Annotated in this window: 49 protein-coding genes, 1 tRNA gene and 1 pseudogene (1 of these 51 running past the window's edge); 32 read left to right on the top strand and 19 right to left on the bottom strand. The window is 55.0% G+C overall.

From position 1 onward, the window contains the following. The first annotated feature begins 202 nt into the window (after positions 1 to 202). From flgK (RCH93_RS01775) to RCH93_RS01730, 10 genes are all read left to right on the top strand, one after another. Positions 203 to 1,600 (top strand): flagellar hook-associated protein FlgK, encoded by a 1,398-nt coding sequence (flgK, locus tag RCH93_RS01775; RefSeq protein ID WP_306546501.1) that lies wholly within the window; start codon positions 203 to 205, stop codon positions 1,598 to 1,600. A 3-nt stretch (positions 1,601 to 1,603) separates the two neighbouring features. Further along, positions 1,604 to 2,587, top strand: a complete 984-nt coding sequence (gene flgL / locus RCH93_RS01770; RefSeq protein ID WP_306546499.1) for a flagellar hook-associated protein FlgL — start codon at positions 1,604 to 1,606, stop codon at positions 2,585 to 2,587. A 185-nt stretch (positions 2,588 to 2,772) separates the two neighbouring features. Further along, complete coding sequence (gene csrA / locus RCH93_RS01765) at positions 2,773 to 3,018, top strand: carbon storage regulator CsrA (RefSeq protein WP_306546497.1); 246 nt, start codon at positions 2,773 to 2,775, stop codon at positions 3,016 to 3,018. Continuing rightward, positions 3,015 to 3,443, top strand: coding sequence for a flagellar assembly protein FliW (locus RCH93_RS01760; protein ID WP_306546495.1), 429 nt, complete (start codon positions 3,015 to 3,017; stop codon positions 3,441 to 3,443). The genes csrA and RCH93_RS01760 overlap by 4 nt, the downstream gene beginning before the upstream one ends. A 217-nt stretch (positions 3,444 to 3,660) precedes the next feature. Further along, positions 3,661 to 5,166, top strand: coding sequence for a flagellin (locus tag RCH93_RS01755; protein ID WP_306546492.1), 1,506 nt, complete (start codon positions 3,661 to 3,663; stop codon positions 5,164 to 5,166). 461 nt (positions 5,167 to 5,627) lie between these two features. Beyond that, positions 5,628 to 6,554, top strand: a complete 927-nt coding sequence (locus RCH93_RS01750; protein ID WP_306546490.1) for a bifunctional 2-polyprenyl-6-hydroxyphenol methylase/3-demethylubiquinol 3-O-methyltransferase UbiG — start codon at positions 5,628 to 5,630, stop codon at positions 6,552 to 6,554. A 46-nt stretch (positions 6,555 to 6,600) separates the two neighbouring features. Further along, positions 6,601 to 7,287, top strand: a complete 687-nt coding sequence (locus RCH93_RS01745) for a glycosyltransferase (protein ID WP_306546488.1) — start codon at positions 6,601 to 6,603, stop codon at positions 7,285 to 7,287. Between the two features lie 33 nt (positions 7,288 to 7,320). Continuing rightward, positions 7,321 to 8,388 (top strand): tetratricopeptide repeat protein, encoded by a 1,068-nt coding sequence (locus RCH93_RS01740; RefSeq protein ID WP_306546487.1) that lies wholly within the window; start codon positions 7,321 to 7,323, stop codon positions 8,386 to 8,388. 63 nt (positions 8,389 to 8,451) lie between these two features. Further along, positions 8,452 to 9,411, top strand: coding sequence for a glycosyltransferase (locus RCH93_RS01735; RefSeq protein WP_306546485.1), 960 nt, complete (start codon positions 8,452 to 8,454; stop codon positions 9,409 to 9,411). Between the two features lie 21 nt (positions 9,412 to 9,432). Next, positions 9,433 to 10,509 (top strand): glycosyltransferase family 4 protein, encoded by a 1,077-nt coding sequence (locus tag RCH93_RS01730; RefSeq protein ID WP_306546483.1) that lies wholly within the window; start codon positions 9,433 to 9,435, stop codon positions 10,507 to 10,509. Between the two features lie 6 nt (positions 10,510 to 10,515). On the opposite strand, the gene RCH93_RS01725 is transcribed toward RCH93_RS01730, so the two are convergent. Beyond that, positions 10,516 to 11,136: a bifunctional 2-polyprenyl-6-hydroxyphenol methylase/3-demethylubiquinol 3-O-methyltransferase UbiG gene (locus tag RCH93_RS01725; RefSeq protein ID WP_306546481.1), complete on the bottom strand. Its 621-nt coding sequence runs from the start codon at positions 11,134 to 11,136 to the stop codon at positions 10,516 to 10,518. 96 nt (positions 11,137 to 11,232) lie between these two features. Continuing rightward, positions 11,233 to 13,071: a tetratricopeptide repeat protein gene (locus RCH93_RS01720; RefSeq protein WP_306546479.1), complete on the bottom strand. Its 1,839-nt coding sequence runs from the start codon at positions 13,069 to 13,071 to the stop codon at positions 11,233 to 11,235. A gap of 305 nt (positions 13,072 to 13,376) precedes the next feature. On the opposite strand from RCH93_RS01720, the pseudogene RCH93_RS17875 reads away from it, so the two are divergent. From RCH93_RS17875 to RCH93_RS01685, 8 genes and pseudogenes are all read left to right on the top strand, one after another. Next, a pseudogene (locus RCH93_RS17875) lies at positions 13,377 to 14,279 on the top strand (flagellin hook IN motif-containing protein); the annotation flags it as partial. Positions 14,280 to 14,345: 66 nt separating this feature from the next. Further along, positions 14,346 to 14,828 carry a flagellin gene (locus tag RCH93_RS17870; RefSeq protein WP_373693242.1) on the top strand — a complete coding sequence of 161 codons (483 nt, stop codon included), beginning with the start codon at positions 14,346 to 14,348 and terminating at the stop codon, positions 14,826 to 14,828. A 74-nt stretch (positions 14,829 to 14,902) separates the two neighbouring features. Continuing rightward, positions 14,903 to 15,250, top strand: coding sequence for a flagellar protein FlaG (locus RCH93_RS01710; protein ID WP_306546475.1), 348 nt, complete (start codon positions 14,903 to 14,905; stop codon positions 15,248 to 15,250). Positions 15,251 to 15,274: 24 nt separating this feature from the next. Beyond that, the gene (gene fliD / locus RCH93_RS01705) at positions 15,275 to 16,672 is read left to right on the top strand and encodes a flagellar filament capping protein FliD (RefSeq protein WP_306546473.1); all 1,398 of its coding nucleotides are present in this window, start codon (positions 15,275 to 15,277) and stop codon (positions 16,670 to 16,672) included. Beyond that, entirely contained in the window at positions 16,672 to 17,115 is a 444-nt protein-coding gene (fliS, locus tag RCH93_RS01700) for a flagellar export chaperone FliS (RefSeq protein ID WP_306546472.1), read from the top strand. The genes fliD (RCH93_RS01705) and fliS overlap by 1 nt, the downstream gene beginning before the upstream one ends. 1 nt (position 17,116) lies before the next feature. Beyond that, entirely contained in the window at positions 17,117 to 17,515 is a 399-nt protein-coding gene (locus tag RCH93_RS01695; RefSeq protein ID WP_306546471.1) for a hypothetical protein, read from the top strand. 151 nt (positions 17,516 to 17,666) lie between these two features. Further along, positions 17,667 to 18,365, top strand: a complete 699-nt coding sequence (locus RCH93_RS01690) for a PilZ domain-containing protein (protein ID WP_306546470.1) — start codon at positions 17,667 to 17,669, stop codon at positions 18,363 to 18,365. Between the two features lie 63 nt (positions 18,366 to 18,428). Continuing rightward, the gene (locus RCH93_RS01685) at positions 18,429 to 19,103 is read left to right on the top strand and encodes a flagellar brake protein (RefSeq protein ID WP_306546468.1); all 675 of its coding nucleotides are present in this window, start codon (positions 18,429 to 18,431) and stop codon (positions 19,101 to 19,103) included. A gap of 63 nt (positions 19,104 to 19,166) precedes the next feature. Here RCH93_RS01685 and RCH93_RS01680 read toward each other — a convergent pair whose 3' ends face one another. Then, entirely contained in the window at positions 19,167 to 20,114 is a 948-nt protein-coding gene (locus RCH93_RS01680) for a UDP-glucuronic acid decarboxylase family protein (RefSeq protein ID WP_306546466.1), read from the bottom strand. 209 nt (positions 20,115 to 20,323) lie between these two features. On the opposite strand from RCH93_RS01680, the gene RCH93_RS01675 reads away from it, so the two are divergent. The 3 genes from RCH93_RS01675 (at position 20,324) to RCH93_RS01665 (ending at position 23,966) form a co-directional block, all read left to right on the top strand. Next, the gene (locus RCH93_RS01675; RefSeq protein ID WP_306546464.1) at positions 20,324 to 21,802 is read left to right on the top strand and encodes a flagellar hook-length control protein FliK; all 1,479 of its coding nucleotides are present in this window, start codon (positions 20,324 to 20,326) and stop codon (positions 21,800 to 21,802) included. 21 nt (positions 21,803 to 21,823) lie between these two features. Continuing rightward, on the top strand, positions 21,824 to 22,126 hold the full coding sequence (locus RCH93_RS01670) for an EscU/YscU/HrcU family type III secretion system export apparatus switch protein (RefSeq protein WP_306546462.1): 303 nt from the start codon (positions 21,824 to 21,826) through the stop codon (positions 22,124 to 22,126). 208 nt (positions 22,127 to 22,334) lie between these two features. Then, complete coding sequence (locus RCH93_RS01665) at positions 22,335 to 23,966, top strand: ABC-F family ATP-binding cassette domain-containing protein (protein ID WP_306546460.1); 1,632 nt, start codon at positions 22,335 to 22,337, stop codon at positions 23,964 to 23,966. Between the two features lie 139 nt (positions 23,967 to 24,105). Here RCH93_RS01665 and RCH93_RS01660 read toward each other — a convergent pair whose 3' ends face one another. The 9 genes from RCH93_RS01660 to fliD (RCH93_RS01620) form a co-directional block, all read right to left on the bottom strand. Further along, entirely contained in the window at positions 24,106 to 24,534 is a 429-nt protein-coding gene (locus RCH93_RS01660; RefSeq protein ID WP_306546459.1) for a single-stranded DNA-binding protein, read from the bottom strand. A gap of 229 nt (positions 24,535 to 24,763) precedes the next feature. Then, positions 24,764 to 26,161: an ammonium transporter gene (locus RCH93_RS01655; RefSeq protein WP_306546458.1), complete on the bottom strand. Its 1,398-nt coding sequence runs from the start codon at positions 26,159 to 26,161 to the stop codon at positions 24,764 to 24,766. 17 nt (positions 26,162 to 26,178) lie between these two features. Then, positions 26,179 to 26,517, bottom strand: a complete 339-nt coding sequence (locus RCH93_RS01650; RefSeq protein WP_306546456.1) for a P-II family nitrogen regulator — start codon at positions 26,515 to 26,517, stop codon at positions 26,179 to 26,181. A 700-nt stretch (positions 26,518 to 27,217) separates the two neighbouring features. Next, entirely contained in the window at positions 27,218 to 28,096 is an 879-nt protein-coding gene (gene flgL, locus RCH93_RS01645; RefSeq protein ID WP_306546454.1) for a flagellar hook-associated protein FlgL, read from the bottom strand. An 8-nt stretch (positions 28,097 to 28,104) separates the two neighbouring features. Next, entirely contained in the window at positions 28,105 to 29,499 is a 1,395-nt protein-coding gene (gene flgK / locus RCH93_RS01640; protein ID WP_306546452.1) for a flagellar hook-associated protein FlgK, read from the bottom strand. A gap of 2 nt (positions 29,500 to 29,501) precedes the next feature. After that, entirely contained in the window at positions 29,502 to 29,867 is a 366-nt protein-coding gene (locus RCH93_RS01635; protein ID WP_306546450.1) for a hypothetical protein, read from the bottom strand. A gap of 18 nt (positions 29,868 to 29,885) precedes the next feature. Then, positions 29,886 to 31,223: a flagellar hook protein FlgE gene (locus RCH93_RS01630; RefSeq protein ID WP_306546448.1), complete on the bottom strand. Its 1,338-nt coding sequence runs from the start codon at positions 31,221 to 31,223 to the stop codon at positions 29,886 to 29,888. 375 nt (positions 31,224 to 31,598) lie between these two features. Next, positions 31,599 to 32,309 (bottom strand): response regulator transcription factor, encoded by a 711-nt coding sequence (locus tag RCH93_RS01625; RefSeq protein ID WP_306546446.1) that lies wholly within the window; start codon positions 32,307 to 32,309, stop codon positions 31,599 to 31,601. 434 nt (positions 32,310 to 32,743) lie between these two features. After that, positions 32,744 to 34,030, bottom strand: coding sequence for a flagellar filament capping protein FliD (gene fliD / locus RCH93_RS01620; RefSeq protein ID WP_306546445.1), 1,287 nt, complete (start codon positions 34,028 to 34,030; stop codon positions 32,744 to 32,746). Positions 34,031 to 34,304: 274 nt separating this feature from the next. Here fliD (RCH93_RS01620) and RCH93_RS01615 point away from each other — a divergent pair, with 274 nt between their 5' ends. Then, positions 34,305 to 34,625 (top strand): hypothetical protein, encoded by a 321-nt coding sequence (locus RCH93_RS01615; RefSeq protein WP_306546443.1) that lies wholly within the window; start codon positions 34,305 to 34,307, stop codon positions 34,623 to 34,625. Between the two features lie 66 nt (positions 34,626 to 34,691). Here the strand turns inward: RCH93_RS01615 and ppsR are convergent, their stop codons facing one another. Genes ppsR through RCH93_RS01600 form a run of 3 tightly spaced genes read right to left on the bottom strand, consistent with a single transcriptional unit; the run spans position 34,692 to position 36,895 of the window. Further along, entirely contained in the window at positions 34,692 to 35,543 is an 852-nt protein-coding gene (gene ppsR, locus RCH93_RS01610) for a pyruvate, phosphate dikinase/phosphoenolpyruvate synthase regulator (protein ID WP_306546442.1), read from the bottom strand. 14 nt (positions 35,544 to 35,557) lie between these two features. Continuing rightward, entirely contained in the window at positions 35,558 to 35,818 is a 261-nt protein-coding gene (locus RCH93_RS01605; protein WP_306546440.1) for a hypothetical protein, read from the bottom strand. Between the two features lie 45 nt (positions 35,819 to 35,863). Then, positions 35,864 to 36,895, bottom strand: coding sequence for an NAD(P)/FAD-dependent oxidoreductase (locus tag RCH93_RS01600; protein ID WP_306546438.1), 1,032 nt, complete (start codon positions 36,893 to 36,895; stop codon positions 35,864 to 35,866). Positions 36,896 to 37,247: 352 nt separating this feature from the next. Here RCH93_RS01600 and RCH93_RS01595 point away from each other — a divergent pair, with 352 nt between their 5' ends. Genes RCH93_RS01595 through RCH93_RS01580 form a run of 4 tightly spaced genes read left to right on the top strand, consistent with a single transcriptional unit; the run spans position 37,248 to position 41,634 of the window. After that, entirely contained in the window at positions 37,248 to 37,985 is a 738-nt protein-coding gene (locus tag RCH93_RS01595; RefSeq protein ID WP_373693241.1) for a (Fe-S)-binding protein, read from the top strand. Then, the gene (locus RCH93_RS01590) at positions 37,982 to 39,457 is read left to right on the top strand and encodes a LutB/LldF family L-lactate oxidation iron-sulfur protein (protein ID WP_306546435.1); all 1,476 of its coding nucleotides are present in this window, start codon (positions 37,982 to 37,984) and stop codon (positions 39,455 to 39,457) included. Before RCH93_RS01595 ends, RCH93_RS01590 begins: the two co-directional genes overlap by 4 nt. Further along, positions 39,447 to 40,199 (top strand): lactate utilization protein, encoded by a 753-nt coding sequence (locus RCH93_RS01585; protein WP_306546433.1) that lies wholly within the window; start codon positions 39,447 to 39,449, stop codon positions 40,197 to 40,199. The genes RCH93_RS01590 and RCH93_RS01585 overlap by 11 nt, the downstream gene beginning before the upstream one ends. Before the next feature lie 58 nt (positions 40,200 to 40,257). Continuing rightward, positions 40,258 to 41,634 carry an NAD(P)-dependent oxidoreductase gene (locus RCH93_RS01580; RefSeq protein WP_306546431.1) on the top strand — a complete coding sequence of 459 codons (1,377 nt, stop codon included), beginning with the start codon at positions 40,258 to 40,260 and terminating at the stop codon, positions 41,632 to 41,634. A 226-nt stretch (positions 41,635 to 41,860) separates the two neighbouring features. Here RCH93_RS01580 and RCH93_RS01575 read toward each other — a convergent pair whose 3' ends face one another. Continuing rightward, entirely contained in the window at positions 41,861 to 42,529 is a 669-nt protein-coding gene (locus RCH93_RS01575) for a ferredoxin--NADP reductase (protein WP_306546429.1), read from the bottom strand. After that, complete coding sequence (locus RCH93_RS01570; RefSeq protein WP_306546427.1) at positions 42,529 to 43,095, bottom strand: cob(I)yrinic acid a,c-diamide adenosyltransferase; 567 nt, start codon at positions 43,093 to 43,095, stop codon at positions 42,529 to 42,531. Before RCH93_RS01570 ends, RCH93_RS01575 begins: the two co-directional genes overlap by 1 nt. 1,101 nt (positions 43,096 to 44,196) lie before the next feature. Here RCH93_RS01570 and RCH93_RS01565 point away from each other — a divergent pair. From RCH93_RS01565 to RCH93_RS01540, 6 genes are all read left to right on the top strand, one after another. After that, positions 44,197 to 45,132 (top strand): CoA transferase subunit A, encoded by a 936-nt coding sequence (locus tag RCH93_RS01565; RefSeq protein ID WP_306546425.1) that lies wholly within the window; start codon positions 44,197 to 44,199, stop codon positions 45,130 to 45,132. A gap of 63 nt (positions 45,133 to 45,195) precedes the next feature. After that, the gene (locus RCH93_RS01560) at positions 45,196 to 45,996 is read left to right on the top strand and encodes a CoA-transferase subunit beta (protein WP_306546423.1); all 801 of its coding nucleotides are present in this window, start codon (positions 45,196 to 45,198) and stop codon (positions 45,994 to 45,996) included. Positions 45,997 to 46,301: 305 nt separating this feature from the next. Next, entirely contained in the window at positions 46,302 to 46,712 is a 411-nt protein-coding gene (gene mce, locus RCH93_RS01555) for a methylmalonyl-CoA epimerase (protein ID WP_306546421.1), read from the top strand. Positions 46,713 to 46,880: 168 nt separating this feature from the next. After that, on the top strand, positions 46,881 to 49,028 hold the full coding sequence (gene scpA, locus RCH93_RS01550) for a methylmalonyl-CoA mutase (protein ID WP_306546419.1): 2,148 nt from the start codon (positions 46,881 to 46,883) through the stop codon (positions 49,026 to 49,028). Positions 49,029 to 49,119: 91 nt separating this feature from the next. Beyond that, entirely contained in the window at positions 49,120 to 50,109 is a 990-nt protein-coding gene (meaB, locus tag RCH93_RS01545) for a methylmalonyl Co-A mutase-associated GTPase MeaB (RefSeq protein ID WP_306546417.1), read from the top strand. Positions 50,110 to 50,358: 249 nt separating this feature from the next. Beyond that, positions 50,359 to 50,455 (top strand) — tRNA-OTHER (locus RCH93_RS01540). 121 nt (positions 50,456 to 50,576) lie between these two features. Here the strand turns inward: RCH93_RS01540 and ppnN are convergent. Then, positions 50,577 to 51,959: a nucleotide 5'-monophosphate nucleosidase PpnN gene (ppnN, locus tag RCH93_RS01535; protein ID WP_306546415.1), complete on the bottom strand. Its 1,383-nt coding sequence runs from the start codon at positions 51,957 to 51,959 to the stop codon at positions 50,577 to 50,579. A gap of 145 nt (positions 51,960 to 52,104) precedes the next feature. Then, positions 52,105 to 53,050 carry the end of an AMP-binding protein gene (locus RCH93_RS01530; protein WP_306546413.1) on the bottom strand. The gene runs 1,541 nt beyond the window's last position, so 946 of the gene's 2,487 nt are visible here — the last part of the coding sequence; its start codon lies beyond the right edge, outside the window — the gene reads right to left on this strand; its stop codon occupies positions 52,105 to 52,107.

The following is a 53,050-nucleotide window of genomic DNA, read 5'->3' as shown; positions in this document are numbered from 1 at the left end:
GGTTTTTCTTCTTTCCCCCAGCATCGCCCTCATCTCGCAACCCGTCGAGAAATTCCCCGCAACAGCTAAACTCACTCCCGGATTGTGCCGATAGTATCATAACGTAACAGTTTGTTGCCAAGGCGCAACATGACAACCGCCTGCAAAACAATCAAACAGCTCCCCAAAACCCAATTGGAGCGCCAGGGAAACCACAACGCCCATGACCAGTCTTCTCAACGCACTGAATGCCGGCAAAACCAGCCTGCTGACCAATCAGAAATCGATTGAGATTGTCGGCAACAATATAGCCAACGTCAACACCGAGGGCTACTCGCGGCAACGCGCCGAGTTGATGCAGATCCCGGCGGTCAACTTTGGCGACTTCTTTATTGGCCAAGGGGTGACGGTGTCCAACGTCACCCGGGATTACAGCGTGTTCATCAACCGCCAACTCCAGGACAAATCGATTGAATACGGCGAAGAGACCGGAAAATCCGGGTCGCTGGCGGAACTGGAACGAATTTTTAACGTTTCAGAAGACAACCTGGCCACGGAAATCAACGATTTTTTTGACGCATGGCAGGAACTGACCGCCAACCCTAGCGGTCAGGTGGAGCGCGACGTGGTCATGCAGCGAGGTCAGTTGTTGGGCGAGGCCTTTCGCGGCATCACCGACGACATGGACACCGTGGTCTCGAACATGAATACCGAAATCATCGGCGAGGTCGACTACCTCAATGAAAAGATAGCGGAAATCGCCAAGCTCAACGACCGAATCAATTTGATCGAAATTTCCGGTCAGACAGCCAACGCCTCCCGCGATCAACGTGATCTGATCGTCAAGGATCTCTCCGAAACCCTCGGCGTCCAGACCTACACCGACAATCGCGGCATGTTGTCCGTGCAGTTGCCAGGCGGCATGCCGCTGGTGCAAGGCAATCTTGCCGCGACCATCAAGACCGTCACCTCGGGTACGGACGTCAGCCTGCAGCTCGAAGTCGCCGGCTCAACCCTCGACGTCACCCTTGATAATCTTGGGGGCAAATTCAAAGGCATGTTTGAAATGCGCGACGTCTTTATTGCCGATCTGCGCAGCAGTCTCAACACGCTGGCCACCGACCTGACCACTGCGGTGAATACGGAACACGCTGCCGGCTATGGTTCGGACGGAGTGACTGGAAGAAATTTCTTTCTCGACATGGCTACCCTGCTTCCTGGCGAAGTTCCAAGCCGCAACGTTTTTGTCACCATCGGCTACGCCTCCGAGGTGGCGGCCGCAGGCCTAAGCAACGCCGCTCCCGGCGACAATGAAAACGCGTTGCGCATCGCTCAGTTGGAGGTCACCCATAAGGTTGCGGCCACCGGCGACACTTTTGATAATTTTTTCAGCCAGATGGTCTCCTCGGTCGGCATTGAGGCGGCCCGCAATGAACTGGCCCTCTCGGGCGCGGAAGACGCCACGGTGCAGCTGCAAAATCTCCGAGACGGCTATTCCGGCGTTTCCTTGGAAGAGGAAATGATTGATCTCATTCAATATCAACGCGGATTTGAATCATCAGCCAAATTTCTCTCCACCGTCGATGAAATGATGAACGCACTTCTCCAGCTCAAGGGATAAGCCATGAAAGCCACACAGGGAACAACATATCGAATGCTGGGCACGCGCCTGAACAATGTGTCTTCGCAACTGGAAGAACTCCGCCAGATTGGCGCCACCGGCAAGAAACTCAACAAGCCCTCCGACGATCCGGCCTCAATCCGTCCGGTGCTCAACACCCGCAAACAGATTTCCAATGTCGACCGCTATATGGAAACCATGGGCAAATCGCTGGACACCATGGAGGCCACCGACGGTCATCTGGAGCACGTGGAAAACATCATGCAGCGGGCCAAAGAGATCATGACCAACGCGGTTAACGGCTCCCTCAACGAAGCGGATCGGACCGTCCTGGCAGACGAACTCGCGCAAATCCGCGAAGAACTGCTTGATGCGGCCAACGGCACGGTCGACGGCAAATACTTATTTGCCGGGTACGAGGAAGACGTCCAACCCTTTACCAAAAATTCGGGGTACACGACCGCTGGGTACGATCCGGCAGTGCCCTCGACCTGGCCTTATTCATACAACGGAGACGGCAACACCACCTCTCTGGAAATCACCACCGGGGAATTGATTCAAGTGAACCTGACCGGCAGTGATCTTTTCTTCGGGGCTTCAGCCTGGGATCCGGCCGATCCGACCACGCAAGTTCCAGACAGCGTGCCCGAACAGCGCTTCAACCTCTTCACAGAAATTACCCAGGCGGAAGAGGCCATCCGCGCCAATGATCAAACCGCCATGCAGACCAGCTTGGACGAATTGGAAGGCGCCGCTGAACAGAACCGCCGTCTGCGCTCCCAACTTGGCAACCGGGCCAGCCGGGTGGAAACCGCCATGGATTACCAGGAAGGCGTACGCGTTGATCTCAAACAAATCCTCTCCCGATACGAGGACGCCGACGCCATCGAGGCGTTTAACGCCATTGTTCAACAGGAGACAGCCTTCCAAGCCGCGCTCAGTGTAACATCCAAAGTTTCCCAACTCTCTATCCTAGATTTCATCTAAGTGCGCCAACCAATTCAAACTGCTTGCCTTTTATCTTCTTTTACACGATACTATCGATAAAGAATTCCTGCTGTCGCTCTTGATTGTCTTCAGCATTGCTGAAGGCAATCAAGCCCGCGCGCAGGTTCTTTTTCGTTCTCTTATATTCTTGCGGGCTTGTCCCGATTTTTTTTACAGGTGTGATTATGCTGGTTCTGACCAGAAAACCCGGTGAAGGCATTATCATCGGGGACAATATTGTCGTCAAAATCATTGAGATGAAAAGCGGCGGCATTCGCATTGGCATTGACGCGCCCCGCGACACCAAGATCTACCGTCAAGAGGTTTACGAGCGCATCCGTCAGGAAAATATTGAAGCAGCGGCCGGTTGGGATATGACCGACCTCGATATCCTCAGTGACAAGCTTGCAGGAAGGACGTTGAAAAAATGAAAACCATCAATACTCGTTTTGGCGAGGTAGAATACGATCCGTCCCACATCATCCATTTTCCGGAAGGACTCGTCGGCCTTGACCAACTGAAGAATTTCCTGGTGATGCCCAACAAAAAGCAAGGCCCGCTTTTCTGGATTCAATGCGTTGACGATCCAGCCTTCGCGTTTTTGGTCACCGATCCGACCAATTTTTTTCTGGATTACGTTGTCTTGCCCGACGAAAACGAACGAGAAAAACTTGGCATTGCGGAGAACGGCGCCTGTTTTGTTTTGTCGATCGTGTCGGTGTCCGAGCACAAAGAAATCACCTTGAACCTCTCCGGCCCGATTCTCTACGCCCCGGAAACCAACAAAGGCCTGCAGGTGATTCTTGAAGATCCCCGTTACGACACACGGACCCCGCTTCCCACAGTAGAAAAATAACATTTCCCTACACCCTGCCTTTTTCCCAAGGCCGCTGAATACAATGTATTCAGCGGCTTTTTTTATTTCCTGCAAAAAACACTAAAGCCTCTTGCAAAAACCTCCGAAGAGTATGTTGAGAGACAGCACCAAGCTTTGAGAGAGCAGTTACGTTTGTATCGTTAGCCCCTAGGTCAACCATTGGACGACCGTGGCTAAAAAATTCATGGAGGATACCATGGCTTTAACGATCAATACAAACGTCGCGTCCCTTAACGCCCAGAGAAATTTATCCCGCTCCCAGGGAGATCTTGCCACCTCGATGGAAAGACTCTCCTCAGGACTTCGCATCAACTCCGCCAAGGACGATGCCGCCGGTCTTGCCATTTCCGACCGGATGACCTCGCAGATTCGCGGCCTTAATCAGGCCTCCCGCAACGCCAACGACGGCATCTCCCTTGCCCAGACCGCTGAGGGCGCGATGCAGGAATCGACCAACATCCTGCAACGCATCCGAGAACTGTCGGTTCAGGCCGCCAATGCCACCAACTCCGCCGCTGACCGCGCCGCTCTCCAGGCGGAGGTCAATCAGTTGAAATCGGAGATGAACCGCATTGCGCAATCCACGACGTTCAACGGCTTGAAAATTCTTGACGGCACCTTTGTTGCCCAACAATTTCAGGTTGGCCCTAATGCCAATGAAACCATTGGTATATCGATAAAATCGATGTCGGCCGATGATCTAGGTCGGTATACCCTTGCCTCTGCAGACGCCGTCAACTCGGTCGCGCATCAAGGCACCGGTTCCCTGACGACTCCAGTGGCAACGCTCCCAACTCCTGCGGTAAACACCATCGCCGCACAAGATTTAACCATTAACGGCAGCAAAGGGGCGGCGACGATTCCCATTGGGGCCAACTCCACAGCGTGGGACGTTGCTACGCAAATTACCAACAACGCCTCAAAAACCGGAGTGACGGCAACCGCCCGAACCACAGTCACCCTCGACTCGCTCTCTGCATCCGGCATTGTATCCCTGACTTTGGGCAGCGGCGGCAACACGGCAACCGTGAATGCGGCTGTATCGACAACGGATCTCAGCGACCTCGCCTCTGTAATCAACGATCAAAGCGGCACCACTGGAGTCACTGCGGTCATTGACGGCGGATCGTTGCAACTTGTCCAGGCCGAAGGCAAAGATATTGAAATTTCAGGCTTCACCCACTCGTCAGCCGGCACCCTTCGTGCGGTGGGAGAGGACGGAGACACCACCACCTCCTTGAGCGACGCCACAGGCAGCGTCGTGGTTTCGGGAACGGTTGAACTTTCCTCTCAAGACTCCTACACCGCCACCTCAACGCTGGCCAATACGGCGGGAAGCGTTTTTAACAACGCCGCTGCTGGGGACAACGTCATTTCAGGTCTTGAGGCGATAACAGCCATTGACATCAGCGACATCGAAGGCGCCAACGACGCTTTGAAAATCGTTGATGCCGCTCTCGGCAAAATCGACGCGCAACGGGGCGACCTCGGCGCCATCCAAAATCGATTTGAATCGACCATCGCCAACCTGCAAAATGTTGCTGAAAATCTCACCGCTGCCAGATCGCGGATTCGTGACGCCGACATTGCCCAGGAAACCTCGGAGATGACCAAAGCCAACATCCTCCAGCAGGCCGGCGTTTCCATCCTTACCCAGGCCAACCAGACCCCGCAGCTTGCCCTCCAGTTGCTCCAGGGTTAACACCCGGTTGACGACCTGACGCCTCACAATGGGGACGGACACACCGTCCCCATTCTCTTCCCCATATACCCCCAAAAAACACGCCATGAAAATCATCATGTTTCGATATAATAGATCCGCGTCGGCGATAATACTAGAAAACACTCTGTCTGCCGGAGCCCATGTTCAAAGCCCCTTGCACTTATCAAATCAATCACTTAAGAATAACTCAACGGATCGGTTTCTTTGGGAAGAGTGCATGCCCCAGCAACCTGCCGAGCACCAACCGTTTATCATCCAGGGCGTCTGGCAATAATCGTTTCCCGCCGACAGGGTTCTGTTCGCACATTATCCCGCACGCCCTTTCCTTCTTGTCCTCATTTTTTCAAAATTGATGCCGCGAATCGCCCACACCCGCAGCCGCGTCCAGAAGTCCAAACGCCGCGGCCCGACAGCGAGGCGGGACAGATCAATGCTTTCAGATGGGTTCACAAGCGATGTCCATTGCTGAAACGGTTTACCGCAACTACTCCCCCGCCGGCCAAGGAGTCGGCGTCTTTCCTCTGGTGAAGAAGTCGAGAGTCCTTGAAGTGGGCTTTGGTTCAAGCGCGCTACTGCAGGCATTGATCAATAACGACAATGAGGTTCACGGCACAGACGTCAGCGAAAAAATCATTACTGATGCGAAGGCATCTGGCATTGACAATGTGCATCTAGTGGACGTCAGCGAAACCCCACTGCCTTTTGCCGACGATTTTTTCGATGCCGTTTATTGCTACGAGGTTTTTGAGCACCTGACCAATCCGCACCGACTTTTTTTTGAAATTCGTAGAGTTCTCAAATCGAATCATTTGCTCTATTTTTCCGTGCCGTCACAGGAAATGTCCATGGGATACGGTCCCAGCAGGCATACTTTTGTCTACCCCGGGCTACTGGAGCGTCACAATCTCGAACGTTTTTTCATGCAGATGTATTTTAAGATCGACGCCTATCTCGAAAACACCGAAAGCATTATCCACCATCGGAATTATGCGCTAAACAACATGAAACATTTAGGACTTCCAGACGTCATGGAGGTTATTATCGGTGATTATGCGGTCAATGCTCTGTATGGTCAATTACTCGATGAACAGGCTCTGGAAACAGAAATAAGAAGAGAAACACAACCATATTTCACGGTTCTTCACCAAGCTGCGGCCGCAGGAGCATGGGAGGCTGTTGACTCAATCGTTGCAATCTTCACCGCTTATTATCCGCAAAATTATGCATTATTGATCAAATCAGCTGAAATATTGCTGTCCTTTAAAAACAAGGAAAAAGCCAAGGAATACTTGAAAAAAGCATTAACAATCAAGCCCATTCCCAACGACATCTATTCAGAGATTTCATTAACTATAGAACAACTTTAAACCGATGAATTCCACTAACAGAAGTTTTGTCATCCCGATTCTGCACTTGGATGAAGACAGAAAATACAACATCATCTCTTTACTGAACGATTTAAATGACATCCCAGGAGAGGCTATTTGCATTTTCAACAGTAAAGAAGCATTTGAAGCCTTAAAAGAACACAAAAGAATAGATAAATTTACATACAATAACGTCAACATAGGCGTCAGCAGATCGTGGAACGCAGGAATAAATATGAGCGAAGGAGACTCAATTTTTATCCTGAACGCAGATCTTCATATCGAAAAAAACGCTGTCGACCAGCTTGAGCATTTTTTACTGCATCTCCCAGACGCCGTTCTTGTCGGCCCTGAAGGGACAATAAACGATTACGCAAATTTAGAAATTATAGAGTACTACAGAAGGGGAACGTTCAACCAACCCACTAGAACTCACGATATATCGGGTTTTTTTTTCGCCATTCACAAACAACGATTTCTCGACAACAAACTGCTCTTTGATGCTCGATACAGCCCATGCTTCATGGAAGAATGGGATATGGGCATGCAGGTTCTCAATGCGGGCCTCGCCTGTTACGTTATCCCAGTGGATGAATATGAACACGAATGGGGCATTTCCGGGGCCCAGGAAAACGTTCCGATCAACTACATGGGCAGGATCGTTTACCGGCAGGACATACTCCAGAGCAACCAACGAAAATTCCTTGAAAAATGGTTCCCTCTCAACAAATAACCAAGAACCCAGAATCGCCGAGAGGATTTCCCCATGAACAGCTTGGCTTTATTTCAAGAAGGCGCAACACAGCATCAATTAGGGCGCATTGATCAGGCCATTGCGTGTTATCGCAAGGCATTAGCGCTTGATCCGGCGTTTCCTGAAGCACTGCATCTCCTTGGCGTTGGATTGTTTCAACAGGGAGATCGCGCTGAAGCAATTCGACTGATCGAGCAGGCTATCCTCCTCAGCCCGACCCAGGCAGATTTTTACAACAACCTCGCAGAAATACATGCCTCGTCAGGCGACCCGCTGAAAGCGTTCTTTACGTATCGCCAAGCCCTTTTGCTTGATCAGCAACATCCGCAGGCAAGCCAAGGGATGCAGCAACTGCGGAACACGCATCCCAATCTCCCGGTTTTCAGAAATCTCGAGCAGCTCAACCATGGAATGGCGCGCCATACGTTTCCCACTTTGGCGCTGAGCCAAGACGACGACCTGCACCAACCCACTGATCAGTTGATCCAACTCGCCCTCAAAGCGGCAAAACATGCCAAGAACATTGACCTTTCGGTGATCGCCAAACGATTCGACGCTGAAAGCGCAGCCTACATTCAACTCTGGCCAGGCGAACACTACAAGCTGCTGGCCGCCTTCGTGAAAATACTGCAGCCCGAATTAATCATCGAAATTGGCACGGCCACCGGCGCCAGCGCGCTTGCCTTAAAAAAATTTCTCCCCAAAAAAGGAAAAATCGTCACCTACGACGTCATCCCCTGGAATCAATACCCTGGGTCTGGGCTGGCCAAAGACGATTTTGACCAACACCTCGAACAGCGCATCGTTGACCTGAGCAATCCGGTCCTCGCCGAAACGCAAAGGGATGATCTGGCCAAAGCTGACATCGTTTTCGTCGACGCGGCAAAAGACGGCCTGATGGAACACTTCTTCTGCGCCTTCTTCGAAAGCGTCAAATTCGCCGCGCCCTGTCCACTGTTTGTCTTTGACGATATTCGCATGCCGGTTATGCTTGAGCTTTGGCGCTCGATCAAGCATCCCAAGCTCGACTTCACCTCTTTGGGCCACTGGTCAGGCACAGGACTTGTCTTATGGAAATAAGCCTCCCGCCTCAATCACCCTTTTGCCGCCGCACTGCCCAATAAAAACATTCCGTTGCGATCAATGAAAATTCTTTTCCTCACTGACCCGTATCCCAACTATATCCCCGACCTGCTGCTCCACGGGTTGCGCAAGATACTGGGGCCTGCCGTCGTTGAGTACCCCAAAAAAGACTGCCTCTACGCTGGGGTTATCGGCTTGGGCATTTGCCCCGAGGATCAACTTGCCCCAGGTTGGTTTCCAGCGGACAACGGCGAGATAGACCGGGACGACATTGAAAAGAAAATCAAAAACGACTTCTTTGATTTTATTGTGGCCGATGTCCGCAGCCTCGCACGCCTCAACAACCTGGATTTGTCCCCCCGCAGCAGGCTGGCAATCATTGACGGCGAAGACAAACCTGTTGCCCTTCGCCCGGGCAATTACCTGGTTTTCCGTAGAGAAACGGACGGCAGCGATTACAGCATCCCCCTGCCCATGGCCCTGCCCGAAGAGATCTTCAACCTCATTGCCAGCTTTGATCAAACAGAAAAACGATACAGCATAGGATTTTTGGGCAGCACCCAGGATGACAACCGAAAAGCATTCATAGAAAAAATTGGCGGCTGGTATCAGGACACCCTGTTCTCGACAACTTGTATCCCTACATCAGACAACAACAAGCCGACAGGGAGATACGGGCGCAACGACTACTACAAAATGCTGCAATCCTGCTATTTTACACTCAGTTTGCCAGGGGCGGGATACGACACATTCCGGTTTTGGGAAAACAGCGCCGTGAATGGCGTTCAGATCTGCCAGGAAATGCCGCTTTATATTCCCCACCCGTTCCGAGACGGCGAGGAAATACTCTTTTTCGACACCGCCGAAACCTTGCACAGAAAGGTTGACGCGCTGCTCAACAGCAACGACAGATACTTTGCCGTCAGACAGAACAGTCGCGAACATCTGCGCACCCATCATCTGACCCAGGCCAGAGCGCTTTATTTTCTGGACAAAGCCAGGGCTGCTTTTGCCTACTGACCCTAGAATCAAGAGGATCCAATGAACGAACCACTCTATTTGGCCCTGGCAAAGGGGAACAATTTTGGATGGGGCATTTGCAGCCGCTATATCGAGCAGGAATTGCGGCAACTCAACGCGCCCATTGTGATGGTTGACGAGACCACGCCCATGCATGTTCAAGGAACCGTCTTTCATGCCCTTGCGGATCGCGACTTCAATCCGCTTCACCCTCAACGAGGCGCAACAAACATCGGTTATACTTTTTTTGAAAACGAACTCACTGAACAATCAAAGAGAAACGCCGCGCAATACGATCTCGTGCTTGCCGGATCTTCCTGGTGTCGGCAAAAACTTGAGAAAAACGGCGTCGCCAACAACGGCGTCCTGATTCAAGGTATTGATCCGGCACGCTTTTACCCAGTGAAACAGAAAAAAGAAAACAACCTGTTTATTGTTTTTTCCGGAGGAAAGTTTGAGCTGAGAAAAGGCCAGGATATTGTGATCGCCGCCTTCAGGAAAATACAGCAGAAGTACGAAGACATCATTCTGATGAACATGTGGTATAATTTCTGGCCGGAAACCGTGGCCATGTTCCAGCACTCCCGCCATATGATGTTCACTCCCTACGGCAACAACTGGAGCGAATTCATGAACCATCTCTACCGCATTAACGGCCTTGATCCAAAGCGAATCATAACCCTCTCAGCCGTTGACAACGAACAACTTGCCTCAATCTATGCAAAAACCGACCTGGGCGTCTTCCCCAATCGGTGCGAGGGCGGCACCAATTTGGTGCTGATGGAGTACATGGCATGCGGCAAACCGGTAATCGCTTCGGTCACCAGCGGGCACAAGGATGTTCTTTCACGGGAGAACAGCCTGCATCTGGACAAATTATCTCCCTATCCAATTTACGACGCCAACAAAGTCTTATGGGCCGACTGGGAAGAACCCTCGGTGGAGCAACTGATTGATCATATCGAGTATGCGTATCACCACAGACAGCAAATCGAGGAGTTAGGAATACAGGCCGGCAAAGACATGCTTCGGTTTACCTGGACCGACACCGCGAAATCGCTTCTCAACTCGGTTGCCAGCGTCCAGCAAAGGCAATAGATGTTTTTAGCCAGTGGCGTCACCCCGGGGCCTGAGGAAAAAACTCCAATAGAGATCCGGCCCGGCCGGCACGGTAAAATTGATGTCGAGATCTTCTTCGAGCTCAAGCCCCGCGCGGTCAAAAAGGCTGAGCCACATCGATTTCCCCAACACACTGTAATGATTGGGATTGCGTTCATGATGGCAGCTGGTGTCCGGCGCCGGCACTTCTATGTATACTATTCCGCTCTCCTTCACCACCCGCCTGAATTCAGAAAGTGTGAAATAAGGAAAAAGCGAATGTTCCAGGGCATGACGGCACCAAATAATGTCAAAGGAACTCTCTTCAAAAGTGAGAAAAGATTGGTCCATTGCCCGCACATCCAGGCCTTCCCGGCGGCAGATGTCCACATCCTCACCCAAAGCGACGCCAACCGGGCAAAAACCTGCGGCCAAAAAACGGCGCATAGCCAACCCCTGGCCGCAGCCGACGTCCAGCACGCTTTGCCCGCCAACAACGCCAGCCTTGGCCAGCAATCGTTCAACCATCTGCGCAGTGATGGAAAGATGCGGCTCAGCAGGCAGTTCCGGATAGACGTCTGCCTTCAATTGCTTGATAAATTGCTCCAATTTTGCAAGTTGGCTCACTCTTCCCTCCTGAATTAGAAAAACAACAATCGGTTGGCCGCCCATGGATTGCACGCCTCACCAGCCGCCCACTCCCGACGCCGCCTGACACTTCCGTCATTTTCCGAGCTGCCCGCGAATATATCGAATCAATTCCTCCAAAACCGGTTCCCACTGTCGAGGCGCCGGCTGTCGGATCAGGCGCATGGTCGGATACCACGGTGAATCTTCGCGGTCAAGAAACCACCGCCAATCGGCGGCCGAGTGGAGCAGAGCAACCGATGGGCGACCAAGCGCCCCAGCAAGATGGATCGTTGACGTGCAAACACTGACAATTAGATCCATATTTGCCATGAACGCGGCGGTGTCGTCAAAATTTCCAATGTGGGACGAAAGGTCAACGAGCCCCAAAGAGTCTCCGCACAACTTGACCTGCTCCTTGGCGTACCCCATTTGGAGAGAATAAAACTGAACATCCTCGGTGAGTTCCGCTAATGGCGCAAGCTGACTCAGATGCAAAGAGCGATTGTGATCTTCAGCCTGCTTCGGATTGCCCGCCCAAATCAACCCCACCTTGAATTTCTTTGTTGGCACGAGTTGCCGCCCCAACCGAGCCGTCAACGCCGGATCGGCAACAAGATACGGACATTCAGCCGGAATGGTCTCCATGGTGGTTGCGAACACTCCCATCAAACTCAACAGGGAAATCTGGGCGTCGGCCTGCAGTTGCGAGTAATCAATGGAATCAGCGGCAAGAAGCGCGTCAATCCCCTTGAGACGCCTCACCAACGCAATCAACGACGGCTGGCAGGAGAAGACAACCCTTGCACCGGCCTGATGCAACAGCGGCAGATATCTGCAGAATTGAATCGTATCCCCCACGCCCTGTTCATGTTGGACAAAGACAGTCTTGCCTGCCGGTTGCCGCCCATCCCAAACCGGCCAAGGACCTGCCAACCAGGATTGCATCACTTCAAAACGTGACTCATAGCAGGCCAACCCCTCTTGAAGGGCACCTTCGGCCAGAATGAGTTCTGCGTAACCAAACCGGGCAGCCGTGTCGTTAGGGTCAATGGCCAATGCCCTTTTAAACACCGCCCGCGCCGCGTCCCTCCGGTTGAATCTCCGCAACAAATATCCATAACAGTAGAGGAAATTGATATTTGTTGGTTGGAGAGCGCAGGCTTTTTCAGCGTGAACCACTGCCTTGTCAAAGACAAGAAGATCGGAATAGAGCCATGCAAGCGAATTGTGGAGCTCCGGATGATCAGGGGAACGCTGGAGCGCCTGTTGAAATATTATCTCTGCCTCGTCGTAACGCCGCAACTGCCGCAAACTGACGCCGATATTGATCAGAGCTTCCAGAGACCCCGGCTCGAGCTCAAGACAACGCTGAAAAGCGGCAAGCGCTTCTTCAAAGAGATTCATCTTGATGTATGCGGTGCCTAAAAATTGCAAAACCAAGGAGTTGCCAGGAAGAAGACCTTGCAAACGCACCAGAAAAGGCACTGCCGACGACCACTGATTCAGCTTGATGAGCAGATCCGCCAAATTCGATAACGCCTCGGTGTTCTCCGGTTCTTGCAGCAGAGCCGTTTCATAACAATCGACCGCAAACTGGGTGTTGCCGGCCTTCGCCTGGACCAAACCTCCGGCAATCAAGAGACGCGAATCATTGGGCGAAGATTCAAGCCCCAAAGCAACCAGAGCCGCACCTTTTTCCATCTGATTCTGTTGCGCACAGATTCGTGCCAATTGAGAGAGGCACAAGGCTTGGTCTGTGGGCGCCAGAGATTGTCGCATCAAATAAGCTGCAATCTCCTCGAGCGAAAGCGATGCAACCTTTGACTCCAGCTGCCGCAGCACCAGGTTGAGCGCTCGGCCCTTGCCGGAAACAGCCCTCCCAGGACCAGCAGAGCTTTGGGGATGGACTCCGCTCGGTTTTTTTTTCCTCATTTCTTTGCTTTTAGACCTGCTCATCGGCGACACAAATTAAAATTTTATGAAAATTCAATTGGTTGAACATTTGAGATCGGACCAGAAAAAATGAACGCGTCAAATATTTTTCCCTAAAGGCTGCCAGGTCGCATGCCGATAAGAAGAGTAAAGAAAGGCAAGTGTTCATTTGGCACTTTATGATACTCTTCAAATAAAAGGAGGCTATCGCAACAGACACCAGCAGTAAAAAGCAACAAACCGTTTCACCCGGCAAGGATGCCACTTTTTAGTACAAGCCAATACAATATTCATGGAGGAATATCATGGCACTTACAATCAACACAAACGTAGCCTCTCTCAACGCTCAACGCAATCTCGGCGCAAGCCAAAGCAATCTTGCAAAGTCCATGCAGCGTCTCTCAAGTGGTCTTCGGATCAACTCTGCTAAGGACGATGCGGCCGGTCTGGCCATTTCCGACCGGATGACCTCTCAAGTGCGCGGCCTCAACCAGGCCACGCGTAACGCAAATGACGGTATTTCCTTAGCGCAAACCGCTGAGGGTGCAATGCAGGAAAGCACCAACATCCTCCAGCGTATGCGTGAGTTGGCTGTTCAATCGGCCAACGATTCCAACACCGGTACGGACCGCGCCTCCCTGCAGAAAGAAGTAGCTCAGCTGCAGCAGGAATTGGACCGTATTGCGACCACCACCTCTTTCAACGGCAAGAAGGTTCTTGACGGCACATTTACCGCCCAGTCCTTCCAGGTAGGCTCCAATGCCGGCGAGACTATCTCTTTCTCCGTTGGCGGAGCCTCTTCCACCCAGATCGGCGCTCATCAGCATGAAGTTGGCGGCACCATTAATACAGCTGGCGCTGCTACAACCAACAACGTAGTTGCCCAAACTTTGACCGTTTCCGGTTCACTCGGAACCGATACTGTCAGCGTGGCCGCCTCTGCCTCTGCAAAAACCATTGCAGATTCGATCAACAACAAATCCAGCTCAACTGGCGTTAGCGCAACAGCCGTAACGTATGCTCAACTCACAGTTGGCGCAACCGGCGCGCAGAGTTTTGCTCTTTCCGGAAAAAATACAACCGGCGAAACTATTTCCGCCAATATTACCGACACAAGCGACCTTACGGAACTCGCAGACGCCATTAACTCCAAAGCAGCAGAAACAGGCGTCACGGCGGAATTGGCTTCCGACAAGGCTTCCATCACCTTAAAAAATGCCCAGGGATATGACATCCAAGTCGATTGGGCGGCAGGTGACGTAAGTCTCCAGGGGATGGAGTCTGACGGAGAGACGCTTACGGGGTCGGCCGTCCAGACAAACGCCACTGGCGAATCCGCTACGGCTGGAGGCAACGTAACCATCAGCTCGGAAAAATCCTTTTCCGTTGGTTCAACTTCAGCAACAACGGTTCTTGCAGCTGCAACAGAAGGTAGCGAGCTGAATTCGGTCGGCGCGGTCGACATCGGCACCCGTGCCGGGGCGAGCGAAGCCATCTCGGTTATCGACAGTGCAATCAGCTTCGTTGACACGGAACGGGCCAACCTCGGCGCGATCCAGAACCGGTTTGAATCCACCATCTCCAACCTGCAGAACATCTCCGAGAACGTTTCGGCTGCCCGGTCGCGGATTCTTGACGCAGACATCGCGCAAGAGACGTCCAACATGACCAAGCAGAACATCCTGCAGCAAGCAGGCGTTTCGATCCTGGCCCAGGCCAACCAAAGCCCGCAGTTGGCTTTGAGCCTGCTTCAGTAACCCATCCCTCCTGAAGGGGCCAATTAGGGCCCCTTCAGGTCCTGATATTTTTCTTATTACAAGGAGGTAAACAGATGAATATCGAAGCAGTCGGCACAGCCAGCTACAGCCCGCCCCGAGCCAATGAACCGTCCCAGAAGGTGGACAGCCAACGCAAGGAAGTCGAACAGCAACAGCCGGCCAGCTCTCAGGAAGAGAGCAACGTGCAGCCGGAAGAGTTGCTTAACCAAATTAAATCCATCACCGAAGACGGCTTGTACAGCGTTCGTTTTGAACGCGACAGCGGCACCGAACAATTGCTTGTAAAGATTGTCGACAGTGACACCGATGAAGTAATCAGGCAGATTCCGCCGGAAGAACTCGTCAACTTGAGCAAACAGCTCAAGGAATTAAGCGGCAATCTTGTCAACACAGTGAGTTAATCAGTCCCAACGGAGATATGAGCCATGACTATTCAATTCGGCGGCTTGGCAACAGGAATGGAAACCAGCAGCATTGTCGAGCAATTGATGGCCTTGGAGAAACAGCCCATCACTCGCCTTGAAGCTGATAAAACGTGGCTCAACAATCGGTTGTCTGCCTTTACCGAACTGGACACCAAGTTAAAATCTTTTTCCGATTCGATTAAAAACCTCAATTATCGGGACACGTTGCTGCAACGTTCCGTCAAGCAAAGCTCGGAGGAATTTCTTTCCGCCTCTGTTTCCAGGGACGCGCTGCCTGGAACCAGCTATCAGGTGGAAGTCGTTTCTTTGGCCCAGGTGCAAAAATCGGTCGCAACAAGCGGCGTGGCCAGCAAGTCGACTTCGACCTTTGGTACGGGCAGTTTAAATCTTACTGTGGACGGCACAAGTCACGGCATAACAATCACCACTGAAAACAACTCCCTCGAAGGGATGATGAAGGCGATTAATGATGCCGATCTGGGAGTGTCTGCGGCAATCATTAATGACGGAACCGGCACGCCGTATCGCTTGGCCCTGACCGGCGAGAATGTCGGCAAGACCTTTTCGCTCGACAGCAGCGGACTGACCGGAGGCACGGACACGCTTGGCAATTTTAATGTCGATGACGGCAGCGGCACGATTGTCAACCCACCGGTTCAAGCGGCTGCGCAGGCGCATATTCGGGTGGACACGATCGACATTTACAGCGATTCCAATACGCTGACCGAGGCTATCCCTGGGGTGACGCTGGACTTGTTCAAGGCTGAAACGGGCAAAACCACGAGCCTCAACATAAACGTCGATAAAAGCAGCATCAAATCGACCATTGAAGCCTTTGCCACGGGTTACAACGAGGTGATCAGTTTTATCACCGGGCAATCGGTTATCAATGAAGAAGGCGGGGGCGTGCTTGGCGGCGACGCAGGCATTAACGCCATCAAACGCCATCTGCAATCCATGTTGACCAAACCATTTGAAAATTCCGGGGTGTTCACGACGATGTCGCAGCTCGGCTTTGAAACCCAGAGAGACGGCACGCTGGTGGTCAACGACAAAACGTTGTCTGCGGCAATCAACGACAATCTCGACGGGGTTGTCAGCCTCTTGGCCGGGGAAGAGGGCGCTGACGGATTGGCCACTCAGTTCAAGGATTACTTGTACGACGTCACCAATTCCGGCACAGGATTGCTAAGCGGTAGAAAAGAAAGCATTACCAACAGCCTAAAACGAATCGACAGTAAAATAACCTCCACGGAAGCCCGGCTTGAACAACGGCAAAAGACCCTGGAAGCGCAATTTAGCGCCATGGAAACCCTGGTAAGCGGTTTGAACTCACAATCTTCATACCTGACTCAACAAATGTCGATCCTTAACAACATGGTGAGTGGGGGCAACTAATGAACGGATATACCAATCAATACATGGCCAACACGGTCAACGCCGCCTCGCCGGAACAGTTGATGCTCATGCTGTATGACGGCGCCATCCGGTTCGTTTCCCTTGCCATCCAGGCAATTGAAAACGGAGTAATCGATAAGCGGGCCTATTACATCAACAAAACCTCTGCTATTATCTCCGAGTTCGCGGCTACGCTTGATCACTCCCTGAATCCGAAACTGGCCGAAGACCTGGACGCGCTTTACGGGTACATGCTCAACCGGATGATGGATGCAAATCTGAAAAACAACGTCGAGCCCCTGTTGGAAGTGAAGAAGCTGCTCTCTGAATTGAGAACAACATGGGCGCAAGCCATAGAATCCAATAAAAAAGAACTGCGAGAAGCTTCTGGAACACATGCTCCAGGAACAGTTGCTTACAGACCCTTAGCGGCGGCAATGTAAAATGGAACATCTACTTATTCAGCAATCACTCGATCAGTACAAAATAATCGCCGAGTGCAATGAAAAAATTGAAAAAGCCATCCATTCCAGAGACAATGAATCGGTTTTTTCGTTATGCGCTATATTGAATGAATTACAAGAAGGCGTCAAAGAAAACGACAATGCGATTCTTGCACTCATCAGAAAGCATCAAGAGCTCAAGAAAAGCACTCAAATGCAAGAGCTGTTGGCGTTAATGCAAAAAATACAGGAATGGAATCGCCGAATGGCCTCCCACATTAAAGGAATAATGGCTGTTCAGCGCAATGAAATGCAAAAATTAAAAAAAGGCAACACTGTCCTTCAAGGCTACCTGCCCAAAATTGACCAGACGGGAAGGCGCATTTCCGTCTCCAACTAATTTCCACGCCTTCGTCAATTCCGTTCGCCCCCACTCACGCTTGCGCCGTTTTGTTTATTGACGCCTCCCTTGCCCAAATAATTCTTTCCTTCTCGGTGCGCTTATGGCAATCTAGTAAAATATATTTCCCAATTCGAGAGAAGGTAACATCTTGCCATTACTAAACAGTTTTTTTCTACACCTCAAAGAGGGGGCAGCGGTTCGAGCGGCTATTCCGCTTCGGGGCGTTATTGAAAAGGAACGGGTGAACTGTTTTTTTGGAAAAGCCGCCCCCCCAGGATTCACCCTTTCCTTTCCTTACGGGCGATTGGCAGTCGATCAAGTTGACACCAGCAGATCCTGCATGGTGATGATCGACTTAACCGATAAAACGGTTTCCGTGTCTGCTGACATTGATCAGATTAAAGATCCATTAACCTTGGAATTGACCGCCAGGGAAATCGTCACCCATACACAAGCCCGCAACTATTTCAGGGTGGATGCAACCGCCAGGGTTTCCGCCTCGTCAGCCGTCCCAGAGGAAATGGCCAAAGAAGGAGAAAGCTGGAGACTTCTTGGCGACACCATTGACCTCAGCGGCAGCGGCCTTTTGTGCAGTTTCCACAAGCCGCTGGAAAAAAGCAAAAAAGTTCGAATTGAACTAACATTGCCGACCCATGACATCGAAATCATTAGAGCTTTAGGCCATGTTGTTCGTTGTCGAAGGGTGGAAGATAATTTATATTACGTTGCCCTGCATTTTGACCAAATCGACTCGGAAAGCCAGGATAAAATAATGGCTTGTTGTTTTGAACTGCAACGCAGACACCTGCGCATGAGAGTTCGATTGGAAAGTCAAAGCGCCCCATGAACAAAGAGAACATGTAACAATCGATCAACACATTGTTTTTTAAAATAAAAATGCGACGGTCAAGTGGCGAGAATCGATAACATACTAGAGGTGATCGGCGACAACGCTTCCACAGTTGTCGATATCCCCGGGAACCAGGAAGAGAATCTTCGCTGCAAGGCCTTGGTGACGAAAAAAGAGTCTCCTGCCTTTGAGCTTGTTTTCCCTCCCAATTCATGGACTGCCGAGGATCTGAAAATCGGCGCCGACTGCAATTTGGCAATCGACCACAACGGAAAAACGATAAATATCATTGCCCGACTTGACGGCGTCGTGGGAGATCGACGCTTACGCTTCACGGCAAGGGAGCCTGTGGCGCCGGAATCGCTGCGCGATTACTTCCGAGTGTCGATCAATACCCCCATTGAAGCGAGTTATATCGCCGGCGCCAAAGAGGTGACTCATCGAACCTGGAAAATGGTTGGCACCACCATCGACCTCAGCGGCAGCGGAGTCTTAGCCGTATTTGCCGAGAAGCCTGCCAGCAACCATCATATCCAACTCGTGATAACGATACCTGATGAAGAAGTCCCTATTGTATGTTTGGCAGACGTGGTGCAGTGCTACAGGATACGCAAAAATCGCTACCAAGTAGCCTTTCATTTCGAAGTCATTCCAACCAAGACCAGAGATCAAATAATTTCCTGCTGTTTCCAAGAGCAACGCCGACAACTCCGGGAAAACGTGCAAACATTTTGAGCCTCTGCGCCCAATGTTGAGGCAACGCCATTACTTGACGCTCCCCGCCTTTTTTATTGCCGCTCAAACACGTTGCTTGAAATAGGCAATAGTTTGCAGCAACCCTTCTTCAAGTGAAACGGTCGGCTCCCAACCAAGTTTTTCCTTGGCCAAAGTGATGTCGGGACAACGCTGACGGGGGTCGTCGGTTGGCAACGGCTGAAGCACCAAAGAAGACCCAGAGCCGGTTAATTCAATGACTTTTTCCGCCAGTTGACGGATAGTAAATTCACCTGGATTGCCGAGATTGACCGGGCCAACAAAATCATCCGGGCTCTCCATCAATCGAACGAATCCATCTATCAATTCAGACACATAACAAAACGATCTGGTTTGACTGCCATCGCCATACAACGTGATGGGAGCCCCCTTGAGCGCCTGAACAATAAAATTAGACACCACTCGTCCGTCGTTGGGGTGCATGCGGGGACCAAAGGTGTTAAAAATCCGCGCGACTTTGATGCGCAACCCATGCTGGCGGTAGTAATCATAAAACAAAGTTTCCGCGCAACGCTTGCCTTCGTCGTAACAGGACCGTGGTCCGATTGGATTGACATGCCCCCAATAGCCTTCCGGTTGCGGGTGCAGTTCAGGGTCGCCGTACACTTCACTGGTTGACGCCTGTAAGATTTTAGCTTTAACTCGTTTTGCCAACCCAAGCATATTGATGGCTCCGTGCACACTGGTTTTGGTTGTTTGCACAGGGTCAAATTGATAATGAATTGGAGAGGCCGGACAGGCTAAATTGTAGATTTCATCGACTTCGACATACAAAGGAAACGTAATGTCATGCCGAATCAATTCAAAATGTGGATCACTGAGCAGATGGAGGATATTGTCTTTTGCGCCGGTGAAATAATTGTCCACACAGAGCACGTCGCTCCCTTGATGTAAAAGATATTCACATAAATGCGACCCCAAAAAACCGGCGCCGCCCGTAACCAGAACACGTTTACGCAGTGAATTCGTCATGACTGTTTCATTCATTTAAGATTTAAAAATCTGCAGCTTGCTTCACGGCGCCAAATCTGCCCAAGGGGAGTCGCAAAACATTTCTTTTATCACTATAGAATACCGATCCATCATAATCAAATCTAAATCCAAACTTCCAGCGTTCACATTGTTCCGTTGTCCGTTCATCAAGCAGGCGTCAAGCACAGCACATCAAATCGGGAGAAACTGTGGAGCCGTTGACCCTTATTACCGAGATACAACCCCTTGCGCCCACCGACCCTAAAAGCGGCAGCCAGCACCAGCGCCTGCCCTTCGCGCAGGGGCAACTGCTCCAAGGGGTCGTCAGCGCACACAATGGACCGCAGCAATTCACCATTGATATTGGCGGATTGCAGGTGGCAGCCGAATCAAACGCGCAATTGCAGGTGGGACAAAAACTTGACCTACAGGTCGCGTCACTCGCTCCACGCATCGAATTGCAGATTGCCGCCCCCAATTCGGTCAATCAACGGATCAACGCCTCAGTCCATCTGCTTGGCCAGCAGGCGGCGATACTTCCAGAGATCCTTAACCTAGCGACTGAAGCGCAACAACTGCCGCACATCAGCGCCACGGCCCAAGAAACGCTTCAATTGTTTGGCGACACCCTTGCCAAAACTCCCGGAAGCGGCTCTGCGACGACGCTTCCTTTGATCGCGCAACTTCTCGACAAAGCAACAATGGCTGCGAGCGCTGCGAACAACGCCAGTTCGCCTGCGGGGGTCAACAACGAAATTGGCAGCCTGCTCAAACAGTTGGCCGCATCTCCAGCACTCTCGCCTCAACTAGCGGCACAAGCGTCACAACTCGCCGCCGTTTTTGCACCTGCAGCCGATCAGGAAGCCATTGCTCATACAGCGCTTTCCGGAGCAACCGCTCGTCTCCTGGGCCAATCAGAAGAGGCCGTCCCAAACGCGGCGCTCTTGCAGACACTTTTCCAACAATTAACAACGACGATTCAGGACAACGCCCCCCTGCCGGCCACCCATCCCCTGCGGCAACTGCTCGCGTTTTTGGGTCAAGTGCCGGGCGCAAGCAGCCCCGAATCGGCCAACCAGCCCAGCGGCCCACAACTCGAAACCATCTTCAATCGACTGGGCATGAACCTGGAGCGCCTCCTGGCGTCCAACAACCGGGAAGAAGCGGTCCAAACCCTGAAATTCGCGTTGTTGGAATTGTCGCAACAGGCGGCGGCAACCGAGAAAAGCACGACCCAAGCCGACCAGTTAACCAAAACCATCGAACTCTACCAGTTGCTTCAAATACGACTGTCTGGAGATGCCGTTCTCTTTCAACCGCTGCCCTTTTCCTTTCTCCAACAAGGGTATCTGCTCGTCGACGCCGATCAAACCAAGGATCAGGAGCAAAATAACGACGGCAACCGGTCAAAAACCGCGCCAAACGTTGCCCTGCACCTGCAACTAGAAGGACTCGGCAACATGGAAATCGACATTCGCCAAGACAACGACCGGATAGCCGTCCGGTTTTTGACTGAGGATACGGAGCGAGCCCACTATATGGCTGGATTTCGTGATGAACTCAAACAATGGCTGACTGCCGGAAACCTGGAATCCGTCCAGTTTCTGACCGGCGCCAAGGATCCGACCAAGGTCTTGTTGGAAAAACTGGTCCACGGCGTGACCGGCATGATCGACGCCAGGGCCTGAAACACATCGAGCGCGCACTGTATGACCACGGAACAACCCAGAGCTAAAAAAGCAGTCGCCCTGCTCTACGATCAAAACAAATCCGCCGCGCCGAAAGTCGTGGCCAGCGGGTCCCATTTAATCGCCGAAAAAATTATCGCCACGGCAAGAGAAGCCGGGGTGCACATCAAAGAAGACAAGGATTTGGTGGAAATGCTCGCCAAGATTCCGATCGGCGAAGAAATACCTGCTGATTTGTACCAGACCATTGCCGAGGTGCTGGCCTTTGTCTACTCGGTCAACAGCATGTACAAACAAAAGAAAGTCGCAAAAGAAGCTCTTTGAGGCAAGCAGCCGGACCTTAAACGGGTTGCGCCGACACTGCCGGGAAAACGCTGAAATCTGTTTTTCCGCTTCATTTTTTACCCGTTTCAGGGTAGGTTCCCTTTTCTTTTATTATCGCCGCTCATTTTGATCGGCAATCCCCGGCGTATCCCGGTCAAGTCACGATAAAATTTTCGTGACCGTCTCTCTTTTCACAGGAAGTCACAGCATGCTCCAAGCAACCAATATTGCGCTTTCCTATGGCAAGCGTGTCATTTTTAAAGACGTCAACATTAAGTTCACCCACGGCAACTGCTACGGCCTCATCGGCGCCAACGGCGCGGGCAAATCGACCTTTCTCAAGATTCTTGCCGGACAAATGGACGCCGACAAAGGCGAGGTCTCCATCGATCCCAAGGAACGGATCGCCGTACTCCAGCAGAACCAGTTTGCCTATGACGAAGAAACCGTGCTCGATACGGTCATCATGGGGCACCGACGACTCTACGAAGTCAAGATGGAGCGCGAAGCCCTGTATGCAAAACCGGAACTTTCCGAGGCTGACGGCATGCGCTGCGGCGACCTGGAAGTGGAATTCGGTGAGATGAACGGCTACGAGGCGGAATCCGAGGCCTCGGTGCTGCTCAGCGGCCTGGGCATTGCCGAGGAGATGGGCCATTTGCGCATGAAGGAACTGGACGGTGGCGACAAGGTGCGGGTGCTCTTGGCCCAGGCCCTGTTCGGCACCCCGGACATCCTTCTGCTGGACGAGCCGACCAACAACCTGGACGTTAAATCCATCGCCTGGCTGGAAGAATTCCTCATCCGCTTTACCAACACCATTATCATCGTCTCCCATGATCGGCACTTCCTCAATCAGGTCTGCACCCACATGGCGGACATCGACTTTGGCCAGATCCGGGTCTTTGTCGGCAACTACGATTTCTGGTACCAGGCCAGCCAGCTGACCCTGCAGCAAAAACAAAACGAGAACAAAAAGACGTCCGCCAAGGTCGCGGAACTCAAGGAATTCATCCAGCGCTTCTCCTCCAACGCCTCCAAGGCCAAACAGGCCACTTCGCGCAAGAAACTGCTGGACAAGATCAACATCGAGGACATGCCGGTTTCTTCGCGCAAATACCCTTTTATCTCGTTCAAGCCGGAACGGCCCTGCGGCAACGTCATCCTGGAAGTCGACAACCTCTGCAAGACCGTCGAAGGCGTCGAAGTGCTGAAAAACCTCACTTTTTCGGTCAACAAAGGCGAAAAAATCGCCTTTGCCGGCCCCTACAGCCTGGCCAAGACCACCCTGTTTCAAATTCTAACCGGCGAACTGGAACCCGATTCCGGCACGTTCCGCTGGGGCCAGACCATCACCAATTCGTATTTCCCTAAGGAAAACAGCGCCTTTTTCGGCAACAACCTGACCCTGATCGAGTGGTTCAGCCAGTTTATCCCTGTGACCGAGGGCGAAAACTACTCACGCGGTTTTCTCGGACGGATGCTGTTTTCCGGCGACGAGGCCCTGAAAAAGACCCATGTGCTGTCCGGCGGAGAAAAGGTGCGCTGCATGCTGGCCCGGATGATGCTGGCCGGGGCCAATGTGCTGATCCTGGACGAACCCACCAACCACCTGGACCTGGAGTCGATCACCTCGCTCAACAACGGGTTGATCGCCTTTCCCGAAGTGATTCTTTTTGCCTCCCACGACCACGAATGCGTGACCACGGTGGCCAACCGGATTATTGAAATCGGCCACAAGGGCGTGATCGACAAGATGATCAACTTTGATGACTACCTGGCTGACGAAACGCTTGCCGCCCAGCGCGAGGCCATCTATCACCACGACAAGCGACGATAAGCCGCCCTTCTCAAGCGTTGACCGGCGCGCCCCCTGCCCTGCAGCGTTTTTGTCGGCAGGCGGCGCCATAAAAAAAACAGCCCGTACAGATCAATGATCTGTACGGGCTGTTTGCGTACCGACACGACAAGGCCGCAGATTAAAAGGGAACGTCGTCTCCCATGGGCGGGGGCTCGGGGAAGGAATCGGCTCCGTACCCCTGGCCCGCTCCGCCGTACTCGCCTCCTCCTCCGCCGCCGCCGGCTCGCGGCGAAAGCATCTTCATCTCGCGGGCGATGATCTCGGTGGTGTACCGGTCGTTTCCGCTCTTATCCTGCCACTTCCTGGTTTTCAGAGACCCTTCAACGTAGACCTTGGAGCCTTTGGACAGATACTCGCCGCAGATTTCGGCCAATCGCTTCCAGGCAACAATGCTGTGCCATTCCGTCTGCTCCTGCATCTGACCGTCCTGCCCCTTCCAACGCTCAGTGGTAGCCACGCGAAAGGTTGCCACCGGAGCGCCGCTCTGAGTGTAGCGAAGCTCGGGATCAGCGCCCAAATTGCCGATTATAATTACTTTATTAACCATTGTTCACCTGCGGGTAAGAGTGCTGCCAGAGGAACTGGCAAACTGTTTGGAGCCATTTTTTTCGCGGCAATGATAAACCAATTGCCCGGTTATTGCAAAACTTGTTGCAGGGAATTTTTCTGCGCGGCGCCGGAAGCCAGGGTGCAGGGCAAAGGCGGCTCATATAAAAAAAGAGCGGACGCCCCACAAGGGACGCCCGCTCTTTTGCTGGTTGTTGAGGCCGAAGCGCTCAGTGGTGATAGGCAGACTCGCCGTGGCTGATGGTGTCCAGACCTTCGCGCTCTTCTTCTTCGGTCACCCGCAGGCCGATGGTCATGTCGACCAGCTTGTAGGCCAGGAAGGAGACAACGCCGGACCACACAACGGTTGTGCCAATGGCCCACAACTGGCTGGTCACCTGGGTGGCGATGGAATAATCGGCCACCTTGTTGGCAACGTAATCGTACACGCCCACGCCGCCCAGAGCCGGATCAGCGAAGATGCCAGTCAGCACTGCGCCCAGCATGCCGCCTACGCCGTGGACGCCAAAGACGTCCAGAGCATCGTCAGCGCCCAGCATCCGCTTCAGACCATTCACGCCCCAGAGGCAGACGATGCCGGCCAGCAAACCAATCACCAAGGCGCCGCCGATGCCAACCCAACCGCAGGCAGGAGTGACGGCGACCAGTCCGGCAACCGCGCCGGAAGCTGCGCCCAGCATTGAGGGTTTGCCCTTGAGCATCCACTCGGTAAAGGTCCAGGAGAGGGCTGCAGCCGCAGTGGCCAGCATGGTGTTGCCAAAAGCCAGGGCCGCCAGGCCGGTTGCTTCCAGATTGGAGCCGGCGTTAAATCCAAACCAACCCACCCACAGCAAACAGGCGCCGATCATGGTCATGGTCAGGCTGTGCGGAGCCATGGATTCCTTGCCGTAACCAACGCGCTTGCCTACCATGAAGGCTCCGATCAAACCGGCGATGGCTGCGTTGATGTGGACAACGGTGCCGCCGGCAAAGTCGATGGCGCCCTTCTGGAACAGAAAGCCGGCGGTTGCGCCTGCCTTGAGGGCGGCGTCGGCGTCGGTGTAGGCGTCAGGACCGGCCCAATACCACACCATGTGGGCAATGGGCAGGTAGGCAAAGGTGAACCACAAGGCGATAAAGGCCAGCACTGCGGAAAATTTCATGCGCTCGGCAAAGGCGCCGATGATCAACGCCGGGGTAATGGCGGCAAAGGTGGCCTGGAAAAAGGCGTAAATCAATTCCGGAATCACCACGCCCTTGCTGAAGGTGGCAGCCACGGCGTCAACGCCAACGCCCTTGAGCAGAATCTTGCTGAATCCGCCGAAGAAGGCGTTGCCTTCGGTGAAGGCCACCGAGTAGCCGTAGAGAACCCAGAGCACAACGCACATCGAAAAGACGGTGAACACCTGCATCAGCACCGACAGCATGTTTTTGCTGCGCACCAGACCGCCGTAAAACAGGGCCAGACCGGGAATGGTCATCAGGGTGACCAGCAGAGTGGAAACGATCATCCAGGCGGTGTCGCCCTTGTCCGGCACCGGGGCGGCCGCATCGGCAAAAGCGGGCACTGCACAACCGACAGCCAAAGCGGCCAGCGTCAACGAGAACAAAACAGTAGATTTTTTCATGGATGGCTCCTTTTGAATCACAGTGCTTCCGGACCGGTTTCGCCGGTTCTGATGCGCATTACATGTTCCAGATCAAAGACAAAGATCTTGCCGTCGCCGATTTTGCCGGTATTTGCGGCCTTTTTGATGCCCTCAACCACCTGCTCAAGCTGGCTGTCGTCAATGGCCACCTCGATTTTCAATTTCGGCAAAAATTCGATCACATACTCGGCTCCCCGGTACATCTCGGTATGCCCTTTCTGACGCCCGAAGCCTTTCACTTCGGTCACGGTGACGCCTTTCACGCCGAGCGCGGTCAGACTTTCCCGCACCTCGTTCAACTTGAAGGGTTTGATTATCGCACTGACAAATTTCATAGGTCACTCCTTTTTTGGCAACTGTTCAGCGTCTCCGCCCTGCCATAATGGTTGAAACTTTTATCGGCACAACCCGATACACTTGTCGATGAAACCAGAAGCAGGCGCTGCGGGACAACCATTGCCCCATTGGTTCCGCTCCCGATTTCACAAAATTTCCCAGCATCGCTGGCAATGCCTGTCCGGGTTACCCCCTGGTCTCCCGCAACCGGCAAACATCCCTGAACCGTTTTTGCTTTTTCGTCTCCCCCTGTTTGCTGTTGTTGTTCTGCATGCAACCCATGGTGCAGGGATGGTATGTAGCATGCTTTGACAAAAGCAATGGCGGCGCCATTTTAGAGTTAAAATTAAAAACTCATTATTTCATACACATATATAAACAAACGCCATTTCCCGGCACAAGCCACATCAGTCACGGCGCAGTGTTGTAATTTTTTTTAAATATAATTTACAAATATGTTTAAAAATATGCAAAAAGGAAGAATGGCCGCCGATTATGAACCACAGCGACAAAAGAAGACGCGCCAAGTATGACACAATGGGAAGGAATCGAAGAAAAACAACAAAATTGCCCCCGCCTGAAGCGGCAGCGAGCACGACGGCAGACGGCATTGAGGCGGTCAATCAGTCGTCGCGACCTGCGCGACCGGCCCCTTGCCGGGATTGAAAGATACGGTGTTTTCCACCAATTCAAAAGTAGTTACAGATAATCCATCAGGCTCAAAGACGACACCCTAGCGGTAACCTGCATGGTGGCCTCCAGCGACAGCTCCATTTTGGCGATCTCGGACAGCACCTCTGTAAGATCCGCATCCTGGTGTCGGGAAAGGGTGGATTCCACCTGCAGCAGCGCATTTTCGTGCATGCTGACCATGTCGTCCATGCGGGCGCTGGTGTTGCCCAGCGAACTCTGCTGGGTCCGAACCTGATCGGCCGCATCCTCCAAAGGGGTCAGCTGAGCGGAAACATTGGCGCTGTCGCCGCTGGCCAGGGCGGTTTGGAGGTCCTCCAAGGCGGTAAACAGGTTGACCGGACTCATGAACAGTTCTTCGCCGGCGATGTTTTTGGCGACAGTGGCGCCCGGGCTAATCTCAATCATCTGATGATCGCTGGTGCCGTTGTAGACAACCGGAGTGCCTGAAAAAGGCAGGGTTTGATCGTTGTAGCCGGCAAACAGGTATTTGCCGGCGACCTGGGTGTTGGCCAAATCAAGCAGTTCGTCCTGCAACTGACTGACCTCGTCGGCATAGGTGGCCTTGTCCGATGCCGACAAGCTGTCGTTGGCCCCGGCCACTGCAATCTCCTTGGCCCTGGTCATCAATTCCTCCACAGAATTGAGGTAGATCTCCGAGGTGGAAAGGTTGTCCTGCACATGTTTGCAGTTTTCGACATAGCGCTCGCCCTTAACCAAATCCGAGCGGCAACTGACGATGGAACCCACCGCCGAGGGATTGTCCGAGGCCTTAGCCACCTCCTCGCCGGTCGAAGATTTGATGTACAACTGATTCAGGGTTGTCGACGTCGTGCTCAGATTGGCTTGCAGGGAGCGATAGGTGGTGGCGTTTCTGGTGATTATCATGGCAAACCTCACATTTGCAGCAGGGTGTCGAGCATTTCCTTGACCACGGAAATATAGTTGGAGGCGGCTTCATACCCGGACTGGTACTGGATCAGCAGCACCATCTCCTGGTCGGTGGACACGCCGGAAACCGAATCGCGTTTAGCGCTGAGTTCATCCATCAGGTCGGAGCTGGCGCTCAGCCGCTGTTCATTGCTGCTCACCATCAAACCGGCGTTGGCGGCGATGCGGGCGTATTCTTCGCTGTAGGTTGCGCCGTCGATGCTGGTGGTCTCGCGCAGGGCCGCCATGTCAATGCTCAAGCTGTTGTCGGCGGTGGTTCCTGTGACGCCGGCGGCGATCAGGGCCGGATCGTCGAAATCGACCGCGATGGAGGCGGCCGCACCGTCCCAGGCGTCGGCCAGGGGGTCGGTTGGAGCCGTCAGGGTGAACAAATCTCCCGCAGGATCGCCGTTCTGATCAATGCCGCTGCTGGTTGCAATCAGGCTGTTGACGTCGGTGGCGATGGTGTACGCCAACCGGTCGATGTCGCTCTGAAATTCAGGGATCGTAACGTCCCGGACCTCAAGCCACCCCTTGAGTTCGCCGCCGAAATCCTCGTGATCAAGGGCAAACGTGGTGGCGCCGCTGGTGAGACTGATCTGGGTCAGGCCGTCGACCTTGCTTGTGGAAAACGAGGACGCCACATTGCCGGTAACCAACGGCAGGCCATTTTGCAGCTGCAGACAGACCATGCCATTGTCGTCGTTGTAGCTGGCGGCGCCACAGGTTTCGCTCACCTGCTGCACCAGCAGATCGCGCTCATCGCGCAGGGTGTTGGCGTCGCCGCCGGCCAGCTCGGTCTGCATAATCGACTGGTTGAGGTTGGCGATCTGTTGCAGTTGGTCGTTGAGATCCGGAATGGTTGACTCGACGCTGGTGTTGATGCTGTCGACCACATCGGCCAACTGCTGGTCGATCTGCTGAAAATGCAGGGCCAGATCGCCCGCCTCCTGGACCACCTGTTGCCGCTCCGCTGTGCCGGAGGGGTTGGTGCTCAGTTCTTCCCAGGCGTCGAAAAAACTGTCGATGTCGCCGGCAAGGCTCGAATCGCTGATGTCAAGAATCTGTTCAATATCGGCAAGCGGCGTGCTGGCCGCCTCGTACTCGCCGTAGGTGGCGCTCTGGGCAACCAACTGCTTGGTGATGAAGCCGTCGCTGGCCCGGTCAATCGAATCCACCGAACTGCCGGTGCCGTAGGTCAACCCGCCTTGAGTGAGCGGCGTGGTGCTGTTGACGTTGGCGACCTGACGCGAATATCCGGTCGTGCCGGCGTTGGCAATGTTGTTGCCGGTGATCTGGACCGCAGTCTGGCTGGTAAAAATGCCGCTGGCTCCAGTATACAGCGAGGTGATCAGACCCACGGTCAGACGCTCCTATTCAGCAGACGGGGGCCGGCGCCGATGGCCAGCGAACGGCCATGAGCGGCATAGGTCAGGGCCAGGCGACGAAAGACGTTGTCTTGCAGACGGCGGATCAGTTGCAACCCCGATTCCAGCAACATCCGGTTGCGTTCGTTGTTGACCTTGATGGTGTTGATCAAGCCCGCGCTTTCGTCGTCGACGGCCTGCCCAGGCTGATGCAGCGCTTTGAGCAATTGGGTTTTCTCCTGCTGAATGTCGTCCAGTTGGCCCATCCGCAAGTGGGTAATGGCCTGGCGCTCCCGGACCAGCAGCGTGTTCAAAGCTTGGAGGCGGGTGTTGAGAGGCGTGTTGTCCTTGTTTCTGTTCATGATCCGCTAGCTCCGGTTTTATCGTTTAAGATTGAGCAGTTCCTGCAGCATTTCGTCGGTGGTGGTGATCACCCGGGAGTTGGCGGTGTAGCCGTTCTGAATGGTGATCAAATCAACAAATTCCGTGGCCAGATCGACGTTGGAAAGCTCCAGCGCCTGGGTGATCAACGTGCCCTGCGATGAGCCGGGATAGCCGATGGTCGGCGATCCCGATTCCCCGGTCTGCGAATAGAGACTGCTGCCAGCCGCGTCCAGGCCATTGGGGTTGATAAAGGTGGCCAACGAAATCATCGCCACCGGGATGGTCTCGCCGTTGGAGTAGACGGCGCTCACCGTGCCGTCGGCGGCAATGTCGACGTCGGTGACCTCGCCCGAGGCATAGCCGTCCTGGTCCTGGGAAAACACGGTGGAGTCGCTGTCAAACTGGGTGGTGTCAAAGGCATAGGTCAGGTTTTGCGCTGCCGAACCGTTGTCCCAGGTGATTGACGAAATGGTGGCGGAAGCGCCGGTCACGAGATTGCCGTCGGCGTCAAACTCCAGGGTCCCGGAACCTATTTCCTGTAAAACGCCGGCGGTGCCGCCCACGTCGTCGCCGTCCACAGTCAGATGCCAATCCCACTCCTGATCGGCGGTTTTGGAAAAATAGCAGGTGAGCAGATGGGAGGTTCCCAGCGAATCGTAGACGGTGGTGGTGGTGGCGTAGTTGGAGGTGTCTTCAGGCGAGGTGATGGAAAAGGTGGACAGGACGTCGGAATTGGAGTCGAGATTGGTTTGCAGGGTGACGTTTTCGGTTTGCTTAGCCTCAATCTGAGAAACCAGATCCACCTGGATGTCGCTGAGATTGCCGCTGGCCAGCAGTCCGTCGGCGTTGTAGGAAGACCCCTGAACCCGGTAGCCGTCGGCCGTGACCAGGTAGCCTTCGTCGTCAAAATCGAAATTACCGTTGCGGGTATAGAGATTGGTGGCGCTGAGCGGATCGCTGACGATAAAAAAACCGCTGCCCTCAATGGCGATGTCGGTGCCGCTGTCCGTGGACTCAAATCCGCCCTGGCTGTAGTTGGTCTGCACCGTCTGCACCTGGGAACCGCGCCCAACTTGGGAGTTGCCGCTGGAACTGGCGATGTTGGCGGCGAGCAAATCGGAAAAAACAGTTGAACTGCTTTTGAATCCTGTGGTGTTGCTGTTGGCAATGTTGTTGCCGGTGACGGTCATCGCCTGCGAGTTGCCTTGCAGACCGCTGATCGCTGTATAGAGCGCGCTGGAAAGTCCCATTTCCCCTCCGATGAAACGATGCCCGCTGTCGGCTTCCCGTGCCGGGATACCGATTTTCGGCGTCAGTTCCAATGACGTGGTCAACGAAAAACGTTGACCGTAAGCGCGTCCGTGCAGCAACGCTCTCCGTCCTGGAGAGCAACAACCTGAGCCAAGAGACCAGCACTCGCTACGGTGAGCGCCTGGGTCTCTCTGCAATGGTTATCGACCAGAGAGCACTGCCATTTTTATTGCAATTACGTAACGTTAATTAATGTTACGCTGAATTTTCGTCTTAATAGTCTGCATGTGTAACAGCATGTCGAAACCTGCGCCGACACGGGCAAAAAAAAACGGCAACCCAAAAAGCAGGGTTGCCGCAGCGCTTCAAAACGGACGTTTGTTCAAACTATGGCGAAATCAACGGCTCCTTGGGCGAGGAATGGAAGACGAGGGAGGGACGCAGGAGGCAACAAAGGCTCAATGTTCGGCGGCAAACAGATAGCCGGAACCGCGCACAGTTTTGATCATCGGGGCCAGGTTGGGATACGGGGCCATCTTGGATCGGATGCGGGCGATGTACATGTCGATGGAGCGGTCATAGCCGTTGTACTCGATGCCAAACACCGCCTTGTAAAGTTGGTCGCGATCCAGGGTGGTGCAGGCGTTTTTGGCCAAATGCCAGAGCAGATCGAATTCCCGAGAGGTAAAAGGCAATTCTTCGCCCAGGTAGGCGGCGCGGCGCAGACCACTGTTGATCTCCAGGCCGTTGAAGAGAAGATTGGCCGGGGCGGTGCGCTGATCGTTGCGCCGCAGCAAGGCGCGGATGCGGGCCAGCATCAACAGATGATTCACCGGCTTGACCAGCAGATCGTCCACCCCCTGTTCATAGAGCAGCACCTGCAGCATCTCGTCGATGTCGTCGATCAGCAGCATCAGCAGGCCGGTGTAGACCGAACGAATACGCGGAAAGGTCGACAGCTCTTCCAGGGAGAATCTACCCGAATCAACGATCAGCAGGTCGGCTTCCTTGGGCGTGTAGCCATCGGAAGAGACGAGGCGCCTTTCCCGCAGCCGGACGGTAAAATCTTCTCGGACCAGGGCGTCGACCAGGGGCCTGGCGCCTTGTTCGTTGTCGGTGAGTACAATAATGGAACGGCCGGGTTCCTTGTGAGGCAAAGGGTGGGACATGGCGGGAGGACCAGAGTTGCGCTTACGCTTATGTTAGAGAGACTTTTCAAGAACTACGCCCAGAGACAAACAACGCGCCGAGGCGGTTCAGCGCCGACCGCAGCGCCCTCTCTTGTATCGGCCATAGGTTCACTGTGCACTGTTAAGAGAAGGTCAAGGCTTGGAAAAGTTAGGTAAATCGGGAGAGGCCGCAAACAAAGGCTTGCGCGTGAAAAGCCGATTACCTTGAGAGAATTATACGAAGCTGCTGCGAGAAGTTCTGTAAAGTGATCGTTAAGCTGTGCAAAATAACGTTACAAACAAAGCGGCAACAGATGGGGGGGATGCAATCGTTGCGGCGGCAACAGAGAGCGCAACGCAAACAGCGGGGCAACGACGCTGGCGTCGCCCCGCGTTAACATGGGTGAACATTGCTTCTGACCAATCGCAGCGGGTCAGGAGGACGAATTATAATCCTCAAAAAAGCTGGTTAAATAATCGCCCTGCGAATTGAGACTGCTAATCAGGGTTTCCATGGCGGAAAACTGGGCCTCCAGCATTTCCTGCCGCTTTTCCAGTCGGGTTTCCAGGGCACTGATCCGATCATCCAGATCCGAAATCTGTTTTTCAATGGTGGTTTCCTTGGTCACTAAAAATCCGCTGGTTGAGTCAAGCTGATCCGTCAAATATTCGTCTAGTCTGCTCATAATGCCCTCGTTGTCGTCGTCTCCCACTAAAGCAATCTTGATCGCGTCGGCATCTTCGTCATAGGCTTCACTGAAGACGTCTGTATCAAAGGTCAGTTCTCCGGTTTCATAATCCGAGGCAACGCCAAGCGAAAGAAAAGTGCTGTCGGTCAGGTAGCTTCGCAGGTTGCGTTGCACCATTTTCATGCTGCTGCCTAAAGAGGAATCGGATGCGGAAATGGTGCTGATATAGGTGTTCACCGCGTTGTAGGCGTCCACCAGCTCCTGCACCTGGGTGGAAATCACGCTTTCGGCGTCGGATTCAAGCGTGACGTTGTCGGCGCCGTCATCACTCTCCGCCAACAAGGTGATGGTGGCCCCATTGATGGCGGTGGTCACCGTATTGCTTGCGCTGTAATAATCGATCCCGTCCACCACCAGATGCGCCTTGGTTGCTTCAACCGTGTGTCCGTCGGTTGCGGTGTCCAACTCGATGCTGCCGGTGCCGGTGATCGCAAATTCCTCGCCGGCGGTGTCGGCGGTCAGCATCAGGCGATATCCGCTGCCCGTGCCGTCATTGATCAGCGAGGCGGTGACGCCATAGTCGCCGTCGTTGACCAGCTCCACCAGCTCGCTCAGAGTGACGTCGTCATAATCCAGGGTCTCCTCTCCAATCTGCAGAGAACCGCTCAAGCTGGTGGTGTCGGTATCGGCAACATAGTTACTGCTGACGTCCTTTTGCTGCTGAGCGAGGCTGACGATTTCCACCGAATAGGTCCCGGCGTCGGCCAGACTGGTCGTGCTGACGGTGAAATACTCCGATCCGTTGTTGGTCACCTCAAACGAGTTCAGATCGTTTTCATTGTTCAACCCGGTGACCGAGGCGTAAAAGCTGTCGAGCAAGGTGTTGAACTCGGTGTAGGTGTCGAGCTTGGTTTCCAGATATGTCTGGGTGTCCTCCATCGTGGTGATGGGGGTGCGCTCCAACTCAATGATGGATTCGACAATCGAGGCGGTGTCGATTCCGCTGGCCAACCCTGAGAATGTCACCGACATGACGTTCACCTCCTTTGCATGTGTTTCCCCTTTCGACAGAGCATGGTTTCACATTGATTATCGCCCTTTATGAGCGTCTTTTTTATAGCTATACGGTCAAACCTGCAGCTGTTGCGTCATGGAACTGAAACAATACATTTCATATGTAACGCCAGGTTGCAATTAGCCCCGAATGGCTTCAAGCGCCGGAGCAGAAAAGGGGAAAACGGTCAAGGAGGGGAGCGACAGACAGCGGCACGAATGCTGCCTCGCGTCAAAGATGCAATGTCGTCAGATGATGAAAGGACGCGGCGCGAAACTTGCCCGCGAAGAGCAAGCAATGCGTCAAAATCTGGGGATCAAAGGAAAGCGGGCCAGCGCAAGAGAGACAATGCGCTGGTTTGGGCTTGATTGCGTCACGGGAGGCGTCAGGCGAACCGGCAAAACTTCCCTGTGTTTTCAAGAAGAGTCTGCGGAAGATGGATTGCGCAACAAGCGCTTGGTCGAGGAAAGGTTGAATCGGCCCGTCCTACAAAGAGGGGCCAGGATTGAAAAGAATGCGGACTCCGCCCTTCGAGGCGCGGGGCGGGGTTGCATCCATGCCGATGCCGACTGAGCCGCCCCTGCGGCGATGGCGCAAGGACACGGCCTGGCTGTCAGATTGCCGTCAGCCGGCCTCTCATCAGGATCGCCCGGACACGTCGCGCGAGCGCGCGTTCGGTCGGCTCTTCCGCGCCAGACCGATGGCCTGGATGGCTTGAACCGCAATTTCCTCGATGGAGCGTCCTTCCACGTTGAGCACCTTGAGATTGTGCTGCATGTAGAGTTGCTTGGCCTGTTGCAGTTCGCGGGTGCAGTTGGCCAGGCTTGCATAGGTGGAGCCGGCGTAGCGTTTTTCGCGAATGGTGTGCAGGTACAGGGGCGAGCAGGTCAGCCCCACCGCCCGTTTGCGATTGCGGACGATTTCCTTGGGCAGTTCGTGCTTGTTGAGATGGTCGTCGGTCAGGGGAAAGTTGGCGGCCTTTAATTCCATGTGGGTGGCCAGGTAGATGCTGACCGGGGTTTTGCCGGAACGGGACACGCCGATCAGAATAATTTCGGCCTCATCGTATTCCGCCGGTCGGGTGCCGTCGTCGTGCTCCAGGGAAAAATGGATGGCGTCGACCCGCTTGTCCATCCTGGAGATGGTGAAATGGCGGGAATACCCAGGCTCCCGCAGAGCTTTGGCGTCCAGCGCTTTTTCCAGCAGTTCCAGGGTATTGAGGAAAATATCGAAAAATTTGACTTCCGGACAGTTGAAGACGTCCCGGGTTTCCTGATCCATGATGGTGCAGAAAACCAGTGGCCGGCTGCCGTCGGATTGCTGGAGAATGTGGGCCAGCGCCTTGCGGGCGTCGTCGGGGGTGTAGATGAAGGGAATTTTTTCCTCACGAAAACGGATTTCCTGAAACTGGGCCAGCAGGGCCTTGCCCATGTCTTCGGCGAGGATGGCGGTGGATCCGGAAACGTAATACACGTCTTGAGTGGTGGGCATGGCGCCTCAGCGGGTTATTTTTGTTTATGGCAGAACAGGCAGCGGTATTTAGGCGGATGATTTTCCGGCAGCGGCGCTTCTTTTCCCGGCGCATGGCAACTTTCGCACGATTTTTCCGCCTCTTTCTTTTTCATGGTCATAAATCGGGCATGGTTCTGATCATGGGGCAGGTGCGAGGTGGTTTCAGGAGGCGCATACCAGAGGAAAAGCAACAATGCGGCGCAACCAATCAGAAACAACGCATTATACAGAAGATGTTTGTGTTTGGTGATCATAGGGTCCAAAGGAAAAGGTGGAGGGGCAGCGCCCTGAAGGATTCCCTAATCTGCCATTTCCAGGCTGTGAAAATCAATAATTTTCATGCGTAAAAAGAGCACCAGCGCTTCCATCAGCGGCCCACAGAGACGGGGAGCGTTGCCCGCAAAGGTCGCAACCCGGCTATGCCGGCAATGTTTGTGGGCCAGCGTTTTCAGCTCAGGCGCGGAATAGCGGGGGTCAAGAATCATCCGGGCAACGGCCTGACCCGAAACCAGGGCCGGATAGATGCCCTCGCCGGTGAGCCCGGACGCCAAACCGGCGGCGTCGCCGACCAGCCATCCCTGGGCAAAACGCACCCCGCGATAATCAAAGTTGACCAGGCCGGCGCGCAGCGTCTGCGCATCCAACCGCAAACCCTGTCGATCCGCCCAGAGCAGCAGCCGCTGTTTCAGCCGCTGGGCCGTGAAGTGGCGGCAATCACCGTAGGCCCCGATGGAGGCGACCTCGCAATGGGGAAAAATCCAGGCGTAGCCGGAACCAAACAGGGGGGCGTCCAGATGCCACTCCATGCGGGGATGGGCGCCTGGCGCCATGCAGTTGAGCCCCAACCCCATCGCCGTGGTCGACAGGCCCAAAAAACGGCGCACCACGCTGTTGGAACCATCTGCGCCCACCAGATGTTCAAAGGTCACGGTCAACCTCTGCCCATTGTCCCGTTCCATCGTTGCCCGGTTGGCCGCAAGCTCCGCAACCCGGGCACCGCTGAGCAGGGTAACGCCGGCCTCGGCCGCCTGGCCGGCCATCCATTCTCCAAGCCGCTGCCGGTTGATTGTGGCGATGATGGGATTTTTCTCCGCCACCACCAACCGCTGCCGGGGGGTGACAATCAACTGTTCGGGAAACTCCCGCTCGATCAACGACGGCGGCACGTGTTTGATCAACCCGTGCCAGGTGATGCCGCCGGCGCAGACCTTGGGCCCGACCACGGGTTTCCGTTCCGCCAGCACCACCCGCGCGCCGTTTTGCGCCAGCATGGTCGCGCAGGCAAGCCCTCCGGGGCCGCCGCCAACAACCAGAATTTCCGTCTGCTCCATACTCTCCTTTGCTCTCTCCGGCGGGCCTCACAGCATACAAGCATTGTTGTTTCGGCCCGATAAACCGTCTTCAGGCCTGCCCGGTCTCCAATGAAAAAACAAGCACAGCCAGACCAGGCGGGGTCAACGAAAAATCCCGGCAGGGTTCAGGCGCCCATGGGGCAATAACGCCGCAATCGCGCTTTGCCTGATTTTTCCTCTTTGCTGATGAACATGGAGTGGTATAACAGCCGAGCAGCTCCCTTTCTTAGAAGGTTCCATCGACGGACGCAAGCACTTTACGCAGGCGATTTTCCGTGTGCCGCCAATCCAGCGGGAACGCCCGACTTTCCCGCCCAGTTCCCTTGTTCGTATGCCCGCAGCCACAGTGACCCTGTTTGTCCAATGTTTGGTGGACGCCCTGTATCCGGAAGTCGGCGAGGCCATGGTCCAGGTCTTTGATCGTCTCGGCGTGCCGCTGCTCTACCCCGAAGCGCAGACCTGTTGCGGTCAGCCGGCCTACAACAGCGGCCACCACCGTGAGGCGGAGGCTGCGGCACGACGGTTCATTGATCTATTCGAGGATGCCGAGGCCATTGTCTGCCCCTCGGGTTCCTGCGTGGCTATGGTCCGACGCCACTATCCCGAACTGTTTGCCCACCAGCCGATCATGCGCGAACGCGCCCTGCAGGTGGCGCGCAAAACTTTTGAGTTCAGCGAATATCTGGTTGACGTGCTTGGCGTCGTCGATCTGGGCGCCGCCTTTTCCGGGATTGCAACCTATCACGATTCCTGCCATCTCGCCCGCACCCTGGGCATCCGCGAACAGCCCCGGCAACTGCTGCGCCACGTGCAAGGGCTCTCGCTGGCGGAAATGAACAATAGCGACGCCTGCTGCGGCTTTGGCGGAACCTTCAGCGTCAACTATCCCGAAATTTCCCTGGCCCTGGTGGACGACAAAATCGACAACATTCTCAACAGCGGCGCCGACATCGTGGTGGGCTGCGACGTCAGTTGTCTGATGAATATTCGCGGCCGCATGAGCCGACGCGGCGAAAACCTGCGGGTGCTGCACCTGGCCCAGGTGCTGGCCGGCGAGGAGCGAGCGTGAAGCTTGGCCAAGATGGCGATTATGTTGCGGCCGCCCGCGAAGGCATGGGCAACCCTTGCCTGCAGGGCAGCCTGCGCAGTTTGCAGGCCCGCTACGGCAAAGGGGCGCTGGACGTCTGGAAAACCCTGCCCGACCCCAATCTGCGCAGCCGGGTCAAGGCGCGGCGGATGCAGACCCTGGCCCATCTTGACCGGGTGCTGGAGCTGCTGAGCCAAGGCGTTGAGGCCAGGGGCGGCCAGGTGTTTTTCGCCGACAACGCAGAGGCGGCCAATGGATATATTCTCGATTTGGCAAGAAAACGCGGCGTCAAGCGGGTGGTGAAGGGCAAGTCGATGCTGTCGGCCGAGATCGGCGTTGACGCGGTGCTGGAGGCAGAGGGGATTGAGGTGGTGGAAACCGATCTCGGCGAGTTCATCGTCCAGATCGCCGGCAGTTCAGCCTCGCACATCATCGCCCCCTGCATCCACATGGATCGCCGCCAGATCGGCCGTCTCTTTGCCGACAAGCTCGGCATCCCCTACAGCGAAGATCCGCCGACCCTGACCCAGGCGGCCCGCAAAGCCCTGCGCGAAAAGCTGCTCACCGCCGACATGGGCTTGACCGGCTGCAACATCGCCTGCGCCGAAACCGGCCAGATCAGCCTGGTCTCCAACGAGGGCAACATTCGCATGGCCTCCACCATGCCAAAATTGCATGTCGCCCTGATGGGCATGGAGCGAGTCGCCGCCACCCTGGAGGATCAGCGCGAGCTGCTCCAGTTGCTCACCCAGGGCGCGGCCCTGCAGAAACTCTCCACCTACGTCAGTTTTGTCGGCGGGCCACGACGTAAAGGCGATCCGGACGGCCCCGAGGAATTCCATCTGGTGATTGTCGACAACGGCCGCTCGCGCATCCTGGCGGATCCGGAATTTCGCGAGGTGTTGGCCTGCATCCGCTGCGGCGCCTGCCTCAACATCTGCCCGGTGTATGGCCGAATCGGCGGCCACGCCTACCATTCGCCCTACAGCGGCCCCATCGGCGCGGTGGTGACGCCGCTACTGCACGGGATCAACCGTCACGCCGACCTGTGCAAAGGCGAAACCCTGTGCGGAGCCTGCCGCGACGTCTGCCCGGTGGAAAACGACCTGCCCCGGATGCTCGTGGCCCTGCGCTGCAAACTGGCCTATGGCGACCCCGGCTGGGGAGTGCGGCCGCACAATCGCTTGGAAGCCCTGGGGTTCAAAATTTGGGGCCGCATCGTGGGCCACAGCCGTTTGTATGCGGCCATGCTGACCATTGCCCGCGCCCTGCAACGCCCCTTTGTCGGGCGAAACGGGATGATTGGCCCCCTGCCCGGCTTGAAAAACGGCTGGACCGCAGGCCGCGATTTGCAACCCATGGCTGAGCAATCCTTCCGGGAACGGTGGCGCGCGCGCCAGAACAACAACCCTGCCACGGCCGACAACAGCCGGGAGACGCGGCATGGACGATAAGCGCACCGCCTTTTTGGACCGTGTCCGTATGGCCGTTCAAGACAGCGAAGAGACGCGCATTGCCTGGAGCGAATTGCTGGCCCCCTGCGACGACTCCGCCCGTTTGAACGCTTTTGCCCAGCGCGGCCCTGACGAACAACAAATTCTGCTGCAGACGCTGGTCGAACAGGCCAGCCTGCTGCACCTGCAAACCCACCTCTGCCCGACCCTCGACCAAGCAGCCCAATGCATTGCCGAAATTACCCTAACCAGCGCGACTGAATTCACCGCCGAACCGGCGCTCATCCTCCACGATCATCCCCTGCTGCGCGCCCTGCCCTTGCACGCCCAGGCGGCGATCAACCACACCCCAAGGCACTGGACCGGCAACCGCGATCCGGAAGTTCGCAACCGCACCCTGGCCGCCTCCATCGGCGTCACCGTGGCTGACTGGGCCATCGCCGAATCGGCAACCATTGTCCAGATGACCCGGCCAGGCCAGCCCCGGTCCACCTCGCTGGTTCCCTCCATCCACATCGCAGTGCTGTTGCTGTCCCATCTGACCGCCAATCTGGCCGAGGCCTACGCCTTGGTCCGCCGCGAGCAGAACTGCGACTCCTGGACGCTGATTTCCGGTCCCTCCAAGACAGCGGACATCGAGGCCGTGATGGTGCATGGGGCCCACGGTCCCAAGGCTATGCATCTGGTTGTGGTGACCGAGCCGGTTAACGATGCGCACGCTGGTTTCGCTGTTGCCAGTTGACTCCAATCCTGCTAATAAACAGGAATATTTCTCAATTCAAGCCCCCAAGGTTGCAGCTATGAACATCAGGGAACAACTGGCCATCCCCCGGCAATTGCCGCGCGAACTCAATCCAGACGAACGGCTCGACAACTTTGACGAGGTGTCCAAGGGGTTTGACGAACCAACCGCCCTGATCGAGGCGCAACGCTGTCTGCAATGCCGCAAGCCGCTCTGCGTGATGGGCTGCCCGATCGGCAACGACATCCCCCGCTTCATTGAACTGCTGCGCGAGCGCAAATTCGAGCAGGCCTACTGGACCATCCGCGAAACCAGCTCCATGCCCTCGATCTGCTCGCGGGTCTGCCCGCACGAGTTCCAGTGCGAAGGGGCCTGCATCCGGGGCAAAAAGGACGCGCCAGTGGCCATCGGCCTATTGGAACGGTTCCTCGCCGACTGGATGATCATCAACGGCAAAAACCTGTCGCCCAAGTGCGCGCCAAAAAACGGCGTCAAGGTCGCGGTCATCGGTTCCGGCCCAGCGGGCATCACCGTGGCTCACGCGCTCTCGCACAAGGGCTACAGCTGCACCGTGTTCGAATCGTTGCCGGTCTTCGGCGGCATGCTCAGCGTCGGCATTCCCAACTACCGGTTGCCGCGCAACATCATTGGCGCCGAGCTCTACGCCCTGCAGCAATGCGGGGTCAACGTCAAAACCGGAATTACCGTGGGCCAGGACCTGACCCTTTCCGAACTGCGCGATCAGGGCTACGCCTCGGTGTTCCTGGGTATCGGGGCCTACGAAAGCCGCAGATTGGGGCTGGCGGGAGAGACGGAAACCCAGGGGGTGATGTCCGGGGTCGATTACCTGGGACAGGTGCTTACCGGACGCGAAATAGCCCTGGGCGACAAGGTGGTGGTGGTGGGCGGCGGCAATGTGGCCATCGACGTGGCGCGGGTGGCTTTGCGCTCCGGCTGGAAGGAGGTGTCCATCCTCTATCGTCGCACCCGGGAGGAGATGCCGGCCTCGGCCATGGAGGTGCATCATGTGGAGGAAGAAGGCGTTGCCCTCACTTTCCTGGCCGCTCCAACCAGGATTTTGGCAACCGACGGCCGCCTGACCGGCGTTGAATGCATCCGCATGCAGCCAGGCGAACCCGACGCATCTGGCCGACGCGCGCCAACGCCCATTGAAGGCTCCCAATTCATAATCGAGGCAGACGCCCTGATTGCGGCCGTGGGCCAGAAGGTTATTCCGGTGCACGACGAAACCGTGCCGGTGGCCATCACCCCGCGCGGCACCTATGTGGTCGATCCGGTCACCCTGCAAACCAGCGTTGAATGGATCTTTGCCGGCGGCGACACCGTGCTCGGTCCGCAGACCGTGGCTAAGGCCGTCTGCCAGGGGCTGGACGCCGCTGAATCGATGCACCGCTACATGCAGGGTTTGATCTGACCCCTAGGCCCAAGAGGAGAGCCTATGTCCTCCCTACCGCCGAAAAGCTCAAAAATCCTGCGTCATTCCGCTTCTAAATCAAGCGAAGCATGATGCACAGCGCAAAACATCGCCGACGAAGGCTTGTCATATCGAACGAAGTGAGAAATCTCGAACCATAACGAAATTTCTCCTCGCTGTGCTCGTCGACAAAGCAGCGTGCTTCACTGTTGCAATGGAAATGAAATTAGCTGTAGGCCTCGCTGTAAATGCGCGTGCCTGGATAATGCTGATCAAGGATGTGGGTCATGTCATGGATCATGGCCCTGGCGCCGCAGAGGTAGAAATCGTAGAGCCCCGGTTTGATATGGCGATCAACATAGTCGGTGACATAGCCCCGATGCAGATCAAGGAGCGCTGTTCCCGGCCTGATCGCGCCGGACAGACAAGGGATGTAGCGGTTGGCCGCCAGGGTCAGTTCTCGCCGATACAACAGCCCGGACACTTCCCTCGTGCCGTGAATGAGGGTGAATCCGGTGACGCCGGCCGCGGCCATGGCGACAAAGGGCGCAATGCCCACGCCGGTGGCCACGAAATAAACCGGTCGATCCGTTGGACGGTAGATCAGGTATCCCTTGGCCTTGCTTATCCCCAGCAAGACGCCCGGCGCAAGCTCGCCCAAGGCGTTGCTGAGCGCGCCGCCGGCAACGCGTTTGATTAAAAACCGCAGCTCCGGCGTCTTCGGCGGCGAGAGGATGGTGTACTCCCGCTCTTCCCCCCCGTACGAAAGCGTAACGTGCTGGCCGGCAACAAACTGGAACCCTTCCGGACGACTGCAAATCAACTCAAAGGTCTCGCTGTTGAGCCGAACATGCCCCAGAACGGTGGTTACATGCGGGAGAGCCTCCGACCGCATTATTTCTTCCACGTCTTGTCTGCGGTCCCCAGCGCCTGATTCAGATACCGAGCCAGGACAAAGAGATAGTCGGACAAACGGTTGAGATAGACCTGGATGGCCGCCAACTCGCCGTTGCCGCCGCTGGGGGAGGCCTCGATCAATTCGGTCAACCGTCGCTCGCAGCGCCGACAGACCGTGCGCGCCACATGGGCCCAGGCGGCGACCGGTTGTCCGCCGGGCAGAATAAATTCCTTGAGCGCCGGCAGCACCTCGGAAAGGGCGTCGATGCGATTTTCCAAATCCTTGGAGACGTTGACCGGCAAGGCAGTGAGGTAGCCGGTGGCTGAGGAGTCGGGCGTGGTGGCCAACCAGGCGCCGGCGAGAAACAAATGGGATTGCATGCCTTCCAAATCGTCGCGGACAGCCTGCTCTCCTTCGGGAAGCAAGGCGGACACAACCCCCAGCATTGAATTGAGCTCGTCGAGATCGCCATACGCCTCAATGCGGATATGGTGTTTGGGCACCCGCTCGCCTGAGAAAAGGCTGGTTTTTCCTTTATCGCCGCCGCCAGTGTACACTTTCATCCGAGTACTCCTTTGTATGTTATAATTGCCAGGCATACGCCTTGTTCACGCGCCAAGGAATAAAACAGACTACAGAAAAACAACTCGCGCGTCCCGCAAACAGGACTGTTGGTGAAGACGCGGCATTGATGACAGGCGCACGCGTGTTGACGAGAGGCGCGCCAAGGGGCGCGTTGCCGGAACCACACAACAGCAGCATGATGCGTCGGCACGGATCAGAAATCGGGCCGCTCACCCTTTAAAAACGGTGTTGTACACGAAAAGCAAATTCGCGACAATATCGTATCTCACTAAATCAAAACTATTTTTCAATCATAGCCCAACATTTGGCAAAAGCAGACCAGCCCCTGACCTGCGGCATCGTGCTGCCCTGGCGCAAGCCAAAAAAATCAATTTTGAACCATTGTTAATTAACTCTCTATTTTACCGGCGATTACCTATGAATATCCATTCATTCCCAGTTCATCTATTTTTTTTTGCTGTTGACAAAAAGGCTAATCTCAAATAGGAAAACGCTAACTTTTAGTTAATTAGTTTTAGCTTGTTATTGGTTTTTCTCAGTCGGACCTGGGTGACGATTTCCCTGGAAATTGTTTTTTACATTTTTTTGCCTGCGTCATTGTCGCCCACGGCGTAGGGTTGAAAGCAAGAAAGAGGTAGTAAAGAAAAGAAATTCAGCTAAGGTCGTTTTCAGGGCAGCATCAGAAAGCGGCTTGTTTTTCCCTTGCAATAACTTCTCCGCCAACGCTCCGCATGGTCTGGCGGGAAGAGCAAATCATCTGTACATATCCCGATTTGGTCGGGGTAGAACCATTTGAGGAAAATTGGCTCAATATATGGCGGAAACAACATTCATAGCTGCAGCATATCGGTGTCGATCGAGTCGAAAAAAAGGCCGGCGAAACTACTCAAGATAATTGAGTTGTTTCCCGGTCTTTTTTTTGTATAGGGGGATCCCGGACGGCCACATGGTGGCTGCTGGGCAACAAAAACGCTTGATAAACAGGAAGAGGTAGCAAATTGGAAAATAGCGCTAAAATGTTCTGGACAGGTTTATCACCCGATGAAGCGAGGGAAGCGCTTGTCAACAAAGACAAGTCCATGAAAGATAAACGGATGACCTTGAAAGAGGCCGTTTCCCGCTTTGTCAAGAATGGGGACAACGTCGGCATCGGCGGGTTCGTCAACGTTCGTCAGCCTGTCGCCATTTGTCACGAAATGATCCGCCAAGGTTTCAAAGATCTTACCCTCTCCTTTCAATCAGCAGGTATGGCTCCGGAGCTTCTCGCCGGCGCTATGATTGCAAATCCCGACAAATTCTCCATCAAGAGAGTGGAGCTGGCCTACTGGGGGCATGAAGCCTTTGGTTTGTCCCCGGCGTGGCGCTACTTGGCCGAGCGTGGTTTGATTGAATTTGAGGACTGGAGCAACTACAACATGTCGGCTCGTTTCAAAGCCGGCGCCATGGGACTGCCTTTCATTCCCACCCGCGGTCCGCTGGGCGGCGACATTAAAAACACCAGCCGCACCAAAATCATGGATTGTCCGTTCACCGGACGACCGATCGCCCTCTTGCCGGCGAGCAATCCCAACGTGGCGCTCATCCACGTGCAGGCCGCCGACATGTACGGCAACTGCATCATCCGCGGCACCGACGCCACCTGCGCTGAAATCGCCATGGCCTCCGCGCACACCATCGTCACCTGCGAGCAACTGGTCTCCCACGATCTGCTGACCAGCAATCCGAAGGACATCATGATACCCTTCCCGGCTGTCGACGCCGTCATCCAGGTTCCCTACGGCGCCTATCCGGGCGCCTGCCGTCGGCACTACTGGTTCAACGGCGACCACGTCCGCCAGCTCCTGGGCTGCATTGCACCGATGTGCAAGGGCGGCGCCCCTGACGCACTGAAAGCCTACTACGACGAAAATATCTACGGAGTCGAGTCATTTGAGGACTATATTGCAAAGATCGGAGTGAAGCAACTGCTGGCGGACAAGGCGGCCGAGGCTGTGCATTGCGAGCGTCTCGTCTGATTCCAAGACGAGAACATCTTTACTGTATTGATCTCTCTCGAAACCCAAAGATAAGGAGTCAACATGACAGTTTCAACGGATTACACCGCCCAGGAAATTATCGTTGTGGCGGGAGCAAAAGTATTGGAAGACAATAAAATAGTCTTTGTCGGGACCGGCCTGCCCATGGTCGCTTCCCTTTTGGCCTCACGGACCCACGCCCCCGGACTGATTCCGGTTTTCGAGGCCGGCGCCGTTGGCCCCCCTCTGAAGCATGGTCTGCCGGTTTCAGTCGGCGACTCCCGCACCTTTACCGGCGCTTCCTACGTTAAAGGACTGAACGGCGCATTTGAACTCACCCAGCGCGGTTTTGCCGATTTCGGCTTCATCGGCGGCGCCGAGGTGGATATGTACGGCAACCTCAACTCCACCATGATGGGCGATTTCCCGGCTGGTTATCAAAAACCGAAAGTGCGCCTGCCGGGTTCCGGCGGCGCAAGCGACATGGCGGCTTCCTGCGAGCGAACCATTCTTATCGTTCCCCACGACAAGAAGAAGTTCAACGAGAAGCTGTCCTACGTCACCAGCCCCGGCCATCTCGACGGCAGCCCCAATGCACGCTACAATGCAGGCATGCAGGGCAAAGGACCGTACCGTCTCATTACCACCAAAGGCATCTTCGATTTTGAAGAGAAAACCAAAAGAATGCGCTTGATTCAAATGTTCCCCGGCGAAACCGTGGAAAGCATTCAAGCCGCAACCGGTTTCGAGCTGTTGATCGCGGACAACGTAACCGAATTCCCAGCTCCGACGGTGGAGGAAGTGCGTTTGATCCGTGAGGAAATCGATCCGAACGGCGTCTTTGTCAAACGCGCGGCAAAATAAGCAGGCAATATTTTCGACAGTGCCGCAATCGGCGGCACTGTCGTTTTCACGTTTTTTTATGCAGCACATTTGCAACTGTTGAGATTCGAACCATCGGCAAAACATTGCGCCAAATGCAGCATCAAAAGCAAAAGCGCGTTTTTTTAGCGCAAAAATTATTTAAAATACCCTGATGTCCATTGGTTGTCGACCAATGGGCATACTTTATGTTGAGCACAGCCGGGTCTTCCCGGCCCTCCTGTTCCCAACGCTACCTTGCACACCAACACATATCCGGCAATATTTGACGGAAAGGAGCTGACAGTATGAAAATTCTCAAAATCGATCACCTCGGCCTCGCAGTAAACAGCATGGAAGAAGGCAAAAAATTCTGGTCAGATGTTATGGGCCTGAAAGTCGAGGGGTCGGAAACCGTTGAAGAGCAAAAAGTAACCACCGCCTTTTTGCCGGTTGGCGACAGCGAAGTCGAGTTACTCATTTCCACCTCTCCTGACGGACCTATCGCCAAGTTCATCGAGAAAAACGGCGGCAAGGGCGGCTTTCAGCATGTGGCCTTCCGGGTGGAGAACATCGAAGCGGCGCTGGCCGAATTGAAGGAAAAAGGCGTGGCCCTGATTGACCAGACTCCGCGCATCGGCGCCGGCGGCGCTAAAATCGCCTTCCTCCATCCCAAAGCAACAGGCGGCGTGCTGGTGGAGATTTCCGAGCGGAGCTGAAATGAAAAAACACCTTCAGGTTTTCGCGGCAACGACGACCTGAAGGTGCTCAAGACTCTGGCTCCAGCAACAAGCTTGGCCAATTGCGCCCAGCGTTGTTGCTGGACCGGTGTGTTTTAAATTCCAATGGGGGATATTCCCCCGAGCTAACTACAAGGAGTAAGTGACATGGCAACTGGATATGAGCAATGGTTTGAAATGGCTTCCAAGCAGATGAAGGGCAAAACCCCTGACAGTCTGAATTGGAAATCCCCCGAAGGCATTACCGTTAAACCGCTGTATTGCGAAGACGACATCAAGGGCTTGCCCACCGTCGGCACCTTTCCCGGCATGGCTCCCTACACCCGCGGACCGATGGCCACCATGTATGCCGGTCGCCCCTGGACCATCCGTCAGTACGCCGGCTTCTCCACCGCCAAGGCCTCTAACGAATTTTACCGCAAGAACCTGGCCGCCGGCCAGAAAGGTCTGTCCGTTGCTTTCAGCCTCTCCACCCATCGCGGATACGATTCCGACAACCCACGCGTTTCCGGCGACATCGGCAAGGCCGGCGTTGCTATTGACTCGATTGAGGATATGAAGATCCTCTTCGACGGCATCCCGCTGGACAAGATGTCTGTTTCCATGACCATGAACGGCGCGGTTATCCCGATTCTGGCCATGTGGATCGCCACCGCCGAAGAGCAGGGCGTCAAGCAGGAGCAACTTGAGGGCACCATCCAGAACGACATCCTCAAAGAGTACCTGACCCGGAACACCTACATCTATCCGCCCGAGCCTTCCATGCGGATCGTGTCCGACATTATGGCGTATGCTTCCAAAAATATGCCGAAATACAACACCATCTCGATCAGCGGCTACCACATCATGGAAGCCGGCGCCGACTCCGTGCTTCAGACCGCCTTCACCCTGGCGGACGGCGTCGAGTATGTTCGCGCCGCCATCCGTTCCGGCATGGACATCGACACCTTTGCCCCGCGTCTGTCCTTCTTCTTCGGCATCGGCATGAATTTCTTCATGGAAATCGCCATGCTGCGCGCCGCCCGCTTCCTGTGGCACCGGTTGATGCAGCAGTTCAACCCCAAAAACGCCAAATCTTCGATGCTGCGCACCCATTGCCAGACCTCTGGTTGGTCGCTCACCGAGCAGGATCCGTACAACAACGTTATCCGCACCACCCTTGAGGCCATGTCCGCTGTTCTTGGCGGCACCCAGTCTCTGCACACCAACTCCTTTGACGAGGCTGTTTGCCTGCCGACCGAGCTTTCCGCCCGCATCGCCCGCAACACCCAGATCATCATCCAGGAAGAGTCCCAGGTCTGCAAGGTTGCCGATCCGTTGGGCGGTTCCTACTACATTGAGTACCTGACCAACCAGATTGTTGAAGGCGCTCAGAAGATCATCGACGAGATCGAAGAGTTGGGCGGCATGGCCAAAGCTATTGCTTCCGGCATGCCGAAACTACGCATCGAAGAGTCTGCCGCCCGTCGTCAGGCCCGCATCGATCAGGGCAAGGATGTTATCGTTGGCGTCAACAAGTACCGTCTCGCCGACGAAAAAATGGATTTCGACATCCTCGAAGTTCCGGATTCAGTTCGTCTTGAGCAGATCGACCGCATCAACGACACCAAGAAAAACCGTGACAGCGCCAAATGTCAGGCATGCCTGGAAGCCGTAACCAAGGCTGCCGCAGGCGACGGCAACCTCCTGGAAGTTGCCATCGCAGCCGCTAAGGCCAGAGCAACCGTAGGAGAAATTTCTGACGCCATGGAAAAAGTGTTTGGACGTTTTGTCGCCACCACCCAGTGTGTATCCGGCGCCTACTCTTCTGAGTACAGTGAAGCCAGCAGTGACGCCGCTCAGGTTATCGAAGGATTGCGCAAGCGCACCGCCGACTTCCTGTCCAAGACCGGTCGTCGTCCGCGTATCCTTGTCACCAAAATGGGACAGGACGGTCATGACCGCGGCATCAAAGTCGTTGCTTCTTCTTATGCCGACCTTGGCTTTGACGTCGACATCAGCCCGATGTTCCAGACCCCGGAAGAAGCCGCCAAAATGGCGATCGAGAATGACGTTCACATCGTTGGCGCTTCCAGTCTGGCCGCTGGTCACAAGACCCTGGTGCCGGAACTCATCGGTAAACTGAAAGACAAAGGCGCCGGCGAGATCATGGTCGTTGCCGGCGGCGTTATTCCGCCCAACGATTATCAATTCCTCTATGACGCAGGCTGCAAGGGCATCTTCGGACCGGGAACCCCGATCACCGAATCCGCAGGCAAAGTCATGGATATGCTTGAGGCGCAATATTGTAAATAACAGCTCCACATAACGGCAACACTGCAAACGGACGGGCTAAAATCCGTCCGTTTGCATGTTCGCATGAAAAAACCTCCACCAAAGGCCAGACATGCATAAAGATCCCAGTTATTACATCCAGGGCGTTATGGATAGCAATCGCCTGATGCTCGCCCGCACCATTACCTTGGTTGAAAGCATCCTTTCCACGCATCAGGAGATCGCCAAACATGTCATCAATGAATTGCTCCCCCATACGGGCAAAGCGGTACGCTTAGGCATCACCGGCGTGCCCGGCGCCGGCAAGAGCACTTTTATTGAGAGTTTTGGCACCATGCTCACTGGGCTGGGACATCGGGTTGCGGTTCTGGCCATCGACCCAAGCAGCACCCGCAGCGGCGGCTCTATTTTAGGCGACAAAACCCGAATGGAAAAATTGGCGGTCAACGATTTGGCCTTTATCCGCCCTTCCCCTTCCGGCGGCAGCCTGGGAGGCGTTGCCCGTAAAACCCGCGAGACCATGCTGGTTTGCGAAGCGGCCGGATTCGACGTCATCATTGTTGAAACCGTCGGCGTCGGTCAATCCGAAACCACGGTTGCCTCCATGGTCGATTTCTTTCTCGTCTTGCAGATTTCCGGCGCAGGCGACGAATTGCAGGGCATTAAAAAAGGCGTGCTGGAAGTCGCGGACGCCATTGTGGTCAACAAAGCCGACGGCGACAACGTCAACCGAGCCAAACTCGCCAAAAAACAATATGAAACCGCGCTTCACCTTGTCACCCCCTCCTCGCCCAACTGGTCGGTGCCGGTCATGACCTGCAGTGCCCTGGAACAGCGGGGGCTCATGGAGGTCTGGGAGACCATCATGAGTCACAAAGAAATCATGACGGCCTCCGGCGAACTGGAAAAGAAACGCCAGGATCAGGCCATGTCGTGGATGTGGTTTCTGGTCAACGAAGGGTTGGAACGCTGGTTCTATCAGCATCCTGAAATTCAAAAACTCTTGCCTGGAATCAAACACGACGTCGAAGTCGGCAAGATCGCGCCCACCCGGGCCGCCGACGATCTGGTCTCCATTTTGGGCAAGGATCTTCTGCTGTAAACGCACGCGCATACCGCGTCCCTGACTGTACAACCTCTTCTCGTCCGAATTTTCTCGCCTCCCCTGTCCGCTTACTCGGCAGCGGAGGCGGTTTTGTTTTAGGCTCAACCTGTGTCGCTGCCAGACCGGCGCACCGGCTCAAACGTTAGCAATTCCCTGTGCTCAAGGGTTGTTGCAGCCCCTTGCCGGCTTGATCGCATCACCTTTTTCATTGATTAATACAATCGATGCTATATATAAAGGCGATAGGACTGGTTGAGTTGGCTGGCGCCGACCGCGGGCTTCAACCCCGTTGAGCTGCCTGTGAAAGGGGAGCTGTTTGGTTCGATTCCGAAACCAGTCTCCATGAGCATTTTCCCTTCTGGCGCATTTCCTCTCTCCTCTCCCACATCCAGAACATCCAATAAAAAAGCCGGTCGTCTCTGCAGACGACCGGCTTTTATTCGTTGCAGTCAGTGCGTGCAACCTCAGCCCTCTCCCTCCGCAACCAATCGGTAGCATGGATTGTAGGCGCTGGTCGGCAGTTTCATCCGCTTCTGTTCGACAAAGGCGTTGAGCAGGACGTCGAGCGGCTGCATAATGCGCGCGTCCCCGAACAGTTCAAAGAGACCTTCTTCCTCAATGGCGCGGATGCCGGCCTCTTTGACGTTGCCGGCCACTATCCCGGAAAAGGCTCGACGCAGGTTCGAGGCCAGCAGATGGGGAGCCTGATTTTTGTGCAGATCCAAGGCGCGCATGTTTTCGTGGCGAGGGACGAAAGGGCGCTGCAGGCTGAGGTCGATGTTGAGCATCCAGTTGAAATAATAGGCGTCGTCGGTTTTGAGCCGGAATTGGCGGACCTTGTCCACCCCCTCCAGAGTCTTTCTGGCCACCGCCTCGGGATCGTTGATGATGATCCGGTACAGTTGCCGGGTCGCCGGCCCCAGGGTCTCGGTGATGAAATGGTCGATCTGCTCGAAATAGCCAGCCGCGCTCGCCGGGCCGGTGAAAATCAGCGGCAGAGGGATGCGCGAATTTTCCGGATCAAGCAATATGCTGAGGATATAGAGAATTTCTTCGGCGGTGCCGACGCCGCCGGGAAAAACAATCACCGCATGGCCGACGCGGACAAAGGCCTCCAGCCGTTTTTCAATGTCCGGCATGATCACCAAATCGTTGACGATCGGGTTGGGCGATTCCGAAGCGATGATGCCGGGCTCGGTAATGCCCAGATACTGTCCGGTGTACATCCGCTGTTTGGCGTGGCCGATGGTGGCGCCCTTCATTGGCCCTTTCATCGCCCCGGGCCCGCAGCCGGTGCAGATGTCAAGCCCCCGCAAGCCCAACTGGTAGCCGACCTCCTTGCTGTAATCGTATTCGGCAGGCGTTATCGAGTGCCCGCCCCAGCAGACCACCAGGCGTGGGTTGGTGCGCGGTCGCATGATGCCGGCGTTGCGCAGGATATGGAACACAGCGTTGGTGATGCCGTCCGTGGTCTGCAGATCAAAACGCGGGTTGTTGTTAATCGTGTCGTCGACGTAAACGATGTCGCGCAGCACCGCAAACAGATGTTCGTTGATGCCCCGAATCATCTTGCCGTCGACAAAGGCGGTGGCCGGGGCGTTGCGTAGGTCAAGCTTGATGCCGCGCTCCTCCTGGATCACCCGAATGTCGAAATCCTTGTAACGCTCAAGCAGTTCGCGCCCGTCGTCGAGATAGCCGCCGTAGTTGAGCACCGCGAGCGAAGAGTTGCGAAAAAGCGGATAGAGCTCGCCCCGGCTGGCGTTGAGCAATTTGCCCACTTCCAGCCGGGACATCACGTCCAGGCTGCCGTTGGGGCTGATGCGGGCGTCGATCACGTCATGCTGCATGCGGTCATTCCTTCCATTAATCAGTAAAAATGCGTCGGTTGAGCGAAGCGCGAACCGATGCACCATTGCAAAGGCGTCTTCGCTCGTTTGCCAGACTTTGAGCCGGGCGGATTCAATTCGGCATTATTTGGCGAGCGTTACGATTTCATGACGCTGTCGTCGTTTGCCGCCGAGGGGCCGTCTCACTCAAACACTCCCCGACCTTTTGCCGCACCAAATCCTTGAGGGATTCGTAGGTGTGATCGTGCGGAAAGACAGGCGGCTGGAATCGCACCGATATCCGCCGGAACGGGCGGGGCAGGATCGAGCCGGCGGGCAGGGCCTCGAAGGCGCCGCGGATGGCCACTGGCACCACCGGCACGTTGAGTTCCTTGCTGAGGATGGCAAAGGTTTTCTTGAACTCGCCCACCGCGCCGTCGGGCGTCCGGGTGCCTTCCGGAAAGATGATGACGTTCCTGCCGCTTGCCAGCAGGGTGGCGACCCGCTGGATCGACTCCCGCACGTCGGCGTTGATGTCCATGATCACCACATTGTTGCGGTCGGCGAGAAACCGCAGCCAGCGATTTTGCAGGTGCTTGGCCTTGGCGTAGAAGCAGGTGCGTTGCATCAGATCATTTTTCAGCCCGGCGGCGACCAACAGGCCGTCGATAAAACTCTGGTGGTTCGGAGCCAGGATGCAGGGCGTGTCCGGGATGTTTTCACGGCCTTCGGTGCGAAAACGAAAATAACACCGCAAGAGAACACGGCTGGCGTTTTTGATCAGGTTGATGGTGAACCAGGCGCGCGGCAGGCCGCTGTCGACCCGCTCCCGCAGGATGTCGCGCCAGTTGATCAACTCCACCGCAATCCGCTCTTTGCGCTCGCTGATGAAGGCGCTCAGTTGACGCAGCGTCGGAATGTGCATCAGTTTATCCTCGGCGATCTCGACGCCAAAAGTTTTCTTGATGAACACCAGCAGGCTGACCTTGTCCAGGCTGTCGAGGGCCGCGTCGATCTCCAGATGATCGTCTGGGGCAATGGTCCGGGCGGTGTGGTTTTCCAGGAACTGGCGAAGGATTTGATATTCCTCGCCGCTCGGATGCTCGCACTCT

The organism is Desulfobulbus sp. (assembly GCF_030824455.1).
Taxonomy (GTDB): domain Bacteria; phylum Desulfobacterota; class Desulfobulbia; order Desulfobulbales; family Desulfobulbaceae; genus Desulfobulbus.
This window is presented reverse-complemented; position numbering and strand designations above follow the sequence as displayed.

Bases quoted from the DNA above. Each gene is read 5' to 3' on its own strand.
- flgK (WP_306546501.1), top strand. From the start codon at position 203: ATGACCAGTCTTCTCAACGCACTGAATGCCGGCAAAACCAGCCTGCTG.
- flgL (WP_306546499.1), top strand. From the start codon at position 1,604: ATGAAAGCCACACAGGGAACAACATATCGAATGCTGGGCACGCGCCTG.
- csrA (WP_306546497.1), top strand. From the start codon at position 2,773: ATGCTGGTTCTGACCAGAAAACCCGGTGAAGGCATTATCATCGGGGAC.
- RCH93_RS01760 (WP_306546495.1), top strand. From the start codon at position 3,015: ATGAAAACCATCAATACTCGTTTTGGCGAGGTAGAATACGATCCGTCC.
- RCH93_RS01755 (WP_306546492.1), top strand. From the start codon at position 3,661: ATGGCTTTAACGATCAATACAAACGTCGCGTCCCTTAACGCCCAGAGA.
- RCH93_RS01750 (WP_306546490.1), top strand. From the start codon at position 5,628: ATGGGTTCACAAGCGATGTCCATTGCTGAAACGGTTTACCGCAACTAC.
- RCH93_RS01740 (WP_306546487.1), top strand. From the start codon at position 7,321: ATGAACAGCTTGGCTTTATTTCAAGAAGGCGCAACACAGCATCAATTA.
- RCH93_RS01735 (WP_306546485.1), top strand. From the start codon at position 8,452: ATGAAAATTCTTTTCCTCACTGACCCGTATCCCAACTATATCCCCGAC.
- RCH93_RS01730 (WP_306546483.1), top strand. From the start codon at position 9,433: ATGAACGAACCACTCTATTTGGCCCTGGCAAAGGGGAACAATTTTGGA.
- RCH93_RS01720 (WP_306546479.1), bottom strand. From the start codon at position 13,071: ATGAGGAAAAAAAAACCGAGCGGAGTCCATCCCCAAAGCTCTGCTGGT.
- RCH93_RS17870 (WP_373693242.1), top strand. From the start codon at position 14,346: ATGGAGTCTGACGGAGAGACGCTTACGGGGTCGGCCGTCCAGACAAAC.
- RCH93_RS01710 (WP_306546475.1), top strand. From the start codon at position 14,903: ATGAATATCGAAGCAGTCGGCACAGCCAGCTACAGCCCGCCCCGAGCC.
- fliD (WP_306546473.1), top strand. From the start codon at position 15,275: ATGACTATTCAATTCGGCGGCTTGGCAACAGGAATGGAAACCAGCAGC.
- fliS (WP_306546472.1), top strand. From the start codon at position 16,672: ATGAACGGATATACCAATCAATACATGGCCAACACGGTCAACGCCGCC.
- RCH93_RS01695 (WP_306546471.1), top strand. From the start codon at position 17,117: ATGGAACATCTACTTATTCAGCAATCACTCGATCAGTACAAAATAATC.
- RCH93_RS01680 (WP_306546466.1), bottom strand. From the start codon at position 20,114: ATGACGAATTCACTGCGTAAACGTGTTCTGGTTACGGGCGGCGCCGGT.
- RCH93_RS01670 (WP_306546462.1), top strand. From the start codon at position 21,824: ATGACCACGGAACAACCCAGAGCTAAAAAAGCAGTCGCCCTGCTCTAC.
- RCH93_RS01665 (WP_306546460.1), top strand. From the start codon at position 22,335: ATGCTCCAAGCAACCAATATTGCGCTTTCCTATGGCAAGCGTGTCATT.
- RCH93_RS01660 (WP_306546459.1), bottom strand. From the start codon at position 24,534: ATGGTTAATAAAGTAATTATAATCGGCAATTTGGGCGCTGATCCCGAG.
- RCH93_RS01655 (WP_306546458.1), bottom strand. From the start codon at position 26,161: ATGAAAAAATCTACTGTTTTGTTCTCGTTGACGCTGGCCGCTTTGGCT.
- RCH93_RS01650 (WP_306546456.1), bottom strand. From the start codon at position 26,517: ATGAAATTTGTCAGTGCGATAATCAAACCCTTCAAGTTGAACGAGGTG.
- flgL (WP_306546454.1), bottom strand. From the start codon at position 28,096: ATGATAATCACCAGAAACGCCACCACCTATCGCTCCCTGCAAGCCAAT.
- RCH93_RS01635 (WP_306546450.1), bottom strand. From the start codon at position 29,867: ATGAACAGAAACAAGGACAACACGCCTCTCAACACCCGCCTCCAAGCT.
- RCH93_RS01625 (WP_306546446.1), bottom strand. From the start codon at position 32,309: ATGTCCCACCCTTTGCCTCACAAGGAACCCGGCCGTTCCATTATTGTA.
- fliD (WP_306546445.1), bottom strand. From the start codon at position 34,030: ATGTCGGTGACATTCTCAGGGTTGGCCAGCGGAATCGACACCGCCTCG.
- RCH93_RS01615 (WP_306546443.1), top strand. From the start codon at position 34,305: ATGATGAAAGGACGCGGCGCGAAACTTGCCCGCGAAGAGCAAGCAATG.
- ppsR (WP_306546442.1), bottom strand. From the start codon at position 35,543: ATGCCCACCACTCAAGACGTGTATTACGTTTCCGGATCCACCGCCATC.
- RCH93_RS01605 (WP_306546440.1), bottom strand. From the start codon at position 35,818: ATGATCACCAAACACAAACATCTTCTGTATAATGCGTTGTTTCTGATT.
- RCH93_RS01600 (WP_306546438.1), bottom strand. From the start codon at position 36,895: ATGGAGCAGACGGAAATTCTGGTTGTTGGCGGCGGCCCCGGAGGGCTT.
- RCH93_RS01595 (WP_373693241.1), top strand. From the start codon at position 37,248: ATGCCCGCAGCCACAGTGACCCTGTTTGTCCAATGTTTGGTGGACGCC.
- RCH93_RS01585 (WP_306546433.1), top strand. From the start codon at position 39,447: ATGGACGATAAGCGCACCGCCTTTTTGGACCGTGTCCGTATGGCCGTT.
- RCH93_RS01580 (WP_306546431.1), top strand. From the start codon at position 40,258: ATGAACATCAGGGAACAACTGGCCATCCCCCGGCAATTGCCGCGCGAA.
- RCH93_RS01575 (WP_306546429.1), bottom strand. From the start codon at position 42,529: ATGCGGTCGGAGGCTCTCCCGCATGTAACCACCGTTCTGGGGCATGTT.
- RCH93_RS01570 (WP_306546427.1), bottom strand. From the start codon at position 43,095: ATGAAAGTGTACACTGGCGGCGGCGATAAAGGAAAAACCAGCCTTTTC.
- RCH93_RS01565 (WP_306546425.1), top strand. From the start codon at position 44,197: ATGAAAGATAAACGGATGACCTTGAAAGAGGCCGTTTCCCGCTTTGTC.
- RCH93_RS01560 (WP_306546423.1), top strand. From the start codon at position 45,196: ATGACAGTTTCAACGGATTACACCGCCCAGGAAATTATCGTTGTGGCG.
- mce (WP_306546421.1), top strand. From the start codon at position 46,302: ATGAAAATTCTCAAAATCGATCACCTCGGCCTCGCAGTAAACAGCATG.
- scpA (WP_306546419.1), top strand. From the start codon at position 46,881: ATGGCAACTGGATATGAGCAATGGTTTGAAATGGCTTCCAAGCAGATG.
- meaB (WP_306546417.1), top strand. From the start codon at position 49,120: ATGCATAAAGATCCCAGTTATTACATCCAGGGCGTTATGGATAGCAAT.
- ppnN (WP_306546415.1), bottom strand. From the start codon at position 51,959: ATGCAGCATGACGTGATCGACGCCCGCATCAGCCCCAACGGCAGCCTG.